General features: G+C 65.5%; 48 protein-coding genes (1 of these 48 running past the window's edge). 25 read left to right on the top strand and 23 right to left on the bottom strand.

From position 1 onward, the window contains the following. A protein-coding gene (locus BMY53_RS11560; protein ID WP_092946640.1) for a LysR family transcriptional regulator crosses the window boundary here: on the top strand, positions 1-266 show its final stretch. Its footprint begins 679 nt before the window's first position; 266 of the gene's 945 nt are visible here — the last part of the coding sequence; the start codon falls outside the window, past its left edge; the stop codon is at positions 264-266. Between the two features lie 28 nt (positions 267-294). Here BMY53_RS11560 and BMY53_RS11555 read toward each other — a convergent pair whose 3' ends face one another. From BMY53_RS11555 to BMY53_RS11540, 4 genes are all read right to left on the bottom strand, one after another. Beyond that, complete coding sequence (locus BMY53_RS11555) at positions 295-2,475, bottom strand: secretin N-terminal domain-containing protein (protein ID WP_092946639.1); 2,181 nt, start codon at positions 2,473-2,475, stop codon at positions 295-297. A 309-nt stretch (positions 2,476-2,784) separates the two neighbouring features. Next, on the bottom strand, positions 2,785-3,363 hold the full coding sequence (locus BMY53_RS11550) for a DUF4337 domain-containing protein (protein ID WP_092946638.1): 579 nt from the start codon (positions 3,361-3,363) through the stop codon (positions 2,785-2,787). Positions 3,364-3,445: 82 nt separating this feature from the next. Beyond that, the gene (locus tag BMY53_RS11545) at positions 3,446-3,958 is read right to left on the bottom strand and encodes a dihydrofolate reductase (RefSeq protein ID WP_092946637.1); all 513 of its coding nucleotides are present in this window, start codon (positions 3,956-3,958) and stop codon (positions 3,446-3,448) included. 69 nt (positions 3,959-4,027) lie between these two features. After that, the gene (locus BMY53_RS11540; protein ID WP_092946636.1) at positions 4,028-4,537 is read right to left on the bottom strand and encodes a hypothetical protein; all 510 of its coding nucleotides are present in this window, start codon (positions 4,535-4,537) and stop codon (positions 4,028-4,030) included. Positions 4,538-4,872: 335 nt separating this feature from the next. On the opposite strand from BMY53_RS11540, the gene BMY53_RS11535 reads away from it, so the two are divergent. The 5 genes from BMY53_RS11535 (at position 4,873) to BMY53_RS11515 (ending at position 11,637) form a co-directional block, all read left to right on the top strand. Beyond that, positions 4,873-5,958, top strand: coding sequence for a glycosyltransferase family 2 protein (locus BMY53_RS11535; RefSeq protein WP_092946635.1), 1,086 nt, complete (start codon positions 4,873-4,875; stop codon positions 5,956-5,958). A gap of 81 nt (positions 5,959-6,039) precedes the next feature. Then, positions 6,040-8,241 carry a DNA/RNA non-specific endonuclease gene (locus BMY53_RS11530; protein ID WP_092946634.1) on the top strand — a complete coding sequence of 734 codons (2,202 nt, stop codon included), beginning with the start codon at positions 6,040-6,042 and terminating at the stop codon, positions 8,239-8,241. A gap of 76 nt (positions 8,242-8,317) precedes the next feature. Next, positions 8,318-8,722, top strand: coding sequence for a carboxymuconolactone decarboxylase family protein (locus BMY53_RS11525; protein ID WP_092946633.1), 405 nt, complete (start codon positions 8,318-8,320; stop codon positions 8,720-8,722). 118 nt (positions 8,723-8,840) lie between these two features. Then, positions 8,841-10,808: a UvrD-helicase domain-containing protein gene (locus BMY53_RS11520; protein ID WP_092946632.1), complete on the top strand. Its 1,968-nt coding sequence runs from the start codon at positions 8,841-8,843 to the stop codon at positions 10,806-10,808. A gap of 112 nt (positions 10,809-10,920) precedes the next feature. Then, positions 10,921-11,637 carry a hypothetical protein gene (locus BMY53_RS11515; RefSeq protein WP_218151223.1) on the top strand — a complete coding sequence of 239 codons (717 nt, stop codon included), beginning with the start codon at positions 10,921-10,923 and terminating at the stop codon, positions 11,635-11,637. Positions 11,638-11,652: 15 nt separating this feature from the next. Here BMY53_RS11515 and BMY53_RS11510 read toward each other — a convergent pair whose 3' ends face one another. Next, the gene (locus BMY53_RS11510; RefSeq protein ID WP_092946631.1) at positions 11,653-12,483 is read right to left on the bottom strand and encodes a thymidylate synthase; all 831 of its coding nucleotides are present in this window, start codon (positions 12,481-12,483) and stop codon (positions 11,653-11,655) included. A 55-nt stretch (positions 12,484-12,538) separates the two neighbouring features. Further along, complete coding sequence (locus BMY53_RS11505) at positions 12,539-13,156, bottom strand: NAD(P)-dependent oxidoreductase (RefSeq protein ID WP_092946630.1); 618 nt, start codon at positions 13,154-13,156, stop codon at positions 12,539-12,541. Between the two features lie 155 nt (positions 13,157-13,311). On the opposite strand from BMY53_RS11505, the gene BMY53_RS11500 reads away from it, so the two are divergent. Next, a complete protein-coding gene (locus tag BMY53_RS11500) occupies positions 13,312-14,229 on the top strand; it encodes a LysR family transcriptional regulator (protein WP_092946892.1) in 918 nt (305 codons plus the stop codon). Here the strand turns inward: BMY53_RS11500 and BMY53_RS11495 are convergent. Then, on the bottom strand, positions 14,219-16,042 hold the full coding sequence (locus tag BMY53_RS11495; protein WP_092946629.1) for an ABC transporter transmembrane domain-containing protein: 1,824 nt from the start codon (positions 16,040-16,042) through the stop codon (positions 14,219-14,221). The two genes, BMY53_RS11500 and BMY53_RS11495, sit on opposite strands and share 11 nt — an antisense overlap. Before the next feature lie 177 nt (positions 16,043-16,219). On the opposite strand from BMY53_RS11495, the gene BMY53_RS11490 reads away from it, so the two are divergent. The 5 genes from BMY53_RS11490 (at position 16,220) to BMY53_RS11470 (ending at position 24,490) form a co-directional block, all read left to right on the top strand. Continuing rightward, on the top strand, positions 16,220-16,753 hold the full coding sequence (locus BMY53_RS11490; RefSeq protein ID WP_092946628.1) for a MarR family winged helix-turn-helix transcriptional regulator: 534 nt from the start codon (positions 16,220-16,222) through the stop codon (positions 16,751-16,753). A gap of 101 nt (positions 16,754-16,854) precedes the next feature. Then, a complete protein-coding gene (locus BMY53_RS11485) occupies positions 16,855-18,339 on the top strand; it encodes an efflux transporter outer membrane subunit (protein WP_092946627.1) in 1,485 nt (494 codons plus the stop codon). Positions 18,340-18,456: 117 nt separating this feature from the next. Beyond that, the gene (locus tag BMY53_RS11480) at positions 18,457-19,731 is read left to right on the top strand and encodes an HlyD/EmrA/EmrK family protein (protein WP_092946626.1); all 1,275 of its coding nucleotides are present in this window, start codon (positions 18,457-18,459) and stop codon (positions 19,729-19,731) included. Positions 19,732-19,746: 15 nt separating this feature from the next. After that, positions 19,747-21,312: a DHA2 family efflux MFS transporter permease subunit gene (locus tag BMY53_RS11475; RefSeq protein WP_092946625.1), complete on the top strand. Its 1,566-nt coding sequence runs from the start codon at positions 19,747-19,749 to the stop codon at positions 21,310-21,312. A gap of 355 nt (positions 21,313-21,667) precedes the next feature. After that, on the top strand, positions 21,668-24,490 hold the full coding sequence (locus BMY53_RS11470; RefSeq protein ID WP_092946624.1) for a PAS domain-containing hybrid sensor histidine kinase/response regulator: 2,823 nt from the start codon (positions 21,668-21,670) through the stop codon (positions 24,488-24,490). A gap of 577 nt (positions 24,491-25,067) precedes the next feature. Here the strand turns inward: BMY53_RS11470 and BMY53_RS11465 are convergent. The 5 genes from BMY53_RS11465 to BMY53_RS11445 form a co-directional block, all read right to left on the bottom strand. Further along, a complete protein-coding gene (locus BMY53_RS11465) occupies positions 25,068-25,424 on the bottom strand; it encodes a response regulator transcription factor (RefSeq protein ID WP_255370153.1) in 357 nt (118 codons plus the stop codon). 65 nt (positions 25,425-25,489) lie between these two features. Beyond that, on the bottom strand, positions 25,490-27,799 hold the full coding sequence (locus tag BMY53_RS11460) for an AsmA family protein (RefSeq protein WP_143074036.1): 2,310 nt from the start codon (positions 27,797-27,799) through the stop codon (positions 25,490-25,492). A 5-nt stretch (positions 27,800-27,804) separates the two neighbouring features. Then, positions 27,805-29,205 (bottom strand): phospholipase D-like domain-containing protein, encoded by a 1,401-nt coding sequence (locus tag BMY53_RS11455; protein ID WP_092946621.1) that lies wholly within the window; start codon positions 29,203-29,205, stop codon positions 27,805-27,807. A 133-nt stretch (positions 29,206-29,338) separates the two neighbouring features. Continuing rightward, positions 29,339-29,878 carry a ferritin-like domain-containing protein gene (locus BMY53_RS11450; protein ID WP_092946620.1) on the bottom strand — a complete coding sequence of 180 codons (540 nt, stop codon included), beginning with the start codon at positions 29,876-29,878 and terminating at the stop codon, positions 29,339-29,341. Positions 29,879-29,956: 78 nt separating this feature from the next. Further along, positions 29,957-30,133 carry a DUF1328 family protein gene (locus tag BMY53_RS11445; protein WP_092946619.1) on the bottom strand — a complete coding sequence of 59 codons (177 nt, stop codon included), beginning with the start codon at positions 30,131-30,133 and terminating at the stop codon, positions 29,957-29,959. A 295-nt stretch (positions 30,134-30,428) separates the two neighbouring features. Between BMY53_RS11445 and BMY53_RS11440 the strand changes: the two genes are divergently transcribed. After that, entirely contained in the window at positions 30,429-31,019 is a 591-nt protein-coding gene (locus tag BMY53_RS11440; RefSeq protein WP_092946618.1) for a hypothetical protein, read from the top strand. Between the two features lie 87 nt (positions 31,020-31,106). Then, positions 31,107-31,295, top strand: a complete 189-nt coding sequence (locus BMY53_RS11435) for a hypothetical protein (RefSeq protein WP_092946617.1) — start codon at positions 31,107-31,109, stop codon at positions 31,293-31,295. A 72-nt stretch (positions 31,296-31,367) separates the two neighbouring features. Here the strand turns inward: BMY53_RS11435 and BMY53_RS11430 are convergent, their stop codons facing one another. Continuing rightward, positions 31,368-32,051, bottom strand: a complete 684-nt coding sequence (locus BMY53_RS11430; RefSeq protein WP_092946891.1) for a YiaD family glycine zipper/OmpA-like lipoprotein — start codon at positions 32,049-32,051, stop codon at positions 31,368-31,370. 347 nt (positions 32,052-32,398) lie between these two features. On the opposite strand from BMY53_RS11430, the gene BMY53_RS11425 reads away from it, so the two are divergent. Then, complete coding sequence (locus tag BMY53_RS11425) at positions 32,399-33,658, top strand: EAL and HDOD domain-containing protein (protein ID WP_092946616.1); 1,260 nt, start codon at positions 32,399-32,401, stop codon at positions 33,656-33,658. A 96-nt stretch (positions 33,659-33,754) separates the two neighbouring features. Here BMY53_RS11425 and BMY53_RS11420 read toward each other — a convergent pair whose 3' ends face one another. From BMY53_RS11420 to BMY53_RS11400, 5 genes are all read right to left on the bottom strand, one after another. Beyond that, on the bottom strand, positions 33,755-34,423 hold the full coding sequence (locus BMY53_RS11420; protein ID WP_092946615.1) for a response regulator: 669 nt from the start codon (positions 34,421-34,423) through the stop codon (positions 33,755-33,757). 109 nt (positions 34,424-34,532) lie between these two features. Next, a complete protein-coding gene (locus BMY53_RS11415) occupies positions 34,533-35,690 on the bottom strand; it encodes a beta-barrel domain-containing protein (RefSeq protein ID WP_177200837.1) in 1,158 nt (385 codons plus the stop codon). Positions 35,691-35,710: 20 nt separating this feature from the next. Then, the gene (locus tag BMY53_RS11410) at positions 35,711-37,984 is read right to left on the bottom strand and encodes an ATP-binding cassette domain-containing protein (protein ID WP_092946613.1); all 2,274 of its coding nucleotides are present in this window, start codon (positions 37,982-37,984) and stop codon (positions 35,711-35,713) included. Positions 37,985-38,054: 70 nt separating this feature from the next. Then, a complete protein-coding gene (locus tag BMY53_RS11405) occupies positions 38,055-39,362 on the bottom strand; it encodes a TolC family protein (protein ID WP_218151222.1) in 1,308 nt (435 codons plus the stop codon). 408 nt (positions 39,363-39,770) lie between these two features. Further along, a complete protein-coding gene (locus BMY53_RS11400) occupies positions 39,771-40,016 on the bottom strand; it encodes a hypothetical protein (RefSeq protein WP_092946611.1) in 246 nt (81 codons plus the stop codon). A gap of 636 nt (positions 40,017-40,652) precedes the next feature. On the opposite strand from BMY53_RS11400, the gene BMY53_RS11395 reads away from it, so the two are divergent. Further along, positions 40,653-43,157, top strand: a complete 2,505-nt coding sequence (locus BMY53_RS11395) for an Ig-like domain-containing protein (RefSeq protein WP_177200835.1) — start codon at positions 40,653-40,655, stop codon at positions 43,155-43,157. 114 nt (positions 43,158-43,271) lie between these two features. Next, positions 43,272-44,495: a hypothetical protein gene (locus BMY53_RS11390; protein ID WP_143074035.1), complete on the top strand. Its 1,224-nt coding sequence runs from the start codon at positions 43,272-43,274 to the stop codon at positions 44,493-44,495. On the opposite strand, the gene BMY53_RS11385 is transcribed toward BMY53_RS11390, so the two are convergent. Further along, positions 44,470-46,545 (bottom strand): sensor histidine kinase, encoded by a 2,076-nt coding sequence (locus BMY53_RS11385; RefSeq protein ID WP_092946608.1) that lies wholly within the window; start codon positions 46,543-46,545, stop codon positions 44,470-44,472. The genes BMY53_RS11390 and BMY53_RS11385 overlap by 26 nt on opposite strands. 124 nt (positions 46,546-46,669) lie before the next feature. Beyond that, positions 46,670-46,900, bottom strand: coding sequence for a DUF2789 domain-containing protein (locus BMY53_RS11380; RefSeq protein ID WP_092946607.1), 231 nt, complete (start codon positions 46,898-46,900; stop codon positions 46,670-46,672). Positions 46,901-47,005: 105 nt separating this feature from the next. On the opposite strand from BMY53_RS11380, the gene BMY53_RS11375 reads away from it, so the two are divergent. From BMY53_RS11375 to BMY53_RS11360, 4 genes are all read left to right on the top strand, one after another. Next, a complete protein-coding gene (locus BMY53_RS11375) occupies positions 47,006-47,713 on the top strand; it encodes an MEDS domain-containing protein (protein WP_092946606.1) in 708 nt (235 codons plus the stop codon). A gap of 75 nt (positions 47,714-47,788) precedes the next feature. Further along, a complete protein-coding gene (locus BMY53_RS11370; RefSeq protein ID WP_092946605.1) occupies positions 47,789-49,453 on the top strand; it encodes a hybrid sensor histidine kinase/response regulator in 1,665 nt (554 codons plus the stop codon). A 21-nt stretch (positions 49,454-49,474) separates the two neighbouring features. Beyond that, positions 49,475-50,293, top strand: a complete 819-nt coding sequence (locus BMY53_RS11365) for a response regulator (RefSeq protein WP_092946604.1) — start codon at positions 49,475-49,477, stop codon at positions 50,291-50,293. A gap of 104 nt (positions 50,294-50,397) precedes the next feature. Continuing rightward, positions 50,398-52,509 (top strand): PAS domain S-box protein, encoded by a 2,112-nt coding sequence (locus tag BMY53_RS11360; RefSeq protein ID WP_255370151.1) that lies wholly within the window; start codon positions 50,398-50,400, stop codon positions 52,507-52,509. Between the two features lie 25 nt (positions 52,510-52,534). On the opposite strand, the gene BMY53_RS11355 is transcribed toward BMY53_RS11360, so the two are convergent. Continuing rightward, positions 52,535-53,401 (bottom strand): Crp/Fnr family transcriptional regulator, encoded by an 867-nt coding sequence (locus tag BMY53_RS11355; protein ID WP_255370150.1) that lies wholly within the window; start codon positions 53,399-53,401, stop codon positions 52,535-52,537. A 250-nt stretch (positions 53,402-53,651) separates the two neighbouring features. Between BMY53_RS11355 and BMY53_RS11350 the strand changes: the two genes are divergently transcribed. Continuing rightward, positions 53,652-54,239 (top strand): hypothetical protein, encoded by a 588-nt coding sequence (locus tag BMY53_RS11350; protein ID WP_143074034.1) that lies wholly within the window; start codon positions 53,652-53,654, stop codon positions 54,237-54,239. Positions 54,240-54,264: 25 nt separating this feature from the next. On the opposite strand, the gene BMY53_RS11345 is transcribed toward BMY53_RS11350, so the two are convergent. Continuing rightward, positions 54,265-54,894 (bottom strand): DUF4142 domain-containing protein, encoded by a 630-nt coding sequence (locus BMY53_RS11345; RefSeq protein ID WP_092946601.1) that lies wholly within the window; start codon positions 54,892-54,894, stop codon positions 54,265-54,267. A gap of 143 nt (positions 54,895-55,037) precedes the next feature. Beyond that, on the bottom strand, positions 55,038-55,808 hold the full coding sequence (locus tag BMY53_RS11340; protein ID WP_092946889.1) for a glycosyl hydrolase: 771 nt from the start codon (positions 55,806-55,808) through the stop codon (positions 55,038-55,040). Here BMY53_RS11340 and BMY53_RS26795 point away from each other — a divergent pair. The 3 genes from BMY53_RS26795 to BMY53_RS11325 all read left to right on the top strand — a co-directional run. Further along, on the top strand, positions 55,792-56,265 hold the full coding sequence (locus tag BMY53_RS26795) for a hypothetical protein (RefSeq protein WP_404947870.1): 474 nt from the start codon (positions 55,792-55,794) through the stop codon (positions 56,263-56,265). The genes BMY53_RS11340 and BMY53_RS26795 overlap by 17 nt on opposite strands. 296 nt (positions 56,266-56,561) lie before the next feature. Further along, on the top strand, positions 56,562-57,368 hold the full coding sequence (locus BMY53_RS11330) for an MFS transporter (protein WP_143074033.1): 807 nt from the start codon (positions 56,562-56,564) through the stop codon (positions 57,366-57,368). A gap of 37 nt (positions 57,369-57,405) precedes the next feature. Next, positions 57,406-57,671: transposase (locus tag BMY53_RS11325; protein ID WP_143074032.1), on the top strand; the 266-nt coding region annotated here is incomplete at its 3' end.

The following is a 57,671-nucleotide window of genomic DNA, read 5'->3' as shown; positions in this document are numbered from 1 at the left end:
TGCTGGCTGCCCACGGCCTCCAGCGCCGGGTGGTGCTCTCTGCCGCTTCATTCCTCTTTGTGCCGGGCATCGTGGCCAGGTCCGATCTGGTGGCGCTGGTGCCCGAGCGGCTGGTCAAGGGTCGCGCAGCAGGGCTGCAGGTGCTGGCCTGCCCGCTACCCATCGAGGGTTTCGAGATGGCCATGGTCTGGCATGAGCGCAACCATGGGCACCTCGCCCAGCGATGGCTGCGCGACGAGATCCTGGCGGTGGCTGCGGGGGGCTAAGCGCAGCGGGGCAAGGACCGGCCGTGGGTCACGGCTGCGACTTCCCCGCCGCTTCCTTCGCCGGCACCAGCGCGGGCGGCGGCTCGTCCTGCAGGATGGTGCGTACATTGGCGGGCAGCGCCTGCTGGCGGGCACGGATCATGTCGTAGCGGTCCATGGTGAGCCGTTCCGAGGCGTCGTCGTCCAGCATGATCACCGGGCGGAGGAACACCAGCAGGTTGGTCTTCTTGCGCGTATGGCTGCGGCTGCTGAACAGCCCGCCGACCAGCGGCAGCCGCCCCAGGCCGTAGAGGTGATCCGCATCGGCGGTGTCGCTGTCCTCGATCAAGCCGCCCAGCACGATGATCTTGCCGTCCTTCACCGTGACCGTGGATTCCACCGACCGCTTATTGGTGGTGGGGCCCGCATTGGACGTGCCTGGCGTGGTGGTGGAGGAGACCGAGGAAGACTCCTGGTAGATGGTCAGCCGGATGCTGCCATTGGGCCCGATCTGCGGACGGATGCGCAGCGTGATGCCCACATCCTTGCGTTCGATGGTCTGGAACGGCGTGGAGCTGCTGGTAGAGGTGTACGAACCGGTGACGAACGGGACGTTCTGGCCCACCACGATCTTGGCCTCCTCGTTGTCCAGGGTCACCAGATTGGCCGTGGAGAGGATGTTGGTGCCGGACATGGATTCCAGCGCCGTCACCACCGTGCCCAGGGTGAGGTCGGTGGTGGCGCTGATGTTGAAGATTTCCTTCCACTGGATGCCCACATCCAGGGCCTTGCTGGCGTCCACCTCCACGATCAGGGATTCCACATAGACCTGGGCCCGGTTCGAATCCAGCTGCTCCACGATGGCGCTCAGCTCACGGAAGCGCGGTTCGGAGGCGGTCACGATCAGCGCATTGGTGGCCGGGTCCGCCTGGATGAATCCCCCCGTGGACGGTTCCGCCGCTGCCGCCACCGGCGTGGTGGCCTGCTTGCTGGTGGCGCTGCTGCTGGACGAGGAACTGTCGGAACTGCTGCTGGAACCACCGCTGGACATGGATGCAAAGGCGGTGGAGGGCGTGCTGCCGCCGGACTTGCCACTGCTGCCGCCACCGTCCTGGCTGGAGAGGCCGTTGTTGGTGTCCTGCGCGGAGAAGGCCGCACGCAGCACCGAGGCCAGCCGGGTGGCTTCGGCATGCTTGAGATAGATCACATGGATGGTGCTGCCGGCAATGCCGTTGCTGCCAGGCTTGTCCAGCCGCGACACCAGCGCGCGGATGGCCTGCAGCCGGGCCTGGTTGGGGGCCCGAACCAGCAGCGCGTTGCTGCTGATATCGGCATAGACCTGCGCACTGGCCGTGCCACCGGCCGCCGCGGACGGGCTCTGGCCGCCTGCAGGCTGGGCACTGCCGCCGCTGCCCGTGCCGCCGCTTGACTGGCCTTGTGCCCGCTGCACGCCGTCCAGCATCTTCGAGACGATCTGCGCCACCGTGGCCGCCTGAAGATACTTGAGCGGGATCACCTCCACATCGGTGGCGCTGGGCGTGTCCAGCGCTGCAATGATGGCGGCCAGGCGAGCCTGGTTGTCCGCATAGTCCGTGATCACCAGCGAGTTGTTGCCGGCATTGACGTTGATGGTGTTGTTGGCCGTGATCAATGGCCGCAGCACGGCCAGCAGGTTGCTGGCGTTTTCGTACTGCAGCTGGAAGATGCGGGTGACGACCTGGTCCTGCGCCCGGGACTCGGTGCCGGCCACCACGGTGCCGGACTGCACCTTGGCATCGCCTTCGGGCACGATCTTGAGCAGGCCGGCACTCTCCACCACGGCATAACCAAGGCCGCGCAGGGTGCCGACGAAGAACTGGTAGACCTGTGCACGGGTCAGGCCCTCGTCGCTGACCAGGGTCATCTTGCCCTTGACGCGTGGGTCGACCAGGATGGGGCGACCGAGGATGGCTGCCACGGCACGGGCGACGGCATCCACGTCCGCGTCAATGAACTTGACGATGGCGAGCGAGGACTCGCGGGCGGCGGCAGCCTTGCTGCCGGTTTTGCCACTGGTTCTGGCGCCCGCCTTGGCCGATGGCTTCAACGGCGGCGTGACTGGCGGGGCGGCTGATGGGGCGTACGACCACGTGGCGGTCCCGGGGGCTTCCGCACCACCCGGTGCCGAAGCCGTGGCGGCCGGGCTGGAGGGTGAGCGGCCCGTGGACGCTGCATCGGCGAGCATGGGCATGCCACACAGTGCGGCACTGAGGCTGAACACAATCGCGCGGGGGGTGCGCGGGCGGGCTACATCGGGGGCTGTGATCTTCAACTTCTCGACACGCGGGCAGCGGCCGCCCGGGACGTCGGGCGGTCAGGCTGGCCATTTCAACCGCCCCGGGTTGCTGGGCCGTTGCCTGTGAAGCGAGAGTTGTGAAGCAGCGGCGGGTCAAAAACACCACCGTGACACACCGTGGTGAGAAGCCTCGGGCTGTGTGCAGTCCCGCGGCTGCACCGTGTCATTGCCGACACGGTGCGGTGCGGATTCAGATGTGCGGATTCAGAAGTGCAGCCAGGCCGCCACGCCCAGAGCCACGCCCACCACACCGACGCCGATGGTGGCGTATTCCATCCAGCGGCGGCGGGTCAGCAACGCGATGGCTGCCAGCGCAATGCCGATCTGTAGCGCGGTGGTGGCCTGGGCCCAGCGGTGATGCAGGTGCATCTGCCCCTCGCTGCGGTGGTCCCATTCCTGCGATTCAGCTTCCAGCTTTTCGGCTTTGGCCTTGATCTCGTTCTTCTCGGTTTCGTAACGGGCGACCTTGTCGCGGTACTTGGCCTTCTGCTCGTCGCTGGGCGTCAGCTCAATGGCCAGTTCCGCCAGGTTCTGCTTGCTGCTCTTGGCCTGGAAGTAGTTCCACTGGTTGGCAGCTTCCGTCTTGGTGATGGCTGCGTTGTTCTTGTAGAGCCCGGCGTTGGCCTGTGTGGCGCCGCCCATGTAGCTGAAGAAGGCGCCCACGGTGGCGAGGATGGCGGTGATGACCGCGAGTTGGCCGCCCAGGCCTTTGGGCTCATGCTGGGCGGCGTGCTCCAGCTCGTGGTCATGCGGGCCGTGGACATGGAAATGACTGCCGGACATTCAAACTCCAGAAGGGAATCGTAGGGGTGTGAGAGGGGTGTGACAGGGGTGTAAGAGGGCGCAAGAGAGGCGCGGCGGCCGGTCAGCCGGCCTGAACCCGCTGATAGCGGACAAAGTCGTAATGCCAGCCATGGCCTTGGTCGGCAGGGCTGAGATGGCGTTCACGCGAGATCTCCTTGAAGCGCTGACGATCCACCGGGGGGAAGTGGGCGTCGGCCTCGAAGGTGTGGTCGATCTCTGTCAGATCAAGCGTGTCCGCCAGGGGCAGTGTCTGGCTGTAGATCTGCGCGCCGCCCATCACATAGACGGCTTCATCTGCCGCACAAGCCGCCAGCGCGGCTTCCACGGTGGGGAAGACTTCTGCGCCGTCCAGCACCAGACCGGGCTGGCGGGAGAGCACCAGGTTGCGGCGCTCCACCAACGGGCGAAATTTCGGGGGGATGGAGTCCCAGGTCTTGCGGCCCATCAGCACGGTATGGCCCAGGGTGAGGGCCTTGAAACGCGCCATGTCCTTGGGCAGCCGGCACAGCAGCTCATTGTCCCGGCCGATGCCGCCTGCGCGGTCCAGCGCCGCGATGAGGGTCAGGTGAGGCATGGGGGAGGGCTCCAGTCAGTCGGCGCCAGGCGCCTGGGGTCGGTCAAACCGCTGGATTCTAGGGCCGGGCTAGACGAGTCTTGGATGCCGCATCGCCGGTGGAGTGGCCTTCAGCCTCAGCACCTGCACCACCACGCCCACCAGATAGATCACGAACACCACCCCCAGCACCTTCGCGAGTTGAGGATCTTCCGGACCGGTGAAAAGCGGCGCGCCCTGCGGGAAGCGTGAAAAGGTCTCGGTGATGCCAGGGATGAAGTGGAAGAAGAGCGTCGTCGAGAACCCGATGGTCTCCACATATGGAGACAGGCGCCCGAACAGGCCTTTGGCGCCTGCGGCCACTGCAATGGCCAGCACCACCAAGGTCAGGATGCCCAGCACGTGGGCAATGTTGAAGCCGCCGTGCTGGAAGATGCCGAAGCCCGTCAGGGCGGTTAACGCCGTGGTCCAGGTGTAGAGCGAGGTCAGTGGCCGGTCGGTAGTGAGGCCGCCGTAGCGCACCACGGTGCCGATGCCGGCAACAAGGGCAATCAGGCCTACCGCGGTATGCACCGCGCCAAGTGTTGTCAATCCAAGCATGGGCTCCTCCTTCGTGGGCGGGTAAAAGAACGGGCGCGGGCGGATCAGAGACCCGCCCTTTAGAAGTTGCCCACCATCTTGGGAGACACCGGGCCGTCACACAAGTTAAAAGTCATTAAGCAAGCGCTGCATAAGCCCCGCGAGCCGAGGTGGCCCTGATGCCGTGGCGCTTGTGACAGGGCGGTGGGGCCCTACGTCATCTGATTCGTTCCGTCACGGTGATGGCGGCCGGCCGCACCTGTGACAGCCTCAGGAATTCCCGATCAATTGCTCACTGAATCTTTCATCCAAGCCGGCTATCCTCGCGCCGAATTTCTCCGCCTCTGGTGATTCGCTTGTCCTCGACCTCCGTCCCCCGTCATGCCGATCATGACGGCAGCCCCGGTAATTCCCCCTGGCTGTCCGTGCTGATCCCCGTCTACAACGTCAAGAACTACCTGCGGGAATGCCTGGCCTCGGTGCTGGCCCAGGCCGATGCCGGCGTCGAAGTCTGGATGGCGGATGACTGTTCATCCGATGGCACGACGGAACTGGTGCAGGCGCTGGTGGCGGAACATGCGGGCGGGCCGGTGCCGGTCCGTGCGCTGATCCAGACCCGGAACCAGGGGCCTTCCGTCTCCCGCAATGCGCTGCTGCAGCAAGCCCGTGGCGAGTACATCTGGTTCCTGGATGCGGACGATTGCCTGCAGCCAGGCGCCATGGCGCGGCTGCGCGAGGTGGTCGATCAGCACGCGCCTGGTTTGGTCATGTGCGACTTCGCCATGCTGCGCCTGCGCAAGAAGCTCAAATACCGGTTGCGCGGGGAGATGCACCGCCACACCTTTTTTGGGCCGGAGCGGCAACTGATCAGCGATCCGGCCGTCCTGTTGCGCGGGCTATTCGAAGCGGGCCACCTGCACGTGTGGTCCAAGATCGCGAAGCGGCAGGTGTGGGGCGAGCAGCTGCGCTTTCCCGTGGGACGTTATTTCGAAGACGTGACCCTGACGCCGCGCCTGGTGCTGCAGGCTGGCAGCGTTTGGTATGAACCCGAGGTGTGGGTGGCGTATCGCCAGCATGAGGGCTCGATTCTGGCCACACCCAACCTGATCAAGGCGGACCATCAGGTGCATGCATTGGTCACCCTGCGGGAGACGGCGGACCGGCTGGGGCTGGACGAACATGCGCGTTTCCCCTGGGCCCACTTCGTGGCGTGTGCCTTCATCGGCGCGTCGCGCACGGCCGAGCGGGGGCTGCCGGGGCGTTGGGGCGGCACGGTCGCGGTGTTCCGGCAGGCCTTTGAGCAGTCGAGCCCGCTGTCAACGCGGGCGTTGCTCCAGGCCTATCTCTGGCGGGGCTGGTGGGGCCGGGCCATCCGGCTGGCCTATTGGCTCAAGCGTGCCGAGGGGGAGTCCACCATGGCAGCGGACAGCGGCTTCGCCTGACGCCGGACGCCGGACGCCGCGGGGCATCTCCTTCAGTTTGAGGATGTCCGCCGTGGGTTGTCACATCATTGCAGTGGCACCATGGGAGCATGTTCCCATCGCCTCCAGATGGGGCGCCGGGAGTGCCGTGTGGGGATCTGGTTCAACCAAATCGCGAAGGCCAGGGAGCGTGCGCAGGATCTCGATATTCCTGCGCTGGCCGCTTATGCCAAGGACAAGACGCCCCGCGAGCTCAGTTCCGGCCCCCAACTGACGGACCGCCTGAACTTCCTGCAGCAGACCCTGGGCGATGACAAGTCCTCCACCCAGGTGCTGGAGCGCATCATTGCGGGCAATGAGCTGCAGGATGTGAACTACCTGGAGCGAGGCACCCTGGCCGCCCGGTCGGTGGCCCGCGTGGTGATTCGCGACGCGGGTGGCCGGCTGCAGGGCTACGGCACCGGTTTCCTGATTGCACCGAATGTGCTGCTCACCAACAACCACGTGCTGCCGTCGCAGACGGATTGCGTGCGCTCCATCGCTCAATTCGGGTACGAGCTTGATATTGAGGGGCATGAGCTCAACGCGGTGAATTTCGAGCTCGATCCTGCGGCGCTTTATTTCACCAGCAAGGACCTCGACTTCACCGTGGTGGCAGTGGCCTCCGCATCCGGCGTGGGGGCGGTCAGCCTGAGCCGCTATGGTTATCTGCCGCTGCTGGGCGTCACCGGCAAGGTAGCGGACGGGGAGTGGCTTACCATCGTTCAACATCCCAGCGGTGAGCGCAAGCAGCTCTGCGCGCGGGAGAACAAACTGATCCGTCGCACCGACGAAGTGCTCTGGTACACCACCGACACGCTGGGCGGATCGTCAGGTTCACCGGTGTTCAGCAATGACTGGCTGGTGGTGGCGCTGCATCACTCCGGCATCCCCGCCGAGGTCAATGGCCGGATCCAGACCATCTTCGGGCGGGACTTTGATGCATCGGTCGACAAGGAGCAGGACATCAAGTGGATTGCCAACGAGGGCATCCGGGTCTCGCGCATTGTGGATTTGCTGCAGAAGTCATTGCCGGGCCATCCGCTGCTGGGGCCCGTCTTCAACCTGACGCCAGCAGAGGCGGTGGGTGTTTCGGACGGATCGCCGCCGCCTGTTCTTCCCGATTCAAAGGTAACTTCGATGAGCAACACACCTTCGTTTCCTGTCACCGTCACGCTCTCCATCAGCGCGGATGGCGGCGTTTCCGTATTGGGGTCGGGCCTGACCAGCGGGGAGTCCCTGAACCTGGAGGCCAGGAAGACGGAAGCCGCCAAGGCGCCCGCATTTGATGTGCCGTTTGACGCCACCTACAAGGACCGCAAGGGTTTTGATGTGGCATTCCTGGACTCGAACGACGCCGCGCTGGCGGTGAACCTGCCGACCTTGAGCGAAGCCCTGTCGCAGGAAACGGCCAAGCTGATTGCCGACCCTTCCAAGGACGTGCTGGACTATCACGGGTACAGCGTGGTGCTGCATCGGCAGCGGCGGCTGGCGGTCTATTCAGCCGCCAACATCGATTTCGGTGGGCGGTATGACATGGGCCGGCCCGCCGACGTCTGGCGCCAGGATCCCCGGGTGGCGGCGGACGCCCAGCTGACGAATTTCTATTACGCCAACAACCAGTTCGATCGCGGTCACCTGACGCGCCGGGAGGACATGGAATATGGCACCACCCGGCTGAAGGCGCTGGTGAGCGCGGCGGACACCTGCCACTGGTCCAACTGCACGCCGCAACATGCGAAGTTCAACCAGGGCAAGGAACTGTGGCAAGGGCTGGAGCGACATCTGCTGGAAGATGCGATCAAGCTGGATCAGTTCCGGGCCCAGGTCATGACCGGCCCGGTGCTGGATGAGGGTGACCCGACCTGGTCCAAGTTTCCGAAGATCCAGTACCCGGTGAAGTATTGGAAGGTGGTGGCCGCGCTGACGGACGAGGGCAAGCTGTTTGCCACGGCCTACATCCTGGATCAGTCGGACGTCATCGATGAGTTCGGGATCGAGGCGGAGCGGGCGGTGCCGTTTGATGCCTACAAGACCTTCCAGGTGCCGATTGCGGAGGTGGAACGGTTGACGGGCCTGACCTTCACGGGTGGCCCGGCGGCTCAGCCGTTTTCGCTGTCCGATGTCGATCCACTCGCCGCCAGTAGCGCGCGGCGGCGGGTGCGCCGCAACCGGGTGCGAGCCCAGGAGTCTGCCGCAGTGGCGGCGGCGCCGGATGGCTGGCTGTTGTTGGAGAGTGTGGATTCGGTGGTCAGGCCGGGCTGAATCGTCCCTCCCAACCGTACGTTTTGCCGGTGCGGGGATACTGGGGCACAGAAGCATTTGCCGCCAAGGAAACCCCATGACCCGCCCTTATGCGCCCAAGAACCGGGCCCTGTTTGACGAAGGCCTTGCCACGCGCCGCGAGGTGCTCGGCGCTGACGTGGTGGACGCCGCCATCCACAACGCGACCGACTTCAACATCGACATGCAGGAGCTGGTGACCCAGTACTGCTGGGGCGATGTCTGGAACCGGCCCGGGCTGGAGCGCAAGACCCGCTCCCTGTTGAACCTGGCGATGTTGACCGCCCTGAACAAGCCGCATGAGCTGAAGCTTCATGTGAGCGGAGCGTTGAACAACGGCGTGACACGGGAAGAGATCAAGGAGGTGCTTCTGCAAACCGCGATCTATTGCGGTGTACCCGCCGCCATGGATGCGTTCCGTTCGGCGGGCGAGGTGTTCAAGGAATTGGACAAGTCCAGCTGAAGCCTGCGTGCTGAACGCAGCTGTTGCTCACCGGCGAGGACCGGGTGGCCGCCCGACAAAATGACCGAGAATTCATCGGCCATTGCCGCCACCGAGCGGCCCCAGCTGCCGAGCCCCGATGACCGAACCCACCTTTCGCCCCGCCTCCCTTGAGCCCTCAGCAGAACAGTTGGCGGTCCAGACAGCCCGGGTGCGTCATCTGCTCGTGGAAGCCAATGCGGGCGCTGCCAAGACGACCACGCTGGCCCTGCGCATGGCCCAGGCCCTGGCGCGGGGCGCGAAGCCCGGGATGTTGCTGGCCCTGACCTACACCGAACCCGCCGTGCAGGCCCTGCTGGACCGGCTCCGCCACATCGGCGTGGCAGAAGCGGACATCGCTGGCATGCACCTGCATACCTTTGAATCGTTCAGCGCCTTCATCCTGGAGCGCATGGAGGGGGCTCGTGTGCTGCCGCTGCGCACGCAGGAGCAGGTGAAGCCTTATGTGCTGCAGGCGATGGAACGCGCTCGCACGTTGCCTGAAGAGCGCTATCCCGAGCTGCTGACGAGCGGCGCAGCACCGGCCGAACTCGTTGAAGGCCTTTTGAAATCCTTTGTGCTGCTGAAGGGCCGTCTGGCCCTCGAACGTCTGGATGAAGGAACGTTGATGTCCCCGGACACGGCCGAAGATCTGGGCATCGACTACGCCACCTTGCGCATCCGCAACGCTTATGAGTGGCTGCGCCGGGGCGGCCATCCGGACCACCCGGCCTTCCGCTACCTGGGTGACGCCAGCTACGACCTGGCCCGTGCCGCGCTGGATGGGCAACTGTTCTTCGACCACTCGCCGCTGGATCTGGGGCTCGCACTCATCGTGGTGGATGAGATGCACGACACCAACCGCGCGATGTTCACCATCCTGCAGGCCTTGCTGCAGCGCAACCGACGTGCGGCCTTTGTGGGTGTGGGCGACCGCGACCAGGTGATCCATTCACAAGCTGGGGCAGAAGCCGGCTTCATGAAGGAATACTTCGTCCAGGAGATCGGTACCCCCATGCGCTTGCCCCTGACCGGCTCCTACCGCTTCGGTTCTTCGCTGGCCCGCGCGGCTGGCGCGTTGGCTCACAAGCCGTATGAGTCTTTCAGCCAGGTGGGGACGACCATCCACCATCTGCACGCCGAATCTCCGGCGGTGCTGGCCAGCCTGGTGGCTCGCCTGGCGCGAGACCACATGGCGCAGGAGGAGCTGGAGACGCTGCGCGTGCTGCTGCGCCGGCCTGCGCAATCCATCCTGCTGGAACGGGCACTGTTGGCGTTGGGTGTGGACTACCAGGCGGAGGGCTTCCAGTCCTTCCTGCGCCGTCGGGAAGTGCTGCTGGTGCGAGGCATGCATGCCTACTGCACGGACGACTACACAGGGTTTGAAGACACTGCCCTGCGCGAGGACACCTTGTCGGCGATGCTGCTCTTTGCCGGTGCCTGGATCGAGAGTCATGAGTTGCGCCATGTGGATGCCGTCACGGCGCAGCGCCAGGCCGTGCGGGAAGCGGCATCGATGCCTGATGGCATGCGCGCCTTCATCGAAAACCAGATTCTCCGCAATGCCGACCCGGCCGCGCATGCGCTCCTGGGGGCGGGCATGGCCGTGCTGTCATCGGGTGATCTGGGGACCTTTGGTGCGGACTTCCTGCGGGAGCTGCGGCCCACGGAACTGGCGGGCAGGGCGCTTGTTCGCCGGGACGATGTGGACCAGGTGAATGAAAACCTGAAGGCGCTGGTGGAGATGGTGATGCTGGAGTCGGGGGCGACGCTGCCCGACGTTTTCCGCCTGCTGCACGAGATGGACGCACGCCGCTCACGGATGCGGGCGAACCGGCGGCTGGCCTTGTCCAGCATTGAAGCGGCCAAGGGGCTGGAGTTCGATCACGTGGTCATCCCCAACCTGTCTCGCGGGGAGTTCCAGGGCGGGGAAGTGGGGCTCACGGAGAACCGGAACCTGCTCTATGTGGCGATGACGCGAGCCAGGCACCGCTTGACGCTGGGGTTTGATCCAGGGCGGCCGTCGAAGTTCTTGGTGGAGGCGGGGCTGATAAAAGGGGAGGCTTGATTTCTTTCAAGTCAACGGCGCCCTCACCAGGGAAGATTTGATGGACACGGGCCGCCCTCCATGCTCCGTATGATGAGACCGCGGGCGAACGTAGACCAAGGAGGACATGTCCATGAAGACCCTGGCCAACATTTTCATCACCGGTTGGATCCTGGCAATGCCGGCGCAAGCGGCCTTGGCCGCTCCGCCGCCCGATGTGGCCGATCTCGTCGGCGCGCGCGGTAGTTCCGGCGAAACCCAGATGCAGGCGCGCGGCTACAGCTTCGTCCGTGCCTCTCGCGTGAGAGACGAGTCCTGGACCTTCTGGTGGAGCGATGTGCAGAAGGCCTGCGTGGCGGTGTCAACGGTGGACGGTCGGTACGCGAGCCTCGAACGCGTGCCTGAGACGAACTGCAAGGCGCAGTCGCAGAGCCAGACAGACGACCGCCTTTCCCTCGTGTGCTTCGGCGAAGGCGAGCACACCACCTACGAATCGCACAGCGGCCTCGAATACAACAACGACAAGAAGAAGTACGAGACGGCCGAACGCCTGGAGTCCGAAAAGAAAAAGTTTCAGACCGCCGTCTCCCTCGAAATTGACGGCGGCAACGGGCGCATTCACCTGGAGAAGGTGATGATCCCTCCGCTCAATTCGGGAGGATCGGAAGGCTGGTGGCCGCTGCGTGATCTGCGGGTGGAGCCGGATGCCATCTCCGGCCATTTCAAACTGAACGCCCTGAACAGTCCGACCATCAGAATCGATCGCCGAACGGGACTCATCACGGTCAAGGGCATCGAGACCTTTACCGGCAAGTGCGACAAGACGGAATCCGGGGCGCGCAGGTTCTGACCCGGCAGGATCAGATCAAACCGCCACCGGCGCCTTGATCCCCGCATGATGCTCATAGCCCAGCAGCTCGAAATCCTCGAACTCGTAGTCGAAGATTGACGCCGGACGGCGCTTGATCTGCATGGTGGGGTAGGGGAAGGGCGCCCGGCTCAGCTGCGTCTGCACCTGCTCGAAATGATTCGAGTAGATGTGGCAATCGCCCCCGGTCCAGATGAAGTCTCCCAGCCCCAGGTCACATTGCTGGGCCAGCATCATCGTCAGCAGCGCATAGCTGGCGATGTTGAAGGGCACGCCCAAAAAGATGTCCGCGCTGCGCTGGTAGAGCTGGCAGGAAAGCTTGCCGTCCGCCACATAGAACTGGAAGAACGCATGGCAGGGCATCAGCGCCATCTGGTCCAGGTCCGCCACGTTCCACGCGCTCACGATGATGCGGCGTGAATCCGGGCTGTTCTTCAACTGCTGAACCACCTGGCTGATCTGATCGATGTGACCACCATCCGGCTTGGGCCAGTTGCGCCACTGCACGCCATACACCGGGCCCAGGTCGCCATCTTCCCGCGCCCATTCGTTCCAGATCGTGCAGCCGCGTTCCTGCAGCCACTTGACGTTGGAATCCCCGCGCAGGAACCACAGAAGCTCAAGGATGATGGACTTCAGGTGCACCTTCTTGGTGGTCACCAGCGGGAAGCCCTCGTTGAGGTCAAAGCGCATCTGGTGCCCAAACACGCTGCGCGTGCCGGTGCCTGTGCGGTCGCCCTTGGCCACACCATGCTCGAACACATGGCGCATGAAGTCTTCATATTGATGGCGAACGGGGCGGGTCACAGGCTGGGCGTCGGCGGTCATGGCAACATTCTAGTTGGCAGGTCGCCGCCCCCGGCCCGCGCAGGGCTTCAGGCGATCAATAGCCGACCGTGAACCGCGCGCGCGAGTGCTGAGGGGCCTCGATCTCGTTGACCAGGGCGATGGCAAAGTCCTCCATCGTGATGCGGCTTGCACCGGAAGCATCAGCCAGCAACTGGTCACCACCGATACGGAACTTGCCGGTGCGCTCGCCAGGCTCAAACAGCGCGGAGGGCGAGATGAACGTCCAGTCGATGTCCTTTTCTGGCCGCAGCGCGTTCAGGAACACACGGCCCGCCAAGGCCTCGGCCTTGTAGGCGTCGGGGAAGTTGGGCGTGTCGACCACGGCCACGCCAGGAGCAACCTCCAGGCTGCCGGCGCCGCCGACCACCAGCACGCGAGGCACGCCGGCCTGGCGGGCTGCGCTGAGAACGGTCTCGGCATCACTGCCGCCGTCAAAACGCGTGGCGCTGACGATGGCGTCATGGCCTTTCAGTACGCCGGACAGGGCGGCCGCATCGGTGGCATCAGCCGCCTGCACCGTCAGGCCCTTGCGCGGCGCAACGTCAGCGATGTTGCGGGCGATACCGGTGACCGTGTGGCCACGCTCCAGCAGTTCGTTGGCGATTCGGGAACCGGCGCGGCCGGTGATGCCGAGGATAGCGATATGACTCATGTGTGTTCCTGGAAGACGTGGATGAAGCCTTGGCGGCTTGCATTGACGTTGAATTGAGGATGTGAATCCTAAATTTCTTCGCGTGAACGAAAAAGCAGTAAAAATGCGCTTCTTTGTTGCATGGATCGACGCAATGCATGCGATCGATCACCGCCATGGACCGTCTGACCGCCGCCGAAGTGTTTGTGAGCATTGCCTCGCGAGGCAGCCTGACCGGCGCCGCCGATGCCCTGGGCATGTCGCGGCCCATGGTCTCGCGTTATCTGGCAGAGATGGAGCAATGGGCCGGCGCGCGGTTGCTGCACCGCACGACCCGGCGGGTGAGCCTCACCCCCGCCGGGGAAGAAGCACTGGCACGTTGCCAGCGCCTGCTGGAAGTAGCGACCAGCATGCCGGCCACGTCCGCAGCGGGCGAGGATGTGCCGCGTGGCCTGCTGCGTATTGCAAGCTCCCAGTCGCTGGCGCAGGAGGTGCTGGCGACGGCCGTGGCCGACTATCTGCGTCGCTGGCCGCAGGTCGCCATCGACCTGCATATTGACGCTCGGGCGGTTAACCTGGTGGAAGACCGCATCGACCTGGCGATCCGCATCACCGACGACATCGATCCCAATCTCATCGCACGCCGACTTGGGCAGTGTGAATCGGTGGTGTGTGCCTCACCCGCCTGGGTGGCTGCGCACGGCATGCCGCAGCGTGCCGAAGACCTGGCCATCCACAACTGCCTGACCTATTCGTACTTCGGCAAGAGCCTGTGGGAGTTTGACCATGCGGGCCAGCGCATCGCTGTGCCGGTGGGCGGCAACCTGAGTGCCAATGAGACCCACGTGCTGCTTGCCGCAGCCCTGCAGGGCGCCGGTATCGTCCAGCAGCCGCAGTACTCGGTGGCGCCGCTCATTGCGCAGGGGCGGCTGGTGGTGTTGTTGCCCGACTACCGTCCACGCGCGATGGGTGTGCACGGCATCTACACATCGCGCCGGCAGATGAGCACGGCGCTGCGCACGCTGATCGACTTCCTGGCCGAGTGGTTTGCGCGCCCGGATTGGTGGATCTCGGGCGAACCGCTCAGTGGTTGAACTGCAGCGCCGCCAGGCGCGCATACAAGCCGCCCTGGGCCACCAGATCGGCATGTCTGCCTTGTTCAACGATGCGACCCTGGTCCATCACGATGATGCGGTCCGCACGCTGGACCGTGGCCAGCCGGTGCGCAATGACCAGGGTGGTGCGGTCCCGCATGGCTTCGTCCAGCGCTTGCTGCACCAGGCGTTCGCTCTCGGCATCCAGCGCGCTGGTGGCTTCGTCCAGCAGCAGCAACGGGGCGTTCTGCAACATGGCGCGGGCGATGGCAATGCGCTGGCGCTGGCCACCGGAGAGGCGTACGCCGCGCTCGCCCAGGAAGCTGTCATAACCCTGCGGCAATTGCTCGATGAATTCATGCGCATGCGCAGACCGGGCCGCTGCGATGACTTCTTCACGGCTGGCGTCCGGGCGGCCATAGCGGATGTTGTCCAGGGCCGTGGCTGAAAAGATCACGCTCTGCTGCGGCACCAGCGCCATGCGTGCCCGCAGTTCGGCCAGGCGCACGCGGTCCACCGCCACGCCGTCCACCACGATGTCGCCGCCCTGCACGTCATAGAAGCGCTGCAGCAGCTGCAGCACCGTGCTCTTGCCGGCGCCGCTGGGCCCCACCAGGGCGACGGTTTCGCCGGGGGCAATGTCCAGGTCGAAGGAGGCGAGGGCGGCACGGTCCGGCCGGGACGGGTAGTGGAAGCGCACGTGACGGAACTGCACATGCGCAGGCCCTTCCACCGGCGTCATGACCAGCGGCGTCGCCGGGTCGGCCACTGGCGAGCGCGCGGCCAGCAGTTCCATCAACCGTTCGGTGGCGCCAGCGGCCCGCAGCAGGTCTCCCCAGACTTCGGCCAGCACCGCCACGGAGGAGACCAGCAGGATCACATAGACCACCGTCTGGCCCAGGTGGCCCGCCGTGATGTGCCCCGCCATCACCGCCTGCGTGCCCTGGTACAGGCCCCACAGCAGCGCCCCGAAGGTGGCGGTGATGATGAAGGCGACCAGGAACGACCGCACCTTGGTGCGCTTGCGGGCGGTGTCGAACGCCGCCTCGCTGGCCACGCCAAAGCGTGCCGCTTCACGGGCCTCCTGGGCGTGGGACTGCACCACCGTGATGGCGTTGAGCATCTCCGCAGCAATGGCGCTGGTGTCCGCCACCCGGTCCTGGCTGGCCCGGGACAGGCGCCGTACACGGCGGCCGAAGAACATGGCCGGCAGCACCACCAGCACCAGGATGCCCATCACCTGGCTCATCACCCAGGGGTTGGTTGCAATCAGCAGCCCCACCGCGCCCAGGCCCATGATCATGTTGCGCAGACCCATGGAGAGGCTGGAGCCAACAATGCTCTGGATGACGGTGGTGTCCGTCGTGATGCGGCTGATGACCTCGCCGGTTTGCGTGGTCTCGAAGAATTCGGGGCTTTGACGCAACACATGGGCGTAAACCGCACTGCGCAGATCCGCGCTGACGCGTTCACCCAGCCAGGTCACCGCATAGAAGCGCAGTGCCGAGAAGAGTCCCAGCGCGGCACCCACGGCAAACAGCCCCAGGAAGTGTTCGCGCAGGGCCATCAGCCGGTCGCCCGGGTTGGCCGAGACCAGGCCCTGGTCAATCAATTGGCGCAGCGCCAGCGGGAACACCAGCGTCGAGACTGCCGCCAGGATCAGGAAGAGCACCGCCGCCGCAATCCGTCCCTTGTAGGGGCGCAGAAACGGCCAAAGCGCCGGCCACATGGCGCGCAGCGGCGGGCTGCTGGCGGGTGCCGGCTTGGCAGGAACGTCGACGGGAGAAGCAGCGGTAGCGGGTTGGGCGGACATCGCGGGAGTGTAGGCGGGCTGTCGTGACGGATTGCACGGGCAGGTCAAACCAAGCGCTGCGTGACGCACGTGGGTCAGGGAATACCCCCGGAAGCAAGAGGCCTTTGTCGGTAGGTCGATGGCAAGGCAAATACTGCCTAGGCAATAATTGCGCACCGCTAGCAAATTTATGCTGCCATGAGCCCACCAACCACCCCCAACGAGTTCTACAGCGCTGACAGTTTCACCCGTGAACCGAGCGTGGGCTGGCTGCTGCGTCAAATCAAGCAGTCGATGATCTGCCAGGCGGACAAGCTGCTGGGCAAGCATGACCTGACCCATGCGCAGTGGGCCCCCATGCTGCGCCTGCGCTTCAACGGCCCGATGTCCAGCGCCGCGCTGGCGCGCGAACTCGCGATGGACGGCGGCGCCATGACCCGGTTGCTGGACCGCCTGGAGGCCAAGAACCTGGTGCAGCGCGAACGCTCCACGGAAGACCGCCGGGTGGTGATGGTGTCCCTGACCGAACACGGGCTGACGGTGATGACCCCCGCGCCCGCCATTCTGTCCAAGGTCTCCAACGACCACCTTGCCGGTTTCACCCAGGAAGAGTTCCGCACCCTGATCGGCATGCTGCAACGGATGGTGGCCAATGGCCAGGCCATCCGCGATGCCGGCCATGCGTCCGAGACACCTTCCATCAGCTGTTACCCCATCGACGACGAGGCCTGACCGCCAGCCCGGCGGCCGCCGCACCTCCACGCATCCCTTCATCCAGCTCGCTGACGACAAGCTCTGCCGACAAGAACAACATGATTTCGAGGAACTGTTCCATGACGCCCCTATCGCCCTCATCCCTCCACCGAACCACCCTGGCCTTGGCCATGGGGGCGGCGCTGCTGCTGGTGCTGGCCGCCTGCGCACCGATCCCCAAGCTGGCCGAGCCCGGCCAGGCGCTAGACGGTGATGTCGCCGCCCGCCAACTCGGCCTGACCGCTGGCCAGGGCCAGACCGTTGACCAACAGTGGTGGAAGTCCTTCGGGGATGCCCAGCTGGATGCACTGGTGGACCAGGCCATGGCCCAGTCCCCCTCGCTGGCGCTGGCCCGCGCCCGTATTGCTCGCGCCGCGGCGATGACCGAAAACGCCCAGGCCAACGAGCGCCCCAATGCCTCCCTGGAGGCCAGCGTGACGCGCCAGCGCATCACCGAAAACGGCATCTATCCGGCGCCCCTGGCTGGCAGCGTCCGCACCTTCGGCAATGTGCAGGCCGGCCTGAGCTATGAATGGGATTTCTTCGGCCGCCACGAGGCCGAACTGAAGGCCGCCCTGGGCCAGCAACGCGCAGCTGAAGCCGACGCGGCCGCCGCCCGCCTGAGCGTGGCCAACGCGGTGACCAAGGCCTATGTGGCCCTGGCCCGCAGCCAGGCGCAGAGCCGCCTCCTGGACGATCAGGTCGCCCTGCGCCAGCAAGGCTTTGACCTGGTTCGCCAGCGCTCCAGCGCCGGCCTGGACAACTCCCAGGAGCTGCGCCAGGCCGAAGCGCCGCTGCCGGACCTGCAACGCCAGCAACTGGTGCTGCGTGAGCAGCAGACGCTGCTGCGCAACCAGATCGCCGCGCTGACCGGGCAGGGCCCAAGCGGTGCCGCCCAACTGAACGCCACGCTGCCGCGTGTGCTGGACTGGCAGCAGGAGCCCAACCTGGACCTGCTGGGCCGCCGCCCGGATCTGGCCGCTGCCCGCGCCCGGGTGGAAGCCAGCGCGCAGGACGTGCGCGCCGCCCGCACCCACTTCTATCCCAGCGTCAACCTGAGCGCCTTTGTCGGCCTGAACGCGATCGGGCTGGATGAGCTGTTCAAGGGCAGCAGCCGCCAGTTTGGTGCCGGGCCGGCCCTGAACCTGCCGCTGTTTGATGCCGGCCACCTGCGCGCCAGCCTGCGCGGCAGCGCCGCCGAGCAGGACGCCGCCATCGCCAGCTACAACGGCGCCGTGCTGGACGCCGTGCGCGACGCCAGCGACCAGTTCGCCACGCTGCAGTCGCTGCGCCAGCAGCAGGCCCAGCAGGACGCGCTGGTGGCGAATGCGGAGAGTCAATACAGCCTCGCCAGCCAGCGTTTCAAGGCCGGCCTGGTGAACCGCCTGGCGGTGCTCAATGCCGAACAGTCCCGGGTCACGCAGCAGCGCGGCCAACTGGACCTGCAGGCCCAGACCGTGGATGCGCAGATCAATCTGATCCGTGCCCTGGGCGGCGGTTATGCCGAGCCGGGCCGTGCAGCCACCACCACCCAAGCCGACAAGACCAACGCCCCGCGCGGTTGATCGCCCATCTCGATCACCGCCCGCCACGACAGCCCCGATTTCCGCCGCCATCGCTGCCCCAGTTGCCGCAGCAGTGGCCGCCGTACTGAACATCAAAGAACACGTCAGAAAGTCATCATGAGCGCCAAGCCCGACAACAACACGCCCACGACTCCCGCCGCCGCCAATGGCAATGGCAATGGCCGCAATGGCCAGCGCAAGAAGGGCCTCGCCCTGATCGCCGCCGCCGTCATCATCGGCGGTGTGGGCTACGGTGGCTATCAATGGCTGGTCAGCAGCCGTTATGAAGAGACCGACAACGCCTATGTGCAGGCCAACGTCGTGCAGATCACGCCGCTGGTCGGCGGCACGGTGCGCGCGCTTTATGCGGACGACACCGACTTCGTGAAGGCCGGCCAGAAGCTGGTCAGCCTGGACCCGGCCGATGCCCGCATCGCGCTCGACCAGGCGCAAGCCCAACTGGCCCAGACCGTGCGTGAAGTGCGCACCCTGTTCGCCAACAACAACGGCCTGGCCGCGCAAGTGCAGGTGCGCCAGGCTGAGCAGCAACGTGCCCAGTCCGAAATGACCCGCCTGCAGGCGGACGTTTCGCGCCGCCAGCCCCTGCTGGAAACCGGTGCGGTGAGCAAGGAAGAGCTGGATCACACGCAGGCCCAACTGACGGCCGCCCGTGCCGCCTACACTGCCGCGCAATCGGCGCTGCTGGCCGCGCAGGAGCAACTGCAGTCCAACCAGGCCCTGACCGATGGCGTGGATGTGGAGCAGCACCCCAACGTGCAGCGCGCCGCTTCGCGTTTCCGTGAGGCCTTCCTGGCCTTCCAGCGCGCCGAGCTGGTGGCCCCGGTGGACGGCTGGGTGGCTCGCCGCTCGGTGCAACTGGGCCAGCGCGTGGCCGCCGGCAGCCCGCTGATGGCCGTGGTGGGCCTGCAGCAGGTCTGGGTGGATGCCAACTTCAAGGAAAGCCAGCTCGCCAAGCTGCGTATCGGCCAGGCCGTGACGCTGGAAGCTGACGTCTACGGCAAGAAGACCGAATACCACGGCACCGTGCAGGGCCTGGGCGCGGGCACCGGTGCGGCGTTTGCGCTGCTGCCGGCGCAAAACGCCACCGGCAATTGGATCAAGGTGGTGCAACGGGTGCCGGTGCGCATTGCGCTGGACCCCAAGGAAGTGTCGGAACACCCGCTGCGCGTGGGCCTGTCGATGGACGTGCAGGTGGATGTCCGCAACCAGGACGGCAAGACGCTGGCCCAGGGCCAGAGCCAGGCGCCTGCGCTGCAGACCAACATCTTCGACGCGCAGGAGCGTGCCGCCGATGCGCAGGTGAACCAGATTATTGCCGCGAACCTGGGCAAGAAGGCGGCCAAGGGCGCCAAGACCGGCCCCCACGCCTGATCAAGCGAGACCAGCATGAGTAATGCCGCTCCGGCCGCTCCGGCGGCTCCGGCGCCACTGACCGGTTCAGCCCTGGTGCTGGGAACCGTGTCGCTGTCGTTGGCGACCTTCATGAATGTGCTGGACTCGTCCATTGCCAACGTGTCCTTGCCGGCCATTGCCGGTGACCTGGGCGTCAGTGCGACGCAGGGCACGTGGGTGATCACGAGTTTTGGCGTGGCCAATGCGATTTCGGTGCCGCTCACGGGCTGGCTGACCCAGCGCTTCGGCGCGGTGCGGCTGTTCACGACCAGCGTGTTGCTGTTCGTGCTGGCGTCCTGGCTGTGCGGCTTTGCGCACTCGCTGGAGATGCTGGTGGCCGCCCGGGTGCTGCAGGGCCTGGTGGCGGGGCCGATGATCCCGCTCTCCCAGACGCTGCTGCTGGCCAGTTATCCCAAGCACAAGGCGGGCACGGCCCTGGCCTTATGGGGCGTGACCACCCTCGTGGCACCCGTGGTCGGGCCCTTGCTGGGGGGCTGGATCACGGACAACATGACCTGGCCCTGGATCTTCTACATCAACGTGCCGGTGGGCCTGTTTGCCGCCGGGCTGACGTGGAGCATCTACCGCACCCGGGAGACCCCGATCAAGAAGCTGCCCATCGACAGCGTGGGCCTGGCCCTGTTGGTGTTGTGGGTGGGCGCACTGCAGGTGATGCTGGACAAGGGCAAGGAACTGGACTGGTTTGAATCCGGTCAGATCCAGATCCTGGCCGTGCTGGCGGTGGTGGGCTTCCTGGTCTTTGTGGTGTGGGAGCTGACGGCGGAACACCCGGTGGTGGACCTGCGCCTGTTCGGGCGCCGGAACTTCCTGTTCGGGGCGTCGGTGCTGTCGGTGGCCTACGGGTTGTTCTTCGGCAACGTGGTGCTGCTGCCGCTGTGGCTGCAGCAGTTCATGGGCTACACCGCCACGGCTGCCGGCTTTGCACTGGCGCCGGTGGGCATCCTGGCCATCATGTTGTCCCCGGTGGTGGGGCGCAAGGTGTCCGAGTGGGACCCGCGGCTGATGGCCAGCTTCGCCTTTGTGATGTTCTTCATCGTGCTGCTGATGCGCTCGTTCTTCACGACCGACACCAGCCTGGGCATCATCATGGTGCCGACGGTGCTGCAAGGCGCCGCGTTGGCCTTCTTCTTCATCCCGTTGACGACGCTGACCTTGTCGGGCATCACGCCTGACCGGATCGCGGCAGCGGCGGGCCTGTCGAACTTCGTGCGGATCACCGCCGGGGCGATGGGCACGTCGATCTCGACGACGTTGTGGGAAAACCGGGCCACGCTGCACCACACCCACCTGGTGGAGCATATCGGGCTGGGGGACCCGGTCGCCGGGCAGACGCTGGATACGCTGCAGGGCATGGGCATGAGCTACAACCAGGCCTTGTCCTACCTGAACCGCCTGGTTGACCAGCAGGCGTTTACACGTGCTGCCGACGACATCTTCCTGGCGTCTGCCGTGCTGTTCATTGCGTTGATCGGCTTCGTCTGGATCACCAAGCGGCCGCCGAAAATGGCGGCACCGGTGGACGCCGGTGGGGCGCACTGATGCCACCCAACGTCGCTGACGAGCCGCGCTGACGACCTGCGCTGCCGATCCGTCGCCCCGGGCCCCGCGCTGACCAGCGTGGGCCCGGGGCGATTGTCTTTGTAGGACCGTTTTGCGACAGGTCTGGCGCTGCCCCCTTTGTCCCGGATGTGGGCGGCGGGCCAGATTCTTGCCCGCCACCGACATGGGGGACGCCCACGGCGGCCCGGCGTGAAACCGGTCGGGGCTTTCCAAACGCCGCGTCATAACCCCTTAATATCCCTGCGTTCCCAACGATCAACAGGCCAGGACGGCGACTGATGCGTCACGGGCCGACGGCACACCTCGGAAGCGGGGTTCTGGAGAAGGGACAACGATGGCCGGGACGACTGACACGCCCGCTTTTCTGACCGGTGAGGGCGAAATGGCCCGCCTGATCCGGGCCCGCGACTGGTCCCGGACCGCGCTGGGCGCCCCGGCGACCTGGCCGAGCGGCTTGCGGGCCATGGTCCGGCTTCTGCTCACCACCTGCCATCCGGCGCTCATCTTCTGGGGCCCGGAGCAGCTGTGCCTCTACAACGACGGCTACCGCCGCTCGCTGGGGCACGACAAACACCCCAGCATGTTGGGCCTGCCTGGCCGGGAGGCCTTTCCGGAGTCCTGGCAGGTGGCGGAACCCCAGATCCGTTCCATCATGAACGGCGGGCCGTCGACCTGGCGGTTGAACCACCTGATCCCCCTGCTGCGGGACGGTGTACTGGAAGACGTCTACTGGACCTACTCGTTCAGCCCCATCGATGACGAGACCGCCCCCCACGGCATTGGCGGCGTGCTGGTGCTGTGCACGGACACCACCTCCCACATCCAGCGCGCCCATGAATTGGCCAAGGAACACCTGCAGTTTGCGACGCTGTTCCAGCAGGCGCCTGCCTTCATGGCGCTGCTGACCGGGCCCGAGCATGTGTTCACGATGGTGAACCCGGCCTATCTGCAGGTGGTCGGACAGCGCGTGTTGCTGGGCAAACCGGTGCTGGATGCGCTGCCGGAAGCATTGGCCCAGGGGTATGTCGATATCCTGAACCGCGTGTACAGCACGGGCCAGCCGTTTGAGGGCGTGGGGGTCAATTACCGCGTGGAGCCGCCCGGCGAGGCCGCCCGCTGGATCACCGTGGACTTTGTGTGCCAACCGGTGCGGGACGACGAAGGGGATGTGACGGGGGTTTTTGTGCTGGGCTCGGATGTGACGGCGCGGGCCCGTGCGCAGGAGCAGCTCGCCGCCAGCGAGGAGCAGCTTCGCATGGCCACCGAGGGCGGTGGTGTGGGGTTGTGGGACGTGAACATGATGGCGGACACGCTGTACTGGACCCCCCGCACGCGCGAGATGTTTGGCATTCACGGCGCCCGCTCCGTGTCGCTGCGTGACTTCTATGAGGGCCTGCATCCGGCCGATTTCCAGGCTGTTTCGCAGGCGTTTGCTGCGGTGACGGTGCCCAACGGGTCGAAGCTCTACAACGTGGAATACCGGACGGTGGGCAAGGACGATGGCCAAGTGCGGTGGATCGCCGCACGTGGGGTGCCGGTGTTCGATGCCCACGGGCAGGTGCAGCGCGTGGTGGGTTCCGTCATGGATATCACGCAGCGCAAGCATGATGAGCAGCGCATCCATGACCTCAACGATGCGCTGGAGCAAAAGCTCTCCCTGTACCTGGCGGAGCGCAAGCTGTTCGGGGACCTGGTGGAAGGCACGGACGCGATGGTCCAGGTGTCGGACCACAACTTCAACTGGATGGCCATCAACGCGGCCGCTGCGACTGAGTTTGAACGGATCTACGGCATACGGCCTCATGTGGGCGACAACATGCTGGTGGTTCTGAAGGATTTTCCGGAGCACCAGAGCGCCGTGAAGGCCATTTGGCGGCGTGCGCTGGATGGTGAGGAATTTACCGAGGTGGGCGAGTTCGGCGCGGAGGGCAACAGCCGCCACTACGAGATGCACTTCCGTACCCTGCATCGCGATGGGCGTCGTATCGGGGCCTATCAATTCGTTTATGACGTGACGGAACGGATCGAGAAGGAAGAGCGGCTGGCCAGGACGGAAGCTGCCTTGGCGCAGGCGCAGAAGATGGAGGCGATTGGCCAGTTGGTGGGCGGCATCGCCCACGACTTCAACAACCTGCTGCAGGCGATCCGGGGCAACTTCGACATCATTTCGAAACGGCCGGCGGACGAGTCGCTGGTGCTGCGTTGCGCGGAGAAGGGGCAGTCGATTTCGGAGCGCGCGGCGAAGCTGACATCGCAACTGCTGGCCTTCTCGCGAGAACATACCTTTGACTTGAAGCCGGTGTGCCTGCAGCGGCTGCTGAATGATCTGGAGCCGCTGTTCAGGACCACGCTAGGCTCACGCATCGGCTATCGGCGGGAGGCGCCCGAGGCGGATATCTGCGTGATGGCGGATGCGGTTCAGCTGGAGATGGCGCTGCTCAACCTGGTGATCAACTCGCGGGACGCGACGGCGGAGGGCGGGCATGTGGTGCTGCAACTCAGCGGGGTTGGGGAGACGGTGTTGATTGCGGTGAACGATGACGGGACGGGGATGTCTGCCGAGGTGCTGGAGCGGTGCTTCGATCCGTTTTTCACGACAAAGTCGGTGGGGAAGGGGAGCGGACTGGGGCTGAGTCAGGTGTACGGGATGTGCAAGCGGGTCGGCGGCGCGGTGGAAGTGGACAGCACCGAGGGTGTGGGGACCACCGTGACGCTGAGGTTGCGGCGGGCGGACCCGGGGGCGGAGGTGCTGCAGGCGCCAAACGGCTCAGGCGCGCAAGACGCGCGCAAGCACCACGTGCTGGTGGTGGACGACGATGCGGACGTTCGAGACTTCCTGACCGATGCGGTGAGTTCGCTGGGGCATGACGTGGTGACCGCCAGCGATGGGCGGGAAGCACTACGGATCCTGGGGACGGAACGGGTGGACTTGCTGTTGGCTGACTTCTCGATGCCGCATATGGATGGGGCCGAGTTGGCGCGGCACGCGATGGCGTTGCGGCCGGATCTGCGGGTGGTGTTTGCGAGTGGGCATCCGGATGCGGATGCGTTCCATGCGGCGATCGGGCGGGAGGCGGTGGTGTTGCGCAAGCCGTTTGATATCGAGACGCTGAGGAGGACGCTCAATAGCCAGTTGGAGAAGCCGGGGGGGCATTGAGGGGGCAGCGTCCTGCGGTGGGCCGTGTCCCTCGCCGGGAAGTTCCGATTCGACCGGGCAGCTCGCCAGGAAGTTTCGTTAGACCGGGTTCCTCATCGGGAAGGTCTGTGAGACCGTGCACCCCGCCAGGAAAGCCCCCCGGACCGTGCACCCCGCCAGGAAGCGCCGGGGCGGGACCTGTTTGCTCCATGTCCCTCCTGTCCGGCTCGGCCGGCCATTCGTTCCTTGACTTACGCAAACAGGCCCCGCCCCGGCACTTCCCGATCCGAGGACCATCACCAACCCCCAACCCCCAACCCCCAACCCCCCAATCCCCAACCAGCCACCAACCATCACATCGCTTATTGCTTATTGCTTATTGCTTATTGCTTATTGCTTATTGCTTATTGCTGATCGCTGATCGCTGATCGCTGATCGCTGCCACCGCTTGGTGTGACGTGGCAGTACTCCGACAGTGGGGCTGTCACCAGTCCAAGCCAACCACCCCCATCAAGACCGTATTTGGGCTGCAACAAGCCAGCCTGATCCCCACGACTGGGGAGGAACAGGACGACCGCCCTGGTCTTGAGCAAGCGGCTTAAACGGCCGGTGGAAGGGTGAGCAGGTAAGTGATCAAGTCATCCAACTCGCTCGATTTGTCGAAAACCCGGTCGGCACCGAGTTGTTGGCATTTGTTGCGCATTTCGACAGTGGCGTAGTTGCTGAGGATGATGATCTTGGCTTCGGGCTGAAGCTTGCGCGCCTTGGGCAAAAGGGAGAGGCCGGTGCCCCGTTTGAGGAAGATGTCGATGATCAGGATGTCGCAGGGCACGGCTTCGTCCTGCAGCCAGCGCAGTGCGCCCGCTTCGTCTTCCGCTTGGCCCACCACTCGCAGATCCACCATTTCCTGGAGGGTGGCGACCAGGTTTTCGCGAATGAGCGGGCTGTCCTCCACAAGGAAGCAGCTCAAGGTGCCCGGCGGTGCGTGAGTCTGTGGCGTCGCTGACATGGGCGCGATTATCACGAACCCGGACGCCGCTTGGCAGCGCCAGCAAACGCAGCGTTGCATTCAGACAGCGCCACCTTGCTTTGGTCGTCCGGGTCCTCGCCCAGATCCACCAGCGGGATGAGCGCCGCCAACGGGGCCACCGCCACGCCGAGTACCGCCGCCGGCACCACCTTGCGAAGCAGCGGGGCCTTCTCGACGCCAATGTCGGGGTCGGAGAGCGTGCCCTCAACCTTGATGGGCGTGCGCAAGGTCAGCGGGCTGAAGTCCTTGGGCTCCACCTTGGCCCGCAAGGCCATGCGCTCCGTCGCCAGCGAAATGTCGCCGTCCACCCGCACCAGCGAATCCCGTGTGTCCACGACCATGGGCTGCGGAGTCACCCGCCCGTCCTTGACCTTCAGATCAGCAATGCCACATTGCACTGGCAAGTCCTTGTCCCCACGGATCAGAACGCCCAGGGCTTGCGCCACGTCAAGGCCGGCAGCTTCCACAATGAGGTGGGACACCGTGCCCTGCGTCCAATACAGCACCATGCGGCCGTCCGCCGTGGCCAGCAGGTCGGCGGTGGAACGGCCACGGCCGTCCAGGGAGATGCGCCCGCCCATGAGCCCGGTCACATACGGCGGCTTGCCCGCGTCACGCTTGGCCTGGAGCCATTGCTCCAGATGCACGCCAGTGACCCGCAGGCGGACCTCCCAGAGTGCCGTGGGCTGGCGGCCGTCCAGCTTGATGCGGCCCGCAAACTGGCCCCGCGCCACCCGGGCATCAATGTCTCGAATGTCCAGTACACCGTCCTGCAGAACAATACGGCCCCTGAGGGGCTGAGCCGCCTGCAGGAGCGCGGTGCCCGACTCGAAACGGTCAAGATTGACCGCCACGTCTGCATCCATGGCCCGCAAGGACGGCAGGTCGAATTGCTTGTCCGGCAGCACACGGTTGGCCTTGGTCGAGACTCGCTCCTTGCGGTCGGTCGGCACCCCGATGGACGGTCCCAAGTCGGCCAGCCATAGTTCGCGGCCCAGCAGTTCCCCGGTGAGCTTGGCCTTTTCGGTGGGCGGCTTGTCAAATTCGAAGTGGCCATGCAGCTTGCTCTTGCCGATCGTCGCACTCTGCACGACCGTGGCCCAGCGGGAACCGTCTCGCTTGAGCGTTCCCTTCATGGCAAACGGCGGCGTGGTCGGCAAGGTCACCCCCAACGGCTCGCCCACCGCCGCCAGCGACGGCCCTGCAATTTCATACCGGCCCGTCAGCCCCTGACTCACCAGCAGGTCCCGCACCTCGCCATCAAACGAAAGACGCGCGTTGCCGATTCCGCCACGCAGCGTCACCGGGACCGCAGGCGCATTGGGGTCGGAAGACAGCCAAGGCAGGGCGGAACCGGTGCGTAAGCTGGCCTTGATCGGCATGTCGCGGAAATGCCCCTCCGCCGTGGCCACCATGCCGCGCGGCAAATCGCCTTGCCCTTGCCCTTGCCCCTGAGCGGCGCCACTCGCGGCACCGGAACCCAGCCTGGCCGATCCCGTGAAGCCCGCGGGCGCAGAGGCTGCCACCAAAGGCACTCGCGGCGCTGCCGACGATGCAGCAGCGGTGCGGCCACTCGGGGCGCTAGCACCGTCGGAATCCCGGCCAAACTGAATATCGGCTCGGTCTAGCAAGGCCTGGTCAGGAGGGGGTAGATCCCAGGATTCGCGAAGTGCAAACTTCGCCAACAAGGAAAGCCGCTGAATCTTGTCGTCAACACTGGCCGAGCCCTGTCGAACCTCCAGCAAGTCAAAACGTACGCCGTCAAAACGAGGGCGTTCCCTGACTTGGGTCGCACTGTCGGGCTGCCGGCCGAACTGCCAACTGGCGCGGCCTTCCACATCTCGCTCGATGCGCAAGGCGAGATCACCCGCCTCCAGGGCCTTCACCCGCAGTGGTTGGCCATGGCGCAGGTCCAGCAGGTCGCTATACCGCAACGCCAGGCGCGCGTCCTGCGCCACCAGCATCGGGCCCATGGTGCTCCAGCTGGGGCCGCTGATCTGGAGACTGTCGGTGCGCAACCGGATGCCGCCGATAAAGCGCAGCGTCCAGCGCGTCTCGCCGGAGCCATCAAAACTCACGCTGCGCTCCAGCTTCTGGCTGAGCAGGTTCTCCAGCGGCCGGCGCAGGAAGGGCCATCCCATCCATTCACAGATGGCGACGCCGCCCACCAGCAAGCCAACCACCACGGCGACGCCCGTGGCCCAGTGATGGCGGCGATGGTGCGGACCTGAAGCGTTGGTGCCCGCAGCAGCGCCGGGCGCGGGGGAAGACGTTGGAGGCGTGGGCGGGGTTGCACTCATGTTGATCACCACCAATGTTCAAAAAGACTGGAGAAGAATTCCTTGCCACGCTGCATCAACGGTCGATGTTTCCAGGTGGCCAGGTCGATGGAGCGAGAGGCGTCACGATCCTTTTCGAACATGCGTGTCATGGCGGAACCAAAATCCTCCCCCAGTACGACGGCGTTCACTTCGTTGTTGTGAACAAAACTTCGCCAGTCCATGTTGCTGGACCCCACCGTGGAGACCACGCCGTCAATAACGGCCGTCTTGGCATGCAACACCGCGTCCTGCAACTCATGGATCTTGACGCCCGCCCTGAGCAACCGGTCGTAGTGGCTGCGGCCGGCATACATCACGGGCGAGAAATCGCTTTGGGACGGGAGAATCAACTGGACATCCACCCCGCGCTCCGCAGCCTCAGAGAGCGCGTCCACCATGTCCTTGCCCGGAGCAAAGTACGCCATGGTCAGATATACGCTGTGCTGGGCCGCACGGATGCTGCCCAGCAGCAGGGTGTAGATGCGGTTTTCCTTATCCTGCGGCGTGCTGGGCACGATGCGCATGAGCTGCTGGCCCGAAGCCGCGGTGGGGGCGGCGACCGGCGCCAATTGGCCCTCGCAGGCCTGGTGTTGCCAGGTTTCCCTCACCATGCCGTGCAGCGCCTGCACCGCCGGCCCGCGGACCTGGATCATGGTGTCGCGCCAACCGCGCTCCTTGGCGCTTTTGGCCTCATCGGCAGGCTTGGCGCGCGACCCCTTGCCCCCACCAAACGATCCGGAGCCAGAGGAATACACCGCGCTGATATTGATGCCCCCGGTGAAGCCCACCTCGTTGTCCACGACCAGAATCTTGCGATGGTCCCGTTCAGTGATGTCGTGATAGCGGCGGCTCTTGAGCGGGTTGACCGGGTTGAAGGCACAGATGCCGATGCCCGCCTGGCGCATGCGGTCGAAATAGGCCTCCTGGGTGGAAAGCGACCCGACCGCGTCATAGATGACCGCCACCTGCACGCCCTGTTCCCGGCGCTGCACCAGCAGATCCGCCAGCTGGCGCGCCACGTCGGCGTCCTCGATGATGTAGCTCTCCAGCAGGATCTGCTGGCGCGCCTTGCGGATGGCGCTGAACATGGCGTCAAAGGTGGCCGGTCCGTCGATGAGCAGCTTTACGTCGTTGCTGGCGTACAGATCCACGTCGCCAAAGGCCGACATCGCGGCCAATTGACGCTTCAGCAGCTCCGGACGACCTTGGGCGGCGGCGCTTTGGATGACCTGTTCGCGTCGCTGTTGGCCCAGTGGCCCCTTGGCACCGACAACATCCACCTCGCTGGCCACCTTGGCCACCGGCGGCGCGGCCTTCGGCGGGTCCGGCAAGCGGCCCTGTATGGGAGGGGCGGGGGTGCCGCAGGCGGCCATGCCCATGGTCATGGAGAGGCATAACAGCGTCTCAGCTGCACGAACGTGCAACCGCCCGCGCCACCGAGGCCACCTGAACCAAGCGTGATGAAGGGCCAGGGCGGCAGTCGGGGGGAGCGGGCGGGCAGGGCTCATGAGGCGGCGCTCAGTCCTTCAGCATGTCCAGCAATTCGTCGGCATGCTCTTCTTCCTGCGCCAGCACCTCTTCCAGGATGCGACGGGTGGTCGGGTCCTTGTCGCCGATCATCTGGATCATCTGGCGATAGGCCTCCACGGCGACGCGTTCGGCCACCAGGTTGGAACGCACCATGGACTTCAGGTCGGTGGCGTCGTTGTAATCCGCGTGGCTGCGCTTGGTCAGCGAATCCGGATTGAAGTCGGGTTCCCCACCCAGCTGCACGATGCGTTCGGCCAGCTTGTCCGCATGGGCACTTTCCTCGTTCGCATGTTCGAGGAATTCATCAGCGACGCTGGGCGAGGCGATGCCGTGGGCGGTGAAATAGTGGCGCTTGTAACGCAGGATGCACACGAGTTCGGTGGCGAGGGCGTCATTCAGCAATTTGATGACTTCCTCCCGCCAGGGCCCATAGCTGGGCGTGACAGCGCCATCGTCCAGATGGGTACGTGCGCGTTCCAGCGCTTGCTCGTCGAGCTGCATGGGCTTGGTGTCGATAACTGCATTCATGGGCTGTCTCCAATGTTGGGAGTGGCTGGGGGCGACGACGGCATATGCGGCTCATCGGCTCATCGGCATGCCGGTCAACTATTTGCGAAGGGCGTTGACGCCGGTCACGCCCAGCACCAACAAGACCAGGAAGATGACCAGGAAGATGCCGAACAGGATCTTGGCGATACCGGCCGCGCCTGCTGCGATGCCGGTGAAACCGAGCACACCTGCCACCAGGGAGACAACGGCAAAGATCAGGGCCCACTTCAACATGATGATGTCCTTTCACTTCAAAGCCGCAGCGCGGCACTTGGGGTCACTCTAGGGTGGCCCCTGGGAGGAAGGCATCAGCCAGCCCCACGTCCGCCTGTAGGACGGGACGCCGCAAGGGTTTTGCCGGACTCGTCCTACAGACGGCCCCGGCGGGGTACGACAGACAGCGGGCCACGACCCACTTAGCCTTCAGTCATCCCTGGGCCCTCCCGGCCTCCCCGGGCTTCCGGCCCCGCACGCTCAGACGCCGCCCCCGCACAGGAGTTCCACCCTGCGGCAGGCTAAAGGAGACAACATGAAGCTGCTGACCAACACCTCCACGACTGCCCTGATCACTGCGGGAGCGGTACTTTCCGCCGTCATGATGCTGGCAGCCCCCGTGTTTGCGGCCGAGGGTGAGGCAGCCGGCGCGAAGCCGGCGCCCGCGACGAACGCCGCGACGCCAGGTGGCATCTATGCACAGGAGCGAGCTCGGTGTCTCTCGGGCAACTCGGCGCAGGACCAGAAGACCTGCCTCAAGGAAGCTGCTGCAGCGCGTGATGAAGCGCGCCGTGGCACCCTCAAGTCCGCCAGCCAGGACGAGTTGGCCAACAACGCCCTGTTGCGCTGCCAGCGCGTGGCCGAGGAAGACCGGCCCGATTGCCGCGCCATGGTGCTCGGCCAGGGAACTCGGGACGGCAGCGTGGAGAGCGGCGCCATCCTGAAGCGCATCGACCGCATGGTGGAGGAGAACCCCACTGGCGCGGGCGCCGCTACCAATCCCGCGAACAAGCCGGCAACCGCGCCTGCACTGGTGCCACAGCCTTCGCCGAGTTCAACCTCGACGCCGGAACGCCCCAAGGTACCGCCTCGCCCTCTGAAGCCTGCAAGCGAGGCCGGGCGTTAAAAGTTGACGCCGAAGCCTCGCATCCAGACCCTTTTCAGACCCCTCGAACCATCGACCATCCCGGCTTTAACTCCAAGGAGCCCCCTCATGCTGAAACGCATTCTTCCCTTCGCCCTGGCAGGTTATGCGCTGTGGCAGTGGCAGCACCATTGCGCCCAGAAGAAACACAAGAAGGTGAGTACGAAGCCTGAAGAGGTCACCACCTGGGAAGGCGAGGGCGGTGCGCTGCATCGCACAGGCGCACAGTTGGGGCCGGAACCCAATCACGTGCGTTGATTCGCTTCCATCGCTCAAGAAAAGGGCCCGGTCACCAAAGTGACCGGGCCCTTGGTTTTGCGAGCTGCGGGTTCAGCCGCCAGCGCCTTGAGGTTCACGCAGGAAGATTTCCACGCGACGATTGCGGGCGCGGTTGTCAGCCGTGTCGTTGGCGACCAGCGGTTCTCGCGAACCACGGCCCGCCACCTCGACGCGATCGCCACGAATGCCGCGGTCCATCAAATAGTTGCGAACGCTTTCCGCGCGACGCAGCGACAAGGGGTCGTTGATGGCGTCGTTACCGGTGTTGTCCGTGTGCCCGACCACCCTCACCACCGTGGTGGCACCACTGCTGAGGCCGTTGGCAAATCCATCCAGCACTGGACGCAGGCGAGGCTCAAGTGCCGCACTGTTGGTCGCGAACGAGATGTCGCTGGGCACATCCAGCTTCAGTTGGTTGTCCGCCGTGCGGGTGACTTCAACCCCGGTGCCCTGGGTGGCCTGTTCCATGGCCTGGCGCTTTTCTTCCATCCGGCGCGACCAGATGTTGCCCGCCACGGCGCCTAGGGCACCGCCCACCACCGCGCCCGTGCCAGCCTTGCCGCCCGTGGCGGAGCTGATCACGGCGCCAGTGACCGCGCCGATGGCCGCCCCGCCAGCCGTGCCGCGCTGGCGGTCATCCATGTTGGCGCAGCCCGCCAACACCGCCAGCAAGACAGCGGCGGTAGCAGCGCCATTCGAGCGCCTGAAGGTGTTGGGTGTGTGTGTGGATGGCATGTTCATATCTCCTTGTGCTTGATCGAGTACACCCGGCTTGGCCGGTTGCTTCTGCAAAGCCGGCGGCGCCCAGGGGCCAGTATGCGACGCAACTGGCAAGGCGTGAGCCTGCGCTCCAGTAGGCAAATCAGCAGGGATGGTTCGATCGGCACCAGCGATGCATTGGCAATGCGTTTCAGTTTGTGCCAAGGACTGGTCGTAGTCTCAGCAAGTCTTTGTTGACCGGCGTCACGACTGATGTGCATAGGATTGCTAAGGCAATGCCGTGACCAGCAAGCTTTGGCTATTCTTCAAACAAGGGGTGCTTCCTAGCATGGTGATCAACACCACAGCCCACGGGCACCATCATGTTGAAAGAGGCCAACAACGCCGATGCAGCCGCATTTCACGCGGCACCATCCTCATCTCCCTGCGCCGCATCACTTGCTATGCCTGCAGTCGCACCAGCGCCACAAGCGCTGAAGCCACCAGCGCCACAAGCGCTGAACCTACCGGCGCCACAAGCGCTGAATGCTCAAGCGGCCAATGCGCCACAAGCGCTATCAGCGCCGCCACCGCTCAGAGCGGCTGCAGGCCCGGCGCCGGTCGCAGAGCACAACGGCAGCCATCTGCGGTTTGCCACCCAGCCTATCGTGGACCGATGGGGTCAGGTGGCGGGTACCGAGCTGCTGTTCCGCTGGAACAGCATGGACGGCGGTGTCACACCGCTGCTGGGGGCCTACGCGACGGCCAATGTGCTGTGCAATGCGTTGCTGGATGGCCAGTGGCTCACTCGCATTGACAGTGCCGCCCCCGCGGTGGGCAGCCTCTACGTCAACATGGATGAAGCCTGCCTGCTGGGCCCGCCAGCACAAGCTCTGACACCGGATCTGGGGGTCATTGAGCTGCTGGAGACACTGCAGCCCACCCCGGCCGTATGCCAACGGGTGAAGGCGCTGCACGCCCAGGGCTACCGCTTTTCCCTGGATGATATAGAACGGGCCGATGACCCGCGCTGGATCCTGGCCGAGCATGTGGAAAGCGTGAAGATCGACGTTCTGGTGACGCCGACCCATCAGTTGCGTTCGTTGATCGCCATGGCGCACGCGGCGGGCCTGCGGGTCATCGTGGAGAAGGTCGAGTCCGCCGAGGACCTGGCTCAGTTGAAGGCCATGGGCGCCGACCTGTTTCAAGGTTATGCGGTGGCACGGCCGCAGGTGCATCGCGTGTTGGCCCTGCCGGGGTGCGACGCCCGGCTGATGGGTGACCTCTATCTGATGGCGAAAAGCGGCGCCAGCACGCAAGCCCTGGCCCTGCTTGCCGAATGCGACCCCGCCACCATGCTGCGCCTGCTCCGCCTCCAGGACCTGCACGCGCCGCATGAGGTGACAGTCTCGACCGACTTGGCCGCCGCGCTGGACAGCCTGCCTCGGCCCGTTCTCGTGGCCTGGCTGGCACTGATGAATATTGCGGCTCTGCATGGCCGGGGTCGCGAAAGTGTGGCGGCCGTGCGTGCCCACATGTCACACTGGCGCAAACGCCGGTGCGATGAAAACGGCCTGCTGAACGCGAACCAGCGTGGGCTGTGCTTCCAGCACTACCGTGAGCAACTATCGGCAATGGTCTGAACGGGCAGGGCGGAAACCCCAGCCCGTCGAGATTGCGGCACAAACAAGCAAAAGCCGCCGCCCGGTCACCCGGGCGGCGGCTTTGGTTTTGGTGGCTCAATCGTCCACCAGTCCGTGCATGCGCGCCACACTGGTGGCCATCGCCCGCGAATTGACATTGAGCTTGCGGTAGATGGAGCGTAGGTGCTGATTGACGGTGAACCGCGAGATGGACAGTCGATTGCCAATGTCCACGATGGGCAGGCCCTCGATCAGTAGATTGAGCACGCTCCATTCGCGCTGCCCCAGGCCCAGCTCCTTGAGCTTCTGCGTGCGGTCGACCTTGGGTTTGACGCCGGTCTCCAGGCTTTCCAGCTTGTCCAGCACCAGCCGGGACACGGCCGGGCTCAGCGGTGCATGGCCATTGTGAGTGGCAATGATCTTTTCGATCAGCGAGGGTTGGATTTCTTCCTTCAGCAGATAGCCGCTGGCCCCCGCGCGCAAGCTGCGCATGACGTGTTTGGAGTCCCCGAAGGTGCTCACCACGATGCTGTGGGCGTCGGCACACTTTTCCTCTATCAGTTTGATGAGGTCGATGCCGTCCACGTCAGGCAGGCCGAGGTCCACCAGGTAGATGTCCGCGCGGTTGGCCAGGATGGCGGAGACCGCCTCGCCGCGATTGCGACCAATGCCCACGATCTGGCAGGCACTGCTGGCCGACACCACGTCAATCAGGCGCTGAAGGACATTCGCGTCGTCTTCAATGATGGTGACGGAGATGGTCATGATGTTCCCTGTAGACAGGTCAAGGTTATTGTGAACATATGGAGCGTGGCCGTGGCCACCGATGTCAAGTTTTCGTCAGTGGTGCAGACGACACCAATGTGCATAACATTCAACGCTCACCCATGGATTCAGAGAGTGTTTTCTTGACCGGTTTGAGCAAGTAGTCCAGTACTGTGTGACGTCCGGTGATAATTTCGGCCGTCGCCGTCATGCCGGGCTGCATCTTGATGGTGTTGGCCTGCTCGCCCTTGAACCGTTTCGCAGTGATGCGAATGTGGGTGCGGTAGTACGGCACTTCCACCCCTTGAGGGCTTCGTTCTGTCAAAGCATCGGGGCTGATGTAGGTCACTGCCCCTTGCAGCGTGCCGAAAATACTGTAGTCAAAAGCGTCCAGCTTGATATTGGCTGGCATGCCAGGGCGAACAAAGCCGATGTCCGCCGCCTTGAGCCGGCACTCGATGATGAGGTCATCGCCGGTGGGCAGCAGCTGCATGATTTCGTCGCCCGGGCGCAGCACGGCGCCCACCGTGGTGAGCGTGATGAGGTTCACCACCCCGTCCTGGGGGGCGCGCAACTGGGTGTGCGCCACGGCGCCGCGGCGGTCTTCGAGGACCTGCTGCACGCTGGCAAGGTCTTCCTCGGTCTTGGCCAGCTCTGCCTGGGCGTCCTGAAGGAACTTGTTGCGACGGGTCGTCACCTGGCCGTTGGCCTCATTGGCCGTGCGCTGCAGGCGCAGGAATTCAGCCGCACTGATGTCACCGCTCTTGAAGAGCGGCTCATTGAGCTTGACCTCTTCGTTGGCCAGTCGGGCGGACTTGCTCAGCACTGCCACGTCTTCATCCAGAGCGGTCCGACGTCGCTCATACAGGCGACGCTGGATGATGGCGAAGCTCCCCTCGCCGCCGCCCTGGTAGGGCGTGCCCAGGGTCTCTGCGCGCAACCGTGCCAGAGAAGCCTGAAGGGCGGCTGCCTTCTGCGAAGAATCGGCCAGGGCGGCCTGGGACTTGGTGTCATCCAGTTGGACGAGTAGATCGCCGCGCTTAACGGCATTGCCTTCTTGCACAAAAATCTGCTGCACGACCCCCCCATCTGCGGCTTGTATGACTTGTGTGCGGGAGGATGCCATGACCTTTCCGGTTGTGCGAGTCACCTCATCAATTTCGGCCTGGGAGGCCCAGAAGACGCCGGCGCCGAGAGCGGCGACCAGGGCGAAGACGGTCAGGCGCAGGCCACGGATGCTGTGGCCGGAGAATGCGGAGTCTTTCATGATGTGTCCCTCCTGGGGGTTCATGCCGGGGTGGTGGGGGCCGCAGCGGATGTGCGCGGCGCCTGATGGGGAGTCGGCACTGTCACCCGGATGGGGGCGGTGCCGGCGGGGCCAGTCCTTGCGGGGGCACCCGGCTGAGCCTTGGCGAGGCCAGCCCCTTGAGGTCTGCCCGAGCCCTGCCCAGCCTGTTGCTGCAGGCGAGCCAGCACCTGGTCGCGCGGGCCGTCCATCTGGATGCCTTGCGGGCTGAGGATGACGATGCGGTCCACCAGTGCCAGCAACGACATGCGATGGGTCACCAGCACCAGCGTGGTGTCAGCCGCCAGTTGCGACTTCAGCAGGGCCACGGTGGCCTGTTCCAGGCCGTCGTCCATGCCGGAGGTGGGTTCGTCCAGCAGCCAGTAGCTGCGTTGGGCCAGCAGCAGCCGGGTCAATGCCACCAACTGCCGCTGTCCGCCGGAGAGCCCGCGGCCGCCTTCGGAGAGCTTGCGGTCCAGGCCCATTGGATGTTGGGCGATCATGCCCCACAGGCCGGTCTTTGCTGCCGCCTGGACGATCTGTTCGTCGCTCACATCCGTGAGGCCGAAGGCCAGGTTGTCTCGCAAGGTGCCGGAGAACAGCCAGGCATGCTGCGGGCAGTAGGCCATGTGTTCACTGCGCCATCCGGCGTGGACCTGCTGCATGTCCATGCCGTCATAGAAGACGGTGCCCTGGGTGGGCTTGGCCAGTCCACTGGCCAGGGAGAGCAGGGTGGACTTGCCCGCGCCGATGGTGCCCAGAATGGCCACCTTCTCCCCATGCTTCACCTGCATCCGGCCGATCTTCAAGGGCTGTTTCTGGCCCGGGTAGGCGAACTCCACGTCCTCGAAGACGATGTCGCCGTTGGCGCGCGCCGGAACCAGGGGCCGAGAGACGTCATGGTTGTCCGTTTCCAGCCGGAAGATCGCGTCCAGGGCCTTCATCGAGGCGGCCGCATTGCCCAGCTGCACCAGCAGGCCGGGAATGGAGGCCAGCGGCGAGAGCACACGTCCGGAGAGGATGGAACAGGCCACGATGGCGCCTTGGGTGACGTGCCCGTCAATGGCCAGGACCGCGCCGATGCAGATCAGGGAGATATAGCTCACCTGCTGCAGGCCGGCAGCGAGGTAGCCGGTGGCATCGGTTTCATGCTTGAGCGCCAGGCTCTGGACAGCATTGGCTTCGGACAGCCCCGCCCAGCGGGTCTCGAAGCGCCAGCCCGCCCCCATGCCCTTGATGGCCTCGGCGCCTTCAATCGTCTCCACCAGCAGGCCGGTCTTGGCATTGGCGCCGGTGAGGTTGCCGGCACTCAGCTTGGCAATGCGGCGGGCGCGCATGGCGCCTGCCAGCAGCGTCATGCCAAAGAGGATCAGCGCTGGCAAGGCCATCCAGGGGCCGCCGACAGCGGCGATGACCAGCGCGAAGAGTGTGGCCATGGGCAGGTCAAATAGCAGGAAGAGCGTGGAGGTGGAGAGAATGCTGCGGATGGATTCAAAGCTCTGCACCTGAGAGGCCAGCGTGCCGACCGACCCGGGCCGCTGGTCCATGCGCACGGCCTGCAGACGCGACAGCAGTGCCTTGGAGATGCCCACGTCCAGCGTCTTGAGCCGGGGCTCCAGCAGGGTCGCGCGGGCCAGCTTCAGCAGCCATTCCACGGCAATCGCCAGGCTCACGCCGATCGTCAGCACCCACAGGGTCTGGTGGCCCTGGCTGGGGATGACACGGTCATACACCTGCATCGTGTAGAAGCTGATGGTGATGCCGACACAGGCCAGCACCAGCGACAGGCCGGCCGCTTCGATGAACAGCGGCCAGTTGCCACGGATCTGCCGCAGCATGAGGGCCCGGGCGCTGCGGATGTGACCGTTGGCGGCGCCATGGTTCTCGATAAGGTGGAGGCACGGCTCGTGGTCCATCACCAGCTCATGGCGCTTGCCATTCACATCCACGCAGCGCCACAGGCCCTCGACGGTTCGGCCGGTCACGACCAGCCAGCCCACCTCCGCGTGATGACAGAGCAGGGGCAGAGCCGCTTGCTGGGGACCTTCCAGGGTGACGAAACGCGCGTCAGGGTCCAGCGCTTCGGCCAGGTGGGTGGCCGCGCGCAGGCCGGTCTCCTTGCGCGGCGCCTGCTCGAGGAGTTGCTGCTTGATACGGTCAGACGGGACGGCTCGCCCCTTGAGTCGCATCCATTGATGAAAGCTGTGGGCCAGTGCGCCGGTGTCCTGGATGGTGTCAGAGCCGGACGCAGGCCTGGAGGATGAAAACCAGGACATGAGAATTCCTTTCTGGGCAAGAGGGTCGGAGCGCGTCGGTGGGGATCCGCTCGACGCCGCTCCTGGCAATTCAATGCGCTTGAAGTTCGGTGCCTGTCGCCTGCAGCAGGACGTTCAGGCGGTAAAGGCTGGCGCGCTGCTCGATGGCAGCGTCGTGTTGCGACTGCCGTGCGGAATGGCTTTCGCGCACCATGTTCAGCAGGTCCAGCCAGGCCCGTTTGCCGGCGGCGAACTGACGTCGATAGGACGCCAGCACCACGTCGCTGGCCTCGGCTGTGGCCACCGCACTGCGCGCGGAAGCACAGGCGGAGGCATAACGCGTGTATTCGAGCTGGTAGCGATTGAACAGGTCCTGCTCGGTGGCCGAGACGGCGGCCTCAGCCGCCAGGATGCGGTGACGCGCGGCGTTCACGGAAGAGAAGCTGGCGAGCCCGCCGCCGAAGCTGGCCTGCATGACCAGTCCGATGCTTTGGTCCCGCACCGCGCCGGTCTGGCGTTCCATGCGCAGGCTGATCGTCGGCAGCAGGCTGGCCTTGGCCTTGTTCAGGTCTTCCCGGGCGATGTCCACGCTGGCGCGTGCAATCGCCATGTCTGGTGAGGTCTGGATGTGGTCCAGGATGGTGGCGAGTTCCGGCGCGTCCGGCAGTGTGCCGTCCAGCGCCTGCGCCAGTGGGGGTTCGACCGGCCGGCGGGCCAGGCGCTGGAGTTGGTGGCGCTGTAGCGCCTCTTCGAGGCGGGCCTGCGCCAGCTCGGCCTGGACAGCACTCAGCCGGGACGTGGCCAGGGCGGCATCGGACACAGTGCCGACACCGGCATCTGTGCGCCGTTGAATCATGGCCAGCAACTCTTCATGTTGATTCGCCAGGGTTTGGAGGCTGGCCACGTGCTGGCGTGATTTGACCCAGTCGGCCCAGTTGGTCACCAGCCGGATCCGCAGTTGCATCTGCGCGGAGGCGAGTTCCTCCTGGCTGCCTTGCACCACCATGCGTGCGGAGCGCAGGCCGGCTTCCAGTGCGCCACCCGTGTACAGCGGCTGCTGGATGCGCAGCACGTTGACGTAGCCGCTGGACGATGGCTCCCGGCTGAGGCTCGGGGTGGGGCCGAACTGCCACTTTGCTGCCGTCACGCCTTCTTCGGCGGCCGCGATGTTGGAACGGGCCCGCTCGATCGAAGGGTCCTCCGCCAAGGCGGTGGCGATGAAGTCGTCCATCGCCGTGGCCCAGGGGAGGTGAGCGGCAGGCGCCGAGGCTTCCGGTACTGCTGCTGCTGACTCTGACGCTGCCGTGGCAGCAGGAACAGGCACGGGCGGGGGGGCCATCGGACCGCCGTCTGCGGCATAAGCAGCGAACTGGATCAGCGTCAGTCCACCTGCAGTCAAAACCGCCCGCCAGAGGCTTCGGACGGGGATAGGTGCCGAGTATGCGGCCGACCGATCATCGGGCTGAAAACTAAGAGGTGTTTCCACAGGAAACTCCATGGGTCGTTGTTCTGACCAGAGTTTCGAGCGGCGTTTGATGCTCTCACAATAGCATTGATGAGCTAGTTAAAAGACGGTCGAATACAGCCTTGAGAGGTGTTGTCTGAAATGGCTAGCAAAAATAGGTGGGTGACGACGGCGGCGGCCTATGCAGCCAGGAGGTACGGGGGTTGCCACAAGCGTGACAACCTCGCTCAACAAGGATGACTTATGAACACCGCCATGCCCATCGACGACGTGTCCGCCTGCCTTGCAGCCTGCCTCGCCGCGCTGCAGCACAGTCAGGAATGCGCCAATGCCAGCATTCGGTCAGGCGACAGAACCCTGGAGGCCTGCGCCTTGCTCAGCCTGGATTGCGCGGCCATCTGTGAAACCACCATTGGCGTACTGGCTCGGGGCTCCGCACACCACGGTGATTTCTGCGCCCTGTGTGAACACATCTGCCGTGTCTGCGCGCAGGAGTGTGAACAGCATCAGCATGCCCATTGCCAGCGTTGCGCGGCGGCCTGCCGAGAGTGCGAACGCGCGTGCGCCGTCCATGCTGGCGAGCGGCATTCGCTCCCCGGCGGCCATTGAATGGTGCGCGACTAGCAAGAAAGGACTATTACTTAGCAATATATAAGTAAATGCAGCAGGTTCGCCGCAAGCCGACGCTATCCATTTTCGGTTCTCTGCTCCCTAAAATTTTCTGCAGAAAACGCCGAACCTGCTGGAAATCTATCGATAGGGATTTTATTAAATCCAGATTGCAAAACATCGGATTGCGAGTATTTCCGGCAGTTTCACGGTGTTTTCGAGAGCGCCGCCATGTGGCGCCATCGAGCAACCTACCTGTGAATCAAAATGAACCGCACCCCCGGTGTCGCCGCTGGCGCCCCGCTGTCTGGATGGACCCATCGACCCAGTTCCAGCGCACTTTCTGACGCTGTTTCAGGTCCTGTTTCCGGCAAATCTTCCGACCCTTCGTCGGCACGCTTCCTCGCGCCTGGTTCCGCCTCCACACAACTTCACATCGCATCACGAGCGCCCATCGCCTCCGCGCGCAAGCCGGCAGAGGAGGATGAAACGCCGGACGGCACCGAGCAGTCCACAGACGGACCCCGTAACCCTGACTCGCCGGATGCCACCCTCGCTGGCGACGCCGTAGCCGCCGCAAGCCTCTCCCCCACATCTGCCGGTGAGGCTACCGAGATGTTCACCGCTGAGCAGGCTGAAGCCCAGGAGGATGACCGCGCCGTCGGCATGGCCCTGTGGGGGCTGTCGGCCGGCCTGGGCGCCACAGCGCTGGCCTTGATCGGAAGTGGCGGCGATGGGGGTGCGAGTGCCGGTGCGCCGGTCCATCCTCCCCTGGAACCGCCCACCGGTGTCGGTCCCGGCAACGGAGGGATTGATGGTGGGGGTGCCCATGAAGGTACTGAGCCGCCGCCGCGGCCCCGGGCCGGCCGCCTTCAATGCAGCCTGCTGGATGACACGGGCGCCAGCGCCCTGGACCGTGTCACCGCTCAGGGCGGGGTGCGTCTGCAGGTGTCGGATCAGGAGCCAGGCGCCCAGGTGCGCTATCAATGGTCGGCCGATGGTGGCGCGACCTGGCAGGACTGTTCGGACCAACTGCAGGGCCTGCCCGACGGCGTGCATCTCCTGCGCGCGGTGGTGAGCAATGCCGGCGGTGAAACCTTCACCACGCCAGTGGCCGTCACCGTGGACACCAGCGCCCCGCTGGCAGGCCAGTTGCAGATCTCGGCGCCGGTGTTTCAGGGCAGCAGCTTTCAGCTGTCGGTGGACGGTCAGGAGGCTGGCACCTCGCTGCTGTTCGAGATCTCCACCGACGGCGGCAGGAGCTGGGCCCCTACGGCGCAGCGCCAGCAGGACCTGCCGGATGGTGACTACCTGTTCCGTGGCGTGGTGACCGATCTCGCGGGCAATCAAAGCGCGACTGCTACGCAGGTCGTGACCGTGGACACCCAGCCGCCCGCCGCCCAGGCCTTGCAATTGCGCAAGGTGGGCGTGCTGGGGAGCGATGCCTTGGCACCGCTCAGTGCCACCGGCGACATCGACCTCGTGCTGAACCTGCCGCCCGACATCACCGCCATCTATCAGCAATCCACCGATGGCGGCAAGACCTGGCTGGACGTGAGCGCCCAGGTGCGTGGGCTGGCGGAGGGCCAATACTGGTTCCGGGCCGTCTTGCAGGACGCTGCCGGCCATCAGACCGTCCTGGCCGAAGTGCCGCTGACCGTGGACACCACGCCGCCGCCGTCATTCCAGCTCAACGCACTGGCCACCAGCGGAGATCCCATCAACGGCTACCTCAGCACGAGTGGCAGTTTCCAGCTGGGCCTGTCAGCACTGCCCGATTCCCGCATCGCTTATGAATTCCGGCTGGTGGGCGCCACCACCTGGTCCGTCTGCAATTCCAGCGCGATCGGTGCTCTGGACGGCCACTATGAATTTCGGGCCATCGCGACCGATGACGCGGGCAACCGCAGCTACTCCAACACCATCCAGATCACGGTGGACACCCGGGACGCTGCGGCGGGCACCATCACGCTGGGGGATTTCATCGACAGTGGTGCCGACGGCCTGGACCGCCTGAGTGCCGATGCGAGCTTCACGCTTGTCCACATTCCGGTCGATCCGGTGCAGTCCGTGACTTGGTGGAAAAGCACCAATGGCGGCAACAACTGGGTGGCGACGTCCGCTGCCCAGGACGACCTGCCGGATGGCCGCTACGCCTTCCGCGCAGTGGTGACCGATGCACTGGGCGCCACACACACCACGCGTACCGTGGAGGTGACCATCGATGGCAACCCGCCCGGCAGACCTCGGCTCGAACTGCAAGGTTTCGACGACACCGGCGCCCTCGGCAACGACCGCATCAGTACCGATGGCACGTTCAGTCTGAACGCCGTCAATGTGGCGGCGGATACCTTCTACCGGTATGAAGTCTCCCTCGATGGCGGACGTACTTGGCTGCCTACAGGCGCGCAACAGAACCTGGCGTCAGGCAGCTACCAGTTCCGCGCCGTGGCGGTGGACCATGCCGGCAACCCGGCTACCAGCGTGGCCGTGGCACTAACGGTGGACCGGGAGGCACCGGAAGCCGGCCAGCCTCAGTTGAAGGACTTCGACGACACCGGGTTGGCAGGCGACCGTATTACGGCGGATTCGAGTTTCTCGCTGACGGCCGTCGATCTGGAGGCCGGGGCCTCGGTGCGCTACTGGCATTCCAGCGACGCGGGGCAGAGCTGGAGCCTGACCACTGCGGCGCAAAGTGGCCTTGCTGACGGCGAGCATTGGTACCGCCTGGAATTGACCGATCTGGCCGGCAATACGAGCCTGGGCCAGCCGCTGGTCATCACGGTGGACACCCAGGCCCCGGACGCCGGTCAATTGCAGTTGACCGGACTGGCCGGCCCAGGCCAAGGGCTGGATCTTCAGTGGCAGGGGACGGACCCTGTGGCCTCGGTGAAGTTCGAAGTCTCTGTGGACGGCGGCCAGCAATGGCTGCCTGTCCTGGCCCATACCGATCGGCTGGATGTCGGGGACTACCTGTTCCGCGCCACCGTGGCCGACGCTGCCGGCAATACCGCCACCACGGCAACCGTGGCCTGGCAGGTGCAGGAACTCGTGTCGACGCTCAACGACGTCGGCTCGGCGCTCTTGCCCCTGCCAGTGCCGCCACCGCCGGTGCTCTGAGCACCCGCACGTCCACGTTCATGCCCACGCACACGTCCACCCACACGTCCACCCACACGCCCACCCCTGGCTTATCGCCGATGCGCATGGCCAGACTGCCCCAAGGAGGCTCTCATGTTCCGCGATACTTCTCCGATGACGCCAGCCCTGCAGGCTGGGCGACCCGACGTAGCTGTTGCAGCGCTTGCGGGGCTTTCCGCACCTCAGCAACTGGTTCCTGCGCGCGCCTTCCCTTCCATCCCGTCGGCGGTTGCCCCGCGCACCGAGAAACTGGCGCCGGTGGTCTCGGCAGGCGTGGTCCCGCAGTGGGGGGATGTGAACGAGCGGCGCTTTGCGCTGCATGACATTGCCGACGACCGCGGGCAGGTCCAGGTTCGTGACCTCCTGTACCGCGCGGACAGCCGGCGCCTGCCCACCGGGGCCGAACAGGACCTGGACCGTGTGAGCCTGGCCCTGTCCAACGCCTTGCTGGACGGACAGGCGGCGGGCTGCCTCCCGCAGGGGCGGTTGTTGCTGGCGATGAACGAGACCAGCCTGTGCTCGCCGCTGGCGGAGGCCGTGACGGCCGACATCGGCGCGATCACCCTTCATCGGGACCTCCCCATCAGCACCAGGGTGTTGATGCGTGTGGCGCAGTTGCGCGCCAGCGGCGTCCGTTTTGGCATGGCTGGCGTGCGCAGTGAAACCGACCCGCACTGGCTGCTGGCGCCGTATTCGGACACGTTCCGGCTGGATCTCTCCGCCACGCCGCCCGACCGGCTCCCCGCCTTGGTCGAGCGGGCGGATACCGAGGGGCTGGAGGTCATCGGCGTGGGTGTGCAGTCAATGCTGGGCTACCAGCGCCTGTCTGGTCTGGCCGTGACCCTGTTGCAGGGGCCTTTTATTGCGGCGCCGCAGGAGATGGCAGTGGCCGCGCTGCCCGGTTGCGATGCCGCAGTGCTGCAGCGCGCGCAAGGCCTGCTGCACGACCGGGTTTCCTTCGAGGCGGTCGCCGTGGCCGCCGCAGCGGACCCCGCACTCGTCATGCGGCTGCATCTGCTGCATCGTCTCTACGGGGCGGGCCGTGGCGCCGAGCCGGCCTCACTGGCCGGCCTGTTGAAGGGGCTGCCGCCCGGCGTGTTGTCCGCCTGGATGGAGATCCTGCGGCGCTCCGCCTGCCACGACCATCATCGCGGCTGGGCCCATTCAGTACGCCAGCAGACCGATGAATACCGGCAGGCCCTGCACCGCCGCAGCAATGGCCAGGATCATGCCGCCATCCAGGCTTCGCTCTGGATCTTCCTGAAGCGGCTCACCCAGCCGTCTCACTATCTCAAGACCCTGCGGTATGCGACTTGAGGGGGGCGTCTTCGGCCACCAGCGGCAACGTCACCCAGGTGGTACCGCCCGCCGCGGTCAGTTCGAACTCGAAGCGCCCGCCCAGCGCCTTCATCCGCTCACGCATGTGCGCCAGCCCGCGCCCGGTGGAGGCGCCGAAGGCGGGCCGTTGCGGGAGATTTTCCGGCAGGGTGGAGTGGCCGTTGTCCACGATGGACAGCAGCACACTGGTGTCGGTCTGGTGCAGCTCGATGCGCAGCCGCGAGGCATTCGCATATTTCAAGGTGTTGGCCACGGTCTCTTCCACCACCCGCAGCAGTTCGCGGGCACCGTCGTCAAGCATCACGAATTCATGGTCTCCGGGAATCTCATACTCCAGTTGAAACTCCTTGCCGCTGAGCAGTGAGTCCAGGTTGACGCAGTAATCAAACAGGATGTTTTGCAGCTCGCGTTCTTCGCGCTGACGGCTGGTGGATACCACCTCCCGCACCCCCTGCAGCACTTCCATCAGGCTGTGCTCCAACTGGGCCGGGCTGGCGACGCCATCGCGGACGCTGAACAAGGTGGCAATCAGCCGGGAACCGATGCCGTCATGAAGCTCACGGTAGATGCGGTCGCGCTCGTCCTGCGCGGCCTCGCGTCGTTCCAGGCTGCTTTGGCGGTCGTAGGCCAGGGACAGTTCCATTTCACGGCGCCGCAGGCTGTCGCTGAGGATGCGGTTGGCCTCACGTACGCGGTCCGTGCTTTGCCGGTACTTCGCCAGGTGCACACGCGCCATGACGACGAGTAGGGGGGGCAAGGCCAGATGCGTCAAGTACATCGGCGTGCCCAGCAAGCGCAGCAGGGAACTGTGGCCGGTCTGATTCAGCGGGCCGATGCGATGGGCCATGACATTGAAGTCATGCAGGATCAGCACCGCCGCCACCAGCAAGAGCAGCAAGAGCAACAGCGCCGGCCGGCTTCGGGTGCGCAGCACATGACGGCCCAGCCGCCACAGCGCCCAGGTCTGCATGGGCAGCATCAACAGAATCCATGAATAGGCGAGTTGACCCTTTGCCTCGCCACCCAGCCAGGGCGAGATCACCGCGGCCGCAGAGGAGCACAGCGCAAGAAGCACGGCGGCGGGGATCGAAATCTTCTGGCCAATGAAGCGCAGGATGAAGAGGACGGTGAGCGCATTCAACGCCCCGGTGCAGGCGTAAAAGCTCCAGAGCCAGAGGCCCCGCCACGCCGCAGGCAGATGAATCCAGAGCGACAGGGTGTAGACCGCGGCCCAGAGAAGCGCCACGGCGCCTACCAGGCCGAAGGTGTCGTCGCTCCGGTTGGCCAGCCACACGCCGATCATGAACAGGCCGGTCAGGAAACAGAAGGCCTTGGAGGCACTTGCGAGCGACCCGCCCACGAAATCCAGCGCCTCGGCCATGTAGGCGATGGGGCCGACGTCGCCGATGAAGACCGGTGAGAAGGTCAGGTGCGGCTCCCAACTGGTGTAGTCGATCACCAGCTGGTTGGCGCCATCGCGACGCAGCAGTTTTCGTGGAAGTTCCACCATGAGGGGGCGGAACCACATGAAGCGGTCCTGGGCGGTGGACCGGGGGTAACCATCCAGCCAGACGCCGTTCAGGTAGATGTCCACGCCGTGGACCGCCTGGCTGATCAGGATGGCCTTGGTGGGGCCGCGCAGCGTGGTCTGGCGGTCGCCGTCGCGCTCGTCGTCGTAGACATCGGTGGCGGTGAGGTAGGGGGTCAGGTCGATGGTCAGCCGGGCCTTGCGCAGCAAGGCGCCACCTGCCGGATGGCCCACGATCGGCAAGGCCGCGTCCTCGGAATGCTCCAGGAGCGGCCCGTTGAATTGCAGCGCCTGCGGGTCGTCAGGCGGGACGGCGCGCAGTTCGTAACGCTGCACCGTGGGGATGGTCGCGATCGCGCCGAGCTGGAGGCTGGTGACCCACAGTGCGCCCGCCAGCAGACCCAGGACGGCACAGGCCCCCAGCAGCAGGGGCCACCATTCGTCGCGTGGCGGACGAGGTTCGGCGTCCATCGCGCCGGAGGATGCAGGAACCGATGACATGAAGCTCCCTGAGAATGGCCCGCCCACCTCGTTCGGGTGGGTCAGGCCTGGCCTGGTCAGTCTTTGTCGGCGTGCCGCAAGGCCTGCGGAAACGCCCGGCGGCCCGGCCCGGGCCGCACGGGGATTAGTGCAGGGCCAGGTTCAGTTGGTCCACCACTTCGGCCCAGTCGGCGTCCTCCAGCAGCAGGTCCTTGAGGAGCCGGGCCTGCGAAGGCGTCCAGAACGGGGCCTCGGTGATCTTGACACCGTTGGGCAGGGGACGGTGCTGGTCGATAAAGGCTCGGATCTCGGATTCAGCGGACGGCAAGCCCAACTGGTCGAACAGTTCGGCAAAAGGGTGAACGGTGGGTTCCATGTGAGACTCCAGACGGATGAGTTCTTTGAAGATGGTGCTGCACCTCTCGCACGAGAGGCTTCCCAGCAAGGCTAACATCATGCCCGGGTCTCCAGGGGAGTATCGATGACCACAGGCCAGGACCGGCAGGATCAGCAGGACCGGCAACATCCGCAGCAGCCGGCTGTGCCGACGCACAGCCGGCTGACGCTGGCCGGCAGTCGCATGCGCCACTTTCATGTCTGCGCCTTCTTCAACAGCCGTGAAGAGGAGCACCAGGTGCTGGGGCCCTTCTACGCGGAGGCGGTCAGGCTGGGCGAACGCAACCTGCACATGGTTGACGGCCCCAGCATGCAGGACCATCGGTCCCGGCTGGCCGCTGGTGGCCTGGATGTGCCCGCCTGCGAGGCTTGCGGCCAATTGGTTCTGATGCCCTGGCATCATGCCTACCTCGACGATACCGGCCATTTTGACCGGCGCCGCATGCTGACCCTGGTGGACCAGGTGGGCCGTGAAGCCAGCGCGGCCGGGTCCTCCCGGGTGCGGGTGATGGGCCAGATGGACTGGATTGTGGGGAAGGGGATCGATCGCTCCGAAGTGATCGCCTATGAGGCGGAGGTCAACGAGGTGCTGGTGCTTCATCAGCAGCCCGCCATCTGTGTCTACGACATTGCTTCGCTGGACGGCGCACTCATGATGGATCTGTTGCGCACCCATCCGCTTACCCTGATTGGTGGGGCGCTGCGGGAAAACCCGTTCTACACCCCACCCGCGCAGATGCTGCGCGAGTTGGCTGCGCGGCAGGACAAGGCGGCAGGCACCGCCGCGCCGTGACCGCCCACCTGAGCCACCCGATCACGGAATCGGCCATTCACCGAATCACTCAATAACGGAATCACTGAACAAGCCATGCGGGAAGAGCGCATTGATCCACTGGTGGGCGCGGTGCTGCCGGCCCTGGGCCGCCCGGCCTCTGCCTCCGACGAGGCCCTGAGGGACCTGATGGGGCTGCTGGCGCTGCCGGCCCTCTGGGTGGGCCGGGATGCAGCCACGGTGCTGCAATTGACCACGGAAGCGGTCAACAGCATTGTGAGCACCGCCGTGTGCCTGGTGCGCGCGCCGCTGGCGCCCGGCGCCGTCCCTGCCACGCTGCTGTATGTGGGCGGGGTGCGGGTCGAGGCCGAAGCTTCCTGGAGTCTGTTCATGCAGGCCTGCATGAAGATGGAGGAGGGGGCTGAGGACCCGGTGGGCGTGGGCTCGCCGCTGGGCACGTTGCGGGTGGTGCGCCTGTACCTGGGCCCGGCGGGCCGCTTCGGCAGTCTTTGGTTCGGCTCCTCCCGGGCGGATTTCCCGTCCCTGCACCAGGGCGCCTTCATGCGCGCTGCCGCCACGCTGGCCGGGACCGGGCTGCATGCCGCGCGGCTGGACCAGGAGCGCGAGCGCGCCGCCCGTGCCAAGGACGAGTTCCTCGCCATGCTGGGCCACGAATTGCGCAACCCGCTGGCGCCCATCTCGACGGCCCTGCACCTGATCAAGCTGCGCAATGACGGCCTGGAGCGGGAACATCAAATCATCGAGCGCCAGGTGGGCCATCTGTCCAAGCTGGTGGACGACCTGCTGGACATCACCCGGATCACCCGGGGCAAGGTCGAGTTGATTCGCAAGCCGATTGCGGTGGACGCGCTGCTCACCGAAGCGATCGAGGGCGTGAGCCCCTTGCTGGAGGAACGTCAGCAACTGCTGCGCACCCATTGCGCCGTGCCACCAGATATCCAGTTGATGGGCGACCCGGGCCGGCTTCGACAGGTGTTGGTGAATCTGCTCAGCAATGCGGCGAAGTACACGCCGCCGCATGGCGAGGTGGGCATCCGTGCGGAAACCATGGTGAACGGCGACGTGCTGATCGAGGTCTATGACAACGGCGCGGGCATTGATGGCGAGCTGCTGCCCCGCATCTTCGAACTTTTCGAGCAGGGATCCACCACGCTGGACCGGGCCAAGGGCGGCCTGGGCATTGGCCTGGCCATCGTCAAGCAGTTGGTGGACCTGCATGGTGGCCGCGTGGAGGCCCGCAGCGACGGCGTCGGCCAGGGTGCCCGCTTCCTGGTCATGCTGCCGGCCGTGGCCCGGGCGGTGGATAGTGCCGCCGCTGCGCAGCCGGTCGAGCTGTTGCGCCAGGAGGATCGGCAACGCCGCATCCTGGTGGTGGACGACAATCGCGATGCTGCGGAGACGCTGGGCATGGCCTTGCGCTACAGCGGCTATGAGGTGGTGACGACCACGCTGCCGCAGGAGGTCATGTCGCTGGTGCAGGGCCAGGTGTTTGATGTGGCTGTGCTCGACATCGGCATGCCGGTGATCGACGGTTACGAGCTGGCCAGCCAGATCCGGGCCGATATGGTGGAGGGCGCACCCCGCCTCATCGCCCTGACGGGTTACGGCCAATCCTCCGACCGCGACAAGGCGTTGGCCAGCGGTTTCGACGAACACATGGTCAAGCCCATCGACCTGGACTTGTTGCTCAAGACGCTGGAGAACCTGACCCGTCGCCAGTCCAACCTAGAATCGCTCTGAACTTCCGCGCATCCCGCGTCCATGTCCTTGACCGGCTCCCTCCACGTTGCTCCCCCGAACGGTGTCCCCACGCCGACGCATATTGCCATCCTGGATGACGAGCCCGACATCACGCTGCTGCTGTCGAGCTACCTGTCCACCCATGGTTTCCGCACCACGCAACTGCACAGTGGCCGGGCCCTGATGGAGCTGATGGCCAGCGACCCCCCTCAGCTGGTGTTGCTGGACCTGGGCCTGCCGGGCGAGGACGGCTTTGCCATCGCCCGGCAGTTGCGGGAACACTGGCGCTGCGGGCTGGTGATCGTCACCGGGCGCGGTGACGCCGTGGACAAGGTGGTCGGCCTGGAGATCGGGGCCGATGACTACGTGACCAAGCCGTTTGACTTGCGGGAACTGGTGGCCCGGGTGAAGGCGGTGCTGCGCCGGCTCCAGGCCGAGCCCGCGCCGGCGCCGCCGCCAGGCACGGGCCCGCTTCAGGCGCCTGCACAGCCCGAGGAGGGCGGTGACCGGGAGCTGCTGCACTTCGAGGGCTGGTCCCTGAATGTGGCGGCCCGCCGGCTGAATTCCCCGGACGGTGAGGAAGTGGTGCTCACCACCGGAGAGTTCGACCTGTTGCTGACCTTCGCCCAGCATGCCGGCCGGGTGCTCTCCCGCGATTTCCTGCTGGAGCACACGCGTGGGCGTGAATCGTCACCGTTCGACCGCACGATTGACGTGCAGGTGGGGCGCCTGCGGCGCAAGCTGGGCACCGACGCCAATGACGGCAAGTGGATCAAATCCATCCGTGGTGCGGGCTATCTCTTCGTGCCGCGCGTCTCCTTGATCCGGCCCACAGCGTGAGCGGCGCCATGACGGGTCCCCAGAGCGGGCATTTGCCAGATTCGCAGCCAGATTCACAGCCAGATTCGAAGCCAAATTCGCAGTCTGGCCCTCCGATTGGTCCTGTGCCGGGCCCGCAGCCTGCGCCGGGGGCCGAGCCTTTCGCCTCGGCCCCGTTTCCGCCCGGAATCGACGCCGAGACGGTCTTCCGCTCGTTGTTCGTGGCCTCCCCGGACGGTATCTTGCTGGTGGATGCCAAGGGCGTCATCTTGCTGGCCAGCCCCTCAGCGGAGCGCCTGCTCGGTTATGACCCAGGCACATTGGCCGGGCTGCATATTGAGGTCCTGGTGCCGGACAGCATCCGGCCCCGCCACGCCGAGTTCCGCGAAGGGTACGGCCAGGCGCCTCGGGCCCGGCCCATGGGCACGCAGATGGATCTGGTGGCCAAGCGGCGCGACGGGACCGAAGTGATGGTGGAAATCGCCCTCAGCCCGCTGCAATCGCATGGCCTGCCGTATGTGATGGCCTCGGTGCGGGGCATTGGCGAATATCCGCGCGTGCGGCAGGCCTTGCAACGGGCGCGCTGCAGTGAGCACCTCGCGGCGCTGGGCAAGCTGGCGGTGGACTCGCGGGATCCGCAGGAGATCCTTCGGCAGGTACCCGCCATTGCCGCCGAGGCCCTGGAGCTGCAGACCGCCATGCTGCATCTGCTCGACCCGGGCCGCACCTTGCTGCACCTGGCGGCCGGCGTCGGGCTGGGTGGAGACGAGCTGCTGGGGGAGCGCGTGCCGTGGCGGATCGACTCGCCGGAAGGTCTCGTGCTGACCCGCTCGCAAGCCCTGCAGGTGCCGGACCTGCGCCAGGAGCAGCGTTTCCCCGTGGCCCAGGCCCTGGCCCTGGGTCGGCTGTCCTTGCTGGCCGTGCCGGTCTCGGACCGGGGCAAGGTGGTGGGCGCGCTGACCGTGTGGTCCAGCCAGGCCCAGCGTTTTGGAGACGCCGAGCTGCGTTTCATGGAGTCGGTGGCCAACCTGCTGGGCACCTGCCTGCAACGGGCGCAGACCGAAGAGGCGCTGAGCCACTCGCAGCGCCTGGAAGCGGTGGGGCAGCTCACCGGTGGCATTGCGCACGACTTCAACAACTTGCTGACCGTCATCCAGGGCAACCTGCAGGTGCTGGCCGACCTGCCGGTGGTGGCGGAGGATGCGGTGGCACCTCAACTGGTCGCGGCGGCCACCCGGGCCTCCCGCCGTGGTGCCGACCTGACCGGCAAATTGCTGGCCTTCTCGCGCCGGCAAGTGCTGCAGCCCACCGCCGTGGATGTGGAAGCCTTGCTTCGCTCCTTGGCGGACATGCTGCGACGGACGTTGGACCAGCGCATCCGCATCCAGGTGCAGGTGGCTGCCGACTGCCCGGACGTGCTGGCGGACCCGGGGCAACTGGAATCCGCCGTGCTCAACATCGCCATCAATGCGCGTGACGCCATGCCGGAGGGCGGCGAGCTGATCTTTGCCGCGTCGGCGGTGCAGGCGCTGACGCCGGAGCTGCGCGGTGAACTGTCGCTGGACCCGGCTGCAGCCGATCCCGGCTATGTCTGCATCGCCGTCAGCGACACCGGCACAGGCATGCCCGAGGCGGTCAAGGAGCGCGCGTTTGAACCGTTCTTCACCACCAAGCAGGCCGGCCGCGGCACCGGCCTGGGCCTGAGCACGGTGTACGGCTTTGCCCGCCAGTCCCAGGGAACGGTCCTGATCGACAGCGAATCCGGCCGCGGCACGGTGCTCAGCATCCTGTTGCCCCAACCCCCGGATGAAGCGCTGGAAGCAGCGCGCACGGCGCTGCCGCTGGCGCGGGATATTCCGCCGGGTGCGCGCGTGCTGCTGGTGGAGGATGACGCCGAAGTCCGGCTGGTGGCGCGGCGCTTCCTCAAGGACCTGGGTTGCAACGTCACCGCGTGTGCCAACGGCGAGGAAGCCGTGGCCTGGCTGCATGAGCTGCGGGGACGCGGGGAACCGTTGCCAGCCTGTGTGCTCAGCGATGTGGCGCTGGGGGCCGGCATGCGGGGCACGGAATTGGCGCGCCAGGTGCAGGCGACCTGGCCTGAGATGCGCATCCTGCTGACCTCCGGCTTCTCGGCGGATTTGCTGGAAGGTGCTTCCGAATGGCCCTGGGCCTTGCTGCCCAAGCCTTACAACCGGCCTGAACTGGCCGAGGCGCTGGCCCGCGTGCTGCGGGACTGAGCGCCGGGGCCAGAGCCGTGGCGGCTCACTGCAGGCGGGCGGTACGCGCGGAGGAGCCGCTGATGACGTACTTTTCCAGGCGGGCCAGATCCGGGATGGTGATCTGGCGGCGGCCGCGTTCGCCAAAGCGGATCAGCTGTTCACGGTTCAGGCGCGACAGGCAGCGGCTGACCGTCTCAAGCGTCATGCCCAGGTAGTTGCCCAGATCCGCACGGGTCATGCGCAGGGTGAGCTCGTCCGCACGCAGACCGCGCTGGGCCATGCTGCGGGCCCAGGCGCAGAGGAATTCGGCCACGCGGGCCTGCGAGGCCAAGGTGCAGACCGACATCAGGGATTCACGCTCGCGGCGGATTTCCGTGCTCATGGCTTCATGGACCACGGCCATCAGCTCGGGGTGGCGTACGCAGCCTTCCAGCAGCGTGGCGTAAGGAATGATGGAGACATTGCCGGTGTCCATGGCGACGGCGTCGCAGGCATGGCGGCCGAAGGCGATGCCGCTGAAACCGAGCCAGTCGCCACGGAACTTCAGACTTACGATCTGCTCGCGCCCGTCCAGGCTGCGGCTGACCAGCTTGTAGGCGCCGGAGTTGATGAGAAAGACGGTGTTGAAGGGCAGGCCCGAGTGGTAGAGGACGTCACCGGGGCGGACTACCTTCGAAGTGGGTTGGACCAGTTCGCGAACCGTGCGCATCATTTCCAGCATGCGCTGTTGCGGGTCCTGCATCGCTTGAAAACCCATGAAGGGGGTGAAGCTGTCCGACAGGTCCGCCGGCTCGTCGATGAGGTTGCTGGGCAGGCCGGGGACGGCACGGGCAGCGAAGGGGGCGAGGCGCTCGCGTTGCGAAATTTGATGGGAGCGCTCGTTTTGCATTAGGTGAAGGGCTTCAGACATGATCGTTTCGGTCGTTGAGGTGTTGACAGTGATGCTAGAAAACGGCCGCAACGGGCGTGGCAATCGACAACATCGCTCGGTAACACTGAGTGAACCGTCGGTAACGATCTGGTGTTTTTGCTGTATCCCTGGATTGGTTTGCGTCTGCGCTCCCTCAAATAAGCTGGTTGATTGACAAGAGTCAACTATTGCTGGAAGGGTGGCACTTAGGCTGTGCATCGTGTCACTGCCGCACCACAGGCCGCTCAACATGTTTAACGCCCACTCGCCCGATCGCGATCCGCTGCCCCTGTCTGCAGGCGGCGTGGCGCAGCCGCCGTCCGGGGTTGCGACGGGGGCAGTGCCGGGGTCGTTGACGGACAGCTTGCCTTTATCCACCCTGCGGGCGGCGGGCGGGGCGCTGGACGGGCGGCGTATCGGACTGATCTGTCAGTCTCGCCAGGGGCCGGCGGCTGCGCTGTTCATCGAGGCGGCTGAGGGCCTGGGTGCGCAGGTCAGCGTGGTGCACGCGGGCGACCTGCTGGATGCGGGTACCGGTCAGCAGGACAAGCTGGTGCAAATGCTGGCCCGCTTGTATGACGCGCTTGAATGCCAGGATCTGCCGCCCGGCGTGGTGCGACGGATCTCGGAACTGGTCGCCGTGCCGGTGCTGTGCAATCTGGGCGCTTCGGCGCTGCGTGATGGCGATGGGAGCGGTGCGGAGGCGCAAGGTGCGGAGGCGCAGGGTGGGGAAGTGCGCGGGGGCGAACTGCCAAGCGGGGAGGTGCGCCGCACGGAGGCGCCGGCATGGCAACAAGGCCTGTTGAGGGTTCAACAAGCCTTGTTGCGGGCCCTGTAAGCCCGGTCCCAGGCCGGCGCGACGCTTACTTCTTGGGCTTCTTGCCGTCAGCCGCGCGCGTGGCGGTTTCCAGCGTCTGCGCGGTCTGCAAATGGTGCTGCAAGGTCGGCAGCGTCTTGGCGGCAAACGCCTTCACATCGGCATCGTCCGATTCCTTCGCAGCCTTCTCGAACAGCTTGATGGTGTCCTTGTGGGCGGCCACGCCGACGGACTCCGCATAGTGCCGGTCGAAACTCGCGCCGTCACGGGCGCCCAGCATCTTGAGCTTGCCCTTCTGAAGTACCGACGGGTCCTTGGAGACTTCAACGCCCTTGGACGCCGCCAGGGCTGCCAGTTCATCACCGGCCTTGGTGTGGTCATCCACCATTTGCTGGGCAAAGGTCTTCACATCCGCGTTGGAGGACTTTTGCAGGGCCAGCTTGCTGCCTTCAACCTCGGCGTGGCCGTTCTCGGCCGCCTGCTTGAGGAAGGCGGCGTCCTTGTGGGTCACTTTGCTGGCCGGCGCCGCAGATGCTCCGGGAACGACCGCCTGGGCGGAGGCGGGAGGCGCCTGCACCCCGGCGATCAGTCCGATCGCGGCGGCGGCGATTGCAACGCGGCCCCAGCGGGCAAAGGGGGTGGGAGAGCAGGGCCGGGGGCGCAGGACGTCATTCATGAGGAACTCCGTGCTTGTTCAGAGAACCCCGACCCAGCAATCTGGATACCCGCAGGGGGCGAGGGGTCAACGTGCAAGCTGCCTGCCCCAGCCTCGATGGCCGCAACGGGGCCGCAACGGGCCTCAGCAGGGATCAGCGGGCCTCAGCTCGCTGTCTGCTGCTTGTAGCTCTGGCCCAGAGCGGTCAGCACCCCGGTGCCTGCCAGGAGGCTGGTGTAGTGGACGTCGTTGTCCCAGCGGCCGGTGAACCAGGCATAACGGACCACATCCGTGCGCGCTTCGCAGGTCGCCACCATGTCCGCCATCTGGGCTTGCTGCTTGGCGGCGGTGTCGATCTGCGCGCCGTCGGTCTGGCTGTGCCAGTTGGCCATCTCGGTTACCCAGAACGGCTTGCCATACTTGGTGAGGCGGTCCAACTGCGCGCCCAGGCCATAGTCATACCAATGGAAGGCCAGGGCGTCGATCTGTGGGTCACGTCCGCCATTGTCTGCGCGGTAGGCCGCGTAGAACGCATCCAGCCAGGCCACCGGGTCGCTGTAACCAGTCATGGTGCCCCAGGTGATGGCGGGGCCAACGATCTGCACGCCGGTCTGGGCTGCGACCGCCTCATAACGCGGCCAGAGCTTGGCGGCATCCGCTGGTGTCAGGTTGGCCTGGTCGACAAGATTGGGCTCATTGAGCACGAGCAAATGCTGCACAGTGGGCCGCGCCTTGAGCGCCGCCACCACCTGGGCCGAGTCGAAATTACCGTTCCACAGCATCGGTACGTGGCTCATCGCCTGGGCGATGGCGGGGGTGGCCTGCACCGTGGCAGCGGGTTGCAGCGCCCAGTTGTACCACCAGGCTACCGGGCCGCTGAGGGCGGTGAAGTCGGCGGCGTCCTTCAGGTCATAGGCGATGCCGCGCTTGGCCACCGGGGCCGGGGCGGGTGTCGGAGAGGGTGAGGGGGCCGGGGATGGAGAAGGAGAAGGAGAAGGAGAAGGAGAAGGAGAAGGAGAAGGAGAAGGAGAAGGAGAAGGAGAAGGAGAAGGAGAAGGAGAAGGAGAGGGTGCGGGTGCCGCCGGGGTCGTATTGCTGCCGTCACCATTGCTTCCGCCACCGCCGCCGCAAGCACTCAGCAGGGCCGCACCAGCGGCTGTCACCAGCGTGCGGCGGCGGCTGTCCACGCGCTCGTTGGCCCCGGGGGGCAGGGGTGCGGTCAGCGGGGTGGAGGGCGTCAGGGAGTGGCTCATTCGGTTCTCACGGGGACAGCAGAAAGGTGACGGCGTCGTCCGGCTCTGTTCAAGAGCGCGGCGTTGTCGCACCGGGCGTCATGCGCACGGACCCTGGATCCAGAGTCAGGCGTTGCGGGACGCAGTATGGCGGCCTTGATGCAATGACGGATGCGATGGAAACATCTTGTTAATCTTGCTGACATCAGTCCATAAGAGTGACTGTTTGGGCCATTGCAAAGTGACGCGGCCGGATGCTTGATGGACGCGTTGTGTCGCATCCCAAGCGGTATGCGTCTTGCTTGGCGCTCTTCAAGGCCATGACTCGCGACACATCACCCATGGACATTCGGAGGAACTGACCCCGGGCGTCGAGCCTGGACCGCGCGACTCGGCGACGAACCGCTGCAGACGCAGCGGCACTGACTGCGTAATGCTGTTGTTGCACTGCGCTTGATGTCGTCCGTCTCCTCGTCCGTCACTCCGTCGGTTTCTTCCTCCTCGACGCTTCTTCGTCCGCCCACCGGCATCTCGATGCCGCAGCCCCTCAGGGCGACTCTCTGGGCGTTGCGTACGCAGTTCTTCGTCTCCGGGGGGCTGTTCGCCATCTGGGGCGTGCATGTGCCGACGGTGAAAGCGCATTACGGGCTCGGAGAGCAGTCACTTGCGCTGGCCATGCTGGCCTCGGGGGGCGGGTCTTTGCTCGCCCTGATGCATGCCGGCCGGGTGGTGGGGCGCTGGGGCTCGCGGAGAGTGGCCGCGGTGATGGGTCTGCTACTGTGCCTGACCGTGGCCGGGCTCTTGGTCACCCAGGCCTACGCCGCGCTGCTGTTGAACATGGTGCTGTTCGGCGGCACGGCCAGCATGTTTGCGGTGGCAATCAATGCCGAGGCCAGTCACATCGAAGGCCGCGTCGCGCGGCCGCTGATGAGCGGCTTCCATGGCATGTTCAGCCTGGGCGGCCTGGTGAGTGCCGGCATCGGCAGCCTGCTGCCGGGCTGGGGGGTGGCCGCGCAGACGCATCTGCTGCTGGCGGCCGTCACGGCGCTGGCGCTTATCTGGGCCGCGTGCGCGGCCATGCAGCCCATGGAGGGCCGTTCAGGCGAGGGGCACGGGTTGAGCCTGCCGCGTGGTCCGTTGGCGCTGATCGGCCTGCTGGCAGCGGTGGGGCTGGTGGCGGAGGGGTCGTTGTATGACTGGAGCGTGCTGTTCCTGAGTAAGCGGTCAATGAACCGCGTCCTTGAGCTGCGGGCCGTGAGCTGACAACGTACGTTCCCACGTAGACGAACGTGGGAACGTAGTGACGGAAGATCTGGAAGAGCTCAAGCGCCGGCTGGTGGTCGGGCACAAGCGCGACGGGCGCAGTGTGTACGACGAGACGGCGAAGTCCGAGTTGGTGGCGCTGTGCCTGCAGCCAGGCGCTTCGGTGTCGCGCCTGGCGCGCGATTGCGGGGTCAATGCCAACCAGGTCGGCCGCTGGCTGCGCGAGCACGGTCATAGTCGTCGCGTGCGTCAGGTCGTCGCCAAGGCGGGGCCGTCGCCGGCGGCGTTCGTGGCGGTGCCGGT

The sequence above is a fragment of the Roseateles sp. YR242 genome, assembly GCF_900109745.1.
Classification (GTDB): domain Bacteria; phylum Pseudomonadota; class Gammaproteobacteria; order Burkholderiales; family Burkholderiaceae_C; genus Roseateles.
This window is presented reverse-complemented; position numbering and strand designations above follow the sequence as displayed.

Coding starts and splice junctions, on each gene's coding strand:
- BMY53_RS11555 (WP_092946639.1), bottom strand. CDS start 2,475: ATGCCCATGCTCGCCGATGCAGCGTCCACGGGCCGCTCACCCTCCAGC.
- BMY53_RS11550 (WP_092946638.1), bottom strand. CDS start 3,363: ATGTCCGGCAGTCATTTCCATGTCCACGGCCCGCATGACCACGAGCTG.
- BMY53_RS11545 (WP_092946637.1), bottom strand. CDS start 3,958: ATGCCTCACCTGACCCTCATCGCGGCGCTGGACCGCGCAGGCGGCATC.
- BMY53_RS11540 (WP_092946636.1), bottom strand. CDS start 4,537: ATGCTTGGATTGACAACACTTGGCGCGGTGCATACCGCGGTAGGCCTG.
- BMY53_RS11530 (WP_092946634.1), top strand. CDS start 6,040: ATGGGAGCATGTTCCCATCGCCTCCAGATGGGGCGCCGGGAGTGCCGT.
- BMY53_RS11525 (WP_092946633.1), top strand. CDS start 8,318: ATGACCCGCCCTTATGCGCCCAAGAACCGGGCCCTGTTTGACGAAGGC.
- BMY53_RS11520 (WP_092946632.1), top strand. CDS start 8,841: ATGACCGAACCCACCTTTCGCCCCGCCTCCCTTGAGCCCTCAGCAGAA.
- BMY53_RS11515 (WP_218151223.1), top strand. CDS start 10,921: ATGAAGACCCTGGCCAACATTTTCATCACCGGTTGGATCCTGGCAATG.
- BMY53_RS11510 (WP_092946631.1), bottom strand. CDS start 12,483: ATGACCGCCGACGCCCAGCCTGTGACCCGCCCCGTTCGCCATCAATAT.
- BMY53_RS11505 (WP_092946630.1), bottom strand. CDS start 13,156: ATGAGTCATATCGCTATCCTCGGCATCACCGGCCGCGCCGGTTCCCGA.
- BMY53_RS11500 (WP_092946892.1), top strand. CDS start 13,312: ATGGACCGTCTGACCGCCGCCGAAGTGTTTGTGAGCATTGCCTCGCGA.
- BMY53_RS11495 (WP_092946629.1), bottom strand. CDS start 16,042: ATGTCCGCCCAACCCGCTACCGCTGCTTCTCCCGTCGACGTTCCTGCC.
- BMY53_RS11490 (WP_092946628.1), top strand. CDS start 16,220: ATGAGCCCACCAACCACCCCCAACGAGTTCTACAGCGCTGACAGTTTC.
- BMY53_RS11485 (WP_092946627.1), top strand. CDS start 16,855: ATGACGCCCCTATCGCCCTCATCCCTCCACCGAACCACCCTGGCCTTG.
- BMY53_RS11480 (WP_092946626.1), top strand. CDS start 18,457: ATGAGCGCCAAGCCCGACAACAACACGCCCACGACTCCCGCCGCCGCC.
- BMY53_RS11475 (WP_092946625.1), top strand. CDS start 19,747: ATGAGTAATGCCGCTCCGGCCGCTCCGGCGGCTCCGGCGCCACTGACC.
- BMY53_RS11470 (WP_092946624.1), top strand. CDS start 21,668: ATGGCCGGGACGACTGACACGCCCGCTTTTCTGACCGGTGAGGGCGAA.
- BMY53_RS11460 (WP_143074036.1), bottom strand. CDS start 27,799: ATGAGTGCAACCCCGCCCACGCCTCCAACGTCTTCCCCCGCGCCCGGC.
- BMY53_RS11455 (WP_092946621.1), bottom strand. CDS start 29,205: ATGACCATGGGCATGGCCGCCTGCGGCACCCCCGCCCCTCCCATACAG.
- BMY53_RS11450 (WP_092946620.1), bottom strand. CDS start 29,878: ATGAATGCAGTTATCGACACCAAGCCCATGCAGCTCGACGAGCAAGCG.
- BMY53_RS11445 (WP_092946619.1), bottom strand. CDS start 30,133: ATGTTGAAGTGGGCCCTGATCTTTGCCGTTGTCTCCCTGGTGGCAGGT.
- BMY53_RS11440 (WP_092946618.1), top strand. CDS start 30,429: ATGAAGCTGCTGACCAACACCTCCACGACTGCCCTGATCACTGCGGGA.
- BMY53_RS11435 (WP_092946617.1), top strand. CDS start 31,107: ATGCTGAAACGCATTCTTCCCTTCGCCCTGGCAGGTTATGCGCTGTGG.
- BMY53_RS11430 (WP_092946891.1), bottom strand. CDS start 32,051: ATGCCATCCACACACACACCCAACACCTTCAGGCGCTCGAATGGCGCT.
- BMY53_RS11425 (WP_092946616.1), top strand. CDS start 32,399: ATGTTGAAAGAGGCCAACAACGCCGATGCAGCCGCATTTCACGCGGCA.
- BMY53_RS11420 (WP_092946615.1), bottom strand. CDS start 34,423: ATGACCATCTCCGTCACCATCATTGAAGACGACGCGAATGTCCTTCAG.
- BMY53_RS11415 (WP_177200837.1), bottom strand. CDS start 35,690: ATGAAAGACTCCGCATTCTCCGGCCACAGCATCCGTGGCCTGCGCCTG.
- BMY53_RS11410 (WP_092946613.1), bottom strand. CDS start 37,984: ATGTCCTGGTTTTCATCCTCCAGGCCTGCGTCCGGCTCTGACACCATC.
- BMY53_RS11400 (WP_092946611.1), bottom strand. CDS start 40,016: ATGCCGCTCGCCAGCATGGACGGCGCACGCGCGTTCGCACTCTCGGCA.
- BMY53_RS11395 (WP_177200835.1), top strand. CDS start 40,653: ATGTTCACCGCTGAGCAGGCTGAAGCCCAGGAGGATGACCGCGCCGTC.
- BMY53_RS11390 (WP_143074035.1), top strand. CDS start 43,272: ATGTTCCGCGATACTTCTCCGATGACGCCAGCCCTGCAGGCTGGGCGA.
- BMY53_RS11385 (WP_092946608.1), bottom strand. CDS start 46,545: ATGTCATCGGTTCCTGCATCCTCCGGCGCGATGGACGCCGAACCTCGT.
- BMY53_RS11380 (WP_092946607.1), bottom strand. CDS start 46,900: ATGGAACCCACCGTTCACCCTTTTGCCGAACTGTTCGACCAGTTGGGC.
- BMY53_RS11375 (WP_092946606.1), top strand. CDS start 47,006: ATGACCACAGGCCAGGACCGGCAGGATCAGCAGGACCGGCAACATCCG.
- BMY53_RS11370 (WP_092946605.1), top strand. CDS start 47,789: ATGCGGGAAGAGCGCATTGATCCACTGGTGGGCGCGGTGCTGCCGGCC.
- BMY53_RS11365 (WP_092946604.1), top strand. CDS start 49,475: ATGTCCTTGACCGGCTCCCTCCACGTTGCTCCCCCGAACGGTGTCCCC.
- BMY53_RS11355 (WP_255370150.1), bottom strand. CDS start 53,401: ATGTCTGAAGCCCTTCACCTAATGCAAAACGAGCGCTCCCATCAAATT.
- BMY53_RS11350 (WP_143074034.1), top strand. CDS start 53,652: ATGTTTAACGCCCACTCGCCCGATCGCGATCCGCTGCCCCTGTCTGCA.
- BMY53_RS11345 (WP_092946601.1), bottom strand. CDS start 54,894: ATGAATGACGTCCTGCGCCCCCGGCCCTGCTCTCCCACCCCCTTTGCC.
- BMY53_RS26795 (WP_404947870.1), top strand. CDS start 55,792: ATGCCGCGCTTGGCCACCGGGGCCGGGGCGGGTGTCGGAGAGGGTGAG.
- BMY53_RS11330 (WP_143074033.1), top strand. CDS start 56,562: ATGTCGTCCGTCTCCTCGTCCGTCACTCCGTCGGTTTCTTCCTCCTCG.